Raw genomic sequence first — 54,269 nt, forward strand, 5'->3', positions numbered from 1 at the left:
ACGGATGCTGGCGATGCGCAGCTATATGCGCGCCAAGACGATTGACGGCGTGATCGCAAGTGATGTTGCCGAGCGGGTTGGCATGACACCGGCACAGATCGATGAAATGTATCATGTCATGGCAATCGCCAATTACGAGGATCGTTTCGTCATTCCGACCAGCCACCGGGAAGATGTCGAAGATGCCTTTGATGAGCGCGGGGCCTGCGGCTTCTCGTTCGGGAATGGCTGTTCCGGTGGTTCCACGGAGACAAATCTGTTCGGTACGCCCAAGCGCAAGAAAATCCAGACGCCGTCCGATGTTTTTGCCGGAGGAGACACAAGATGACCAAGACTTTCAAAATCCTCGCCGCACTGCTGACCTATCCTACGGCTGAAATTCAGGAAGCGGTGCCCGATTTCCTGCCGCTGCTGAAGGAGGAGGCCCTTGTTCCTGCGGCCTTTATCAAGCGTTTGAAACCATTGATTACCGAATATCAAGAACGTGATCTGCTCGACTTGCAGGAACGCTATGTGCTGCTGTTTGATCGCACGCGCTCGCTGTCGCTCCACCTGTTCGAGCATGTCCATGGTGAGAGCCGGGATCGCGGGCAGGCAATGGTCGATCTCAAAGCCATGTACGAAGAAAACGGGTTGATCATCGATTCCACCGAGCTTCCTGACTTTCTGCCACTATTCCTCGAATTTCTCTCGATCCTGCCTTGCGGAGAGGCGCTGCAAACACTGGGCGAGCCGGCTCATGTGATTGCTGCGATCGGGGAGAGGCTGGCCAAGCGGGATAGCAGCTATGCTGCCGTCTTGGGGGCGCTTGGCCAGTTAGCGGGACCGGCGGACGCCGAAGTCATGGAGGCTTTGCGCAAGGAGCCGGATGATGATCCGGAGGATCTGGACGCGCTCGACGAGGCATGGGAAGCAGAACAGGTAACATTCGGTCCGGGTTCTCCCGAAGAAGGCTGCCCCAAGGTCGCCAATATGCTCGATAATCTAAGGGCGGAAATGCCCGGCGATGCAAAGCAAGACGGAGGCGCGAACAATGGCTGAATTTTTGAACCATCTCGTTTTCGGCATCTATCCCTATATCGCGCTGGCGGTACTCGCGATTGGATCGATCATCCGCTATGATCGCGAACCCTATAGCTGGCGTTCCGGATCGAGCCAGCTCTTGCGACGCAAGCAATTGATGATTGGATCACTATCATTTCATCTTGGCGTGTTGGTGATTTTCTTTGGTCACTTGGGCGGCCTGCTTACACCAATTGCACTATTCGATGCACTGGGTATCAGCCATGGTGCCAAGCAAGTAATGGCAATTGTTGTCGGCGGCGTTGCGGGCGTGTTGGCTTTTTTCGGTGCGAGCCTGCTTCTTCACCGCCGACTATTCGACGCCCGTATCAGGCGATCTTCCAGCTTCTCCGATATCATGATCCTGTTCCTGCTTTGGCTGCAACTGGTGCTCGGCATTGGAACGATCTTCGTTTCGCTCGATCATCTGGATGGCCATGAAATGGTCAAGTTCATGAATTGGGCGCAAGGGATATTTACCTTCCAGGCAGATGCTTCATCCTATGTTCTGGATGCCCATCCGATATTCAAGGCTCACTTGTTCTTGGGACTGACCATATTCCTTATCTTCCCCTTCACCCGGCTGGTGCACATGCTATCCGCCCCAGTGCGTTACATCTGGCGTTCCGGTTATCAAATTGTCCGTAGCAAAAAGGCGGCTCTGTAATGGAAACAGCACAAGCCCCCATATTCTCCGTTAATGGAATGGAAATTACGCCCGAGGCAATCGCAGTGGAAGCGCAAAACCATCCATCGGACAATCCTGACGAGGCCTGGTCAGAGGCTGCGCGCGCGCTGGCAATCAAAACCTTGCTGCTGGCAGAAGCTGACCGGCTGTCCATCGAAGCCTCCCTCATTGATGATGCGCAGGGCCGTACATTGGCTCCAGACGATGCTCGGATCGAAGCCCTGTTGGAACAGGAAGTGACGACGCCCGATGCCGATGAAGAAACCTGCCGGCGCTACTATGACCAGCATATCGATCAGTTCAGTAGCCCCGACCTGGTCGAAGCGTCGCATATTTTATTTGCAGCGCCAGAGGATGATAAAAAACGTTATGCCAAAGCGGAATTGAGCGCCATTGATACCATTTTAGAGCTAAGGGATCACCCTGAGCGTTTTGCGGCATTGGCGGAAACCCTCTCAGCCTGTCCCTCGGCAAAACAGGCTGGCAATCTGGGGCAGATTGGTCCTGGCCAGACGGTGGAAGAGTTTGAAACTTTCCTGTTCAACCTTGAACCAAACCAAATATGTCCGGTTCCCGTAAAGACCCGCTTTGGTGTTCACGTCATCAAAGCTGGAAGGAAAATTTCCGGAGAAACACTGCCATTCGAAGCCGTGCAAAGTAAGATCGCTGATTATCTTGAAGAATCCAGTTGGCGGCGCGCGGTGGCGCAATATCTTAAAATATTAATCGGCAATGCTGATATTTCCGGCTTGGACATAAAGGGCAGCAAAGGTCTGTTGGTACAATAGTCAGGATCGGCTCAGTAGACGGGTGGAGGACTCCAGCCGGCCTTGCTGAGCTGATTCAAATTATCCGGAAGTATCGGATCATAGGGCGCATCATAGTTAAACGCGGCTTGCTCTTCGGTCCAGATATTCACATGTTTGCCGCCGACAAACCGGATCAAAGAAACACTACCCCATCGTGATCCAAATGGTCCATGTGCGATATCGGGCGGTCGCCAAAAATAGGCACCAGGATGCATGGTCCCTTGCGGTCCGGTCAATGCTCCGGAGATGATATAGGCTTCTTCTACAACGGGGTGGATTTCCTGAGGACCCCATCCCCCTTGCGGTGAAGCTTGCGGTAGGATCAGGGATAGAAACGTGCGCTCTCCCGTTTCGGGATCGGTGCGCAAGTCTTTTCGCGAAATTCCCAGATGTTTCAGATTTGGGTCATTCAGGGTCATGTCCCAATCCATCTCTGCGACATCAAGATGCCGGATCGCCTTATCCGCTTTTTCGGCCTGTCCATCTCCTGGCTGAGCGATCAATGTCGGTTCCCTATTGTAAAATGCGAGCAATACACATCCATGCGGCGATCGCATTTCATGGCGGGTCCAGCCGGCCGGCAGATAAGCGTAACTGTCCGCCGGATAGAAATGCTCATCCATTTCCAGCGTGCCTTCAAGAACATAAAACTCTTCGTCCGCCGCAATATATTCAGGCCCTTGGCGCGACCAGCCAGCGGGATAGCGCATCAGCGCCGAACAGGCGCCATCCTTGGGATCGCGGCTCAACAACTTATATTCCGCGTCGGCGCGCGCCAGCCCGCTACCAATGCGCTGCCATGGCAAGACCTGCGACTGGATAAATTCGATATGGCCGCGATCAAGCATGTTGTCGCCACTCCCGCATACGTTCCTGATGCTCCCGAAACTCCAGCCGCGCAATTGTTCTCAAATGTACTTCATCAGGCCCGTCAGCGATGCGCAGAGAGCGCATTCCGGCATAAACATGGGCCAATCCAAAGTCATCTGACAGCCCCCCGGCACCGTGCGCCTGGATTGCCATGTCGATGACTTTTAAAGCGGTTCGGGGAGCCGCCACCTTGATCATCGCGATTTCCCGTTTGGCCTCCTTGTTGCCGACTTTGTCCATCATGTCGGCCGCTTTCAGACAAAGCAGACGCGACATTTCTATATCCATTCGCGCTTCGCCAATATGCTGCTCCCAGATCGACTGATCAGCGAGACGCTTGCCAAAGGCGACACGGGACAATAGCCGGTCAGCCATCGCTTCGATTGCCCGTTCGGCGGCACCGATGGATCTCATGCAGTGATGGATACGACCTGGTCCTAGACGACCCTGCGCTATCTCAAATCCACGACCTTCACCCAATATCATATTGGAGGCCGGCACACGAACGTTGCGCATCACAATTTCTGCATGGCCATGCGGCGCGTCATCATATCCGAGAACTGGCAGCATCCTTATGATTTCCAGTCCGGGTGCATCCATCGGAACCAGAATCTGTGACTGCTGGAGATGGCTGGAAGCCTCGGGATTAGTTTTTCCCATCACAATTGCCAGCTTGCAGCGAGGGTCTCCAGCGCCGGAAGACCACCATTTCCTGCCGTTGATGATATAACTGTCACCATCCCTCACAATGGAGGTTTGGATATTGGAGGCATCAGAAGATGCAACATCGGGTTCGGTCATAAGAAAGGCTGAACGAATCTCACCATCGAGAAGCGGGCGAAGCCACTTTTCTTTCTGTTCCGGCGTCCCGTATCGATACAATACTTCCATATTGCCGGTGTCCGGTGCGGAACAGTTAAATGCCTCTGATGCAAACATCACACGTCCCATTTCCTCCGCGCACAATGCATAATCCAGATTGCTCAACCCAGCGCCACGATAATTGTCCTCATCATGTTCGGACGGCGGCAAGAACAGGTTCCAGAGACCATCGGAATAAGCTCTGGCTTTCAATTCTTCCAGAAAGCCCGGAATTTCCCACCGTTTGGGATTGTTATGATCGATATGATCGCGATATTCGGGTTCTTTTGGAAGGGCGTAGTCTGTGATAAATTCCCTTACGCGGTCACGCCAACGTAGCTGCTGTTCAGAATGGTTGAAATCCATCTCGCTTCTGCTCCCATTTTTCCGAGCAGAAAATCGCCAGCTGCGTGATCAATCGGCAGGCTATATTGCTGCGGTGAAAAACAGCATAGTCCATTTGCCGAATATATATTTGATCCTGATCAAAAGGTTCAAATTCGAAGCCGAACGATTGATGTATGGCCTTCCTATAAATGAAGTGACTTAGACCTTTGAACAAATCACAAAGCAAACCTAATGTCCGCTATCGGGACAAAGCGGAAATAAGGACCGTTGCCGGAAGTTGAGGTCGTCATTGCGGCAAGGATCGGCTCGTTACGAACAATCCGCCACAACGAGACAATAGCCGATATCCAGATATTCTTCCTGCAACAAATGACCATATTTTGCTTCCCAGACGCCGGAGGCCAGATCATCCTCCAGCCGTTTCATGGGCTCTGTCACGTCATCCAGTTTCGCGAAGGTCGATATGGCGGATCGAACAGCTTTATCGAGATAGGCCTGCGGTCGCCGCCAATAGGCACCCAGAAAACCATCCGTGCAGTCATGGGGGACCGCGACAGTCTCTACAGTCATCTTGCCCAGAATCTTTTCAAAGGCACCAAGCTTCGGCATGATCGGCTGATCGAGAGCAATGATCTCCGGTATATAGTCCGCCAGCCAGAAGTAGTCGGATTCTGGATCGAAGGTCAGTATCGCCACCGGGCCTCTGGAAACACGGCGCATCTCGTGCAACCCGGCATCAAAATCCGTCCAGTGGTGCACCGTCAGGACAGCCATTGCTGCGTCAAACTGTTGGTCCTCAAAAGGGAGATCTTCGGCAACACCTTGATACGCCTTTGCCGCCTCCGGTGGGCGTTGGTGGATCATTTCGGCGGAAGGTTCCAGCGCAGTGACCACCCGGTCGGTCGGTTCATAAGACCCCGTCCCGGCCCCGACATTCAAAACCGATTGCGCTTTGCCCAGCGCATCATGGATGGTCTTGGCAATTCGGGGGTCCGGCTGACGACGCCGGGCATAGCCTTTGCCGATTTGATCATAGAGCGCTGTCATTGAAGCAGTTTAGGCAGGGTTTTGATATAAGTTAACATGCTAGCCCTGAAATTCCCTTTTATGTTGTTTGCCTTTGTCGCAAATTGTGTCCCAAGCGGCTTTCGAATCCACCCAAATATGATGGGAAACTTGCAAATTCTTTGCATCTTCCGACAGCAAGCCCACGGGAATAAACATATTCATTTCGTCATTGCTTCCGGGCAACGCTGACCCGCAATTCCGGCAGAACCAGCTTTCCCAGTCGGCATCCGGTTTTTTCCAGCTTGCAACCTTTTCCTGTCCGGAAGACCATCTGAACCGGTCTTTCGGAACAATGGAAACCGCAACACCGTTATTTCCCGACCATCTGCGGCAAATTGAGCAGTGGCAGACATAAATGTCCTTGAGGTCCATCGCGATTTCAAAAGATACCGCACCGCAATTGCAATGTCCTTTCAACATGACTGACACTCTCCTTCTACGAACGGTAAATTATCTATACATATGCAGCTCAAATAGGACGTATATAAATGCTATTGTTTTTCTACAAATGCTATTGTTTTTCCACAGCGCGATCTGGCGGTATTTCGTACAGTGTTTCCAAATTACGATTTTGAACAAATCGTGCCGGAGAGTCGATTTCGTACAATGCAGATGATGTAAGTTGCGCTAAATAGATTCGTGGAACGGCAAATGCGACCCACTGTTCCAACGCCCCGCTCGGCTCCTCAAGTCGGCGGGGCTTTTCTTTTACGTGTGCTATGGTGCCGTCGTGGCAATTGCAATCATCATCCGTAAGAGCGTTTTGCCTTGCCGCGCAAAATGATTTTTCCGAAAACCCAGCCGCCAAATGCCCCGGCGACAACTTGCGAGATAAAGCCGAGCGTGGAGCGGGCGCCGCTAATGGGTACCGTCTGAAACATGATATACATGAGTCCTAGCGCCGTTCCCATAGCTGCGGCTCCGGCTATTGGATAGGCGATGTTTGACAGTTTCGGCAAAAAGCGTTTCAAAATCGCGGCGATCAGGAAGGCGATCAGAAAAGCGGCGAGAATGATCACCAGATATAATCCCATGTTCGAGATATCGAACATCGTCATGTTGAAACGGTCACCAAAGCTGATCGGGACGCCATGGGCATTCATGACAAACTGCGAGTTCAGGATGGATGCCAGCAGATAGGCCGCGATGCCGCCGCCGAGCAGTCCGAGCAAAAACCTGATTGTTGCCGCCATTTCCAGTCCTCCTGTTTCGGATAAAGTCTAGCCGCTTTTATAACCCGATCAAGTCCAATGAAGACAGTGGACAAACGTGATATGATATTTGATAGATTGCGATTATCTCTTGGGGGACTTTTCTATGCGCAATGCTCTTTACCTTCTGGCCATGGGTCTGGTGGTCGCATCCTGTTCCAATCAGGGGGCTTCGACATCGGGAGAGAAGAGCAGCCAGCTGGCAGGGCGGGTGGATGCCGCGCCGGTCAATTACCGGTTTGAAACCGTTGCCGATGGTCTGGATCATCCATGGTCGCTGGCATTCCTGCCAGACGGCGACATGCTGGTGACCCAGCGGACCGGCAAGCTACTGCACATTGGCAAAGACGGAAAGCAGCAGACAATCTATGATTTCAATCTTGGCGAGAAACTCCCTAAGGTTCATTTTGGCGATGGCATGCAGGCCGGTCTGTTTGACGTTGTCCTGCATCCGCAATTTGAAACCAGCCGGTTTGTCTATATTTCCTATGCGGCAAAACAGGGTGATGATGAAAACACCTTGCTGTTGATGCGGTTCGAACTGGCCGATGATGGCGCTGTGCCAAAGCTTGCCAACGGCAAACAGCTGTTCGCCGCCGCGCCTGCCCGGATACAGGGCAATCATTATGGTGCCCGCATCGCTTTTCAACCGGATGGCACGTTGTTGATGCCGGTCGGGGACGCCTTTCATTTCCGCGAAGAGGCACAAAATCTCGATAATCATTTCGGCAAAATCGTCCGCCTTAATGACGATGGGTCGGTGCCGGAAGATAATCCCTTTGTCGGCAAGCCGGGCGCAAGGGCAGAAATATGGTCCTATGGTCACCGCAATCCGCAAGGCATTATTGTCGATGCGGATGGCCGTGTCCTTGAAAATGAGCACGGTCCTGCTGGCGGCGACGAGATTAACGAGATTAAACGCGGCGCCAATTATGGCTGGCCCACGGTCACCTATGCGCTTGACTATTCCGGCGGCCGGGTATCGCCGTTTGAAGCGCTGGACGGAACGGAGCAGCCGCTGGTGCATTTCACGCCCTCCATCGCGCCTTCCGGTTTTGCACAATATGCAGGCGAGGCTTTTCCCGATTGGCAGGGCGACCTGTTCCTCTCTGCATTGGCGCTCAAACATGTCCGTCATGTTGAGATGAATGCGGATGGATCGCTCGGGAAGCAGCAGGAGCTGTTCGGAGAGCTAAATGCACGCTTCCGCGATGTCCGCACCGGCCCGGACGGTCATCTTTATTTGCTCACCGAAGATCAAAGCGGGCCCAACAGCAAAATTTTGCGGATTGTGCCGAAATAGATCGCTGTTGGTGTCACCGCGGTGGGTTGCCTTCAACCAAACATGGTTGTTTTACAGCCAAGTCATAGAAGGTGCGCCAGACTCTCGTGTCCTTATTATTGTCGCATCCAGGCGGCGCCGTTTGACAAGCGCCATTTCAGCTGCCCCGGTAAACTGATCGCGTTAGGGCGTTTTTTGTCAATAAAGATCGTTCCGCTTCGGTTCCACGCGGCCTGACCAAAGGTTTGTCCCGGTTTTCGGCCGGGCATCTTTGCTGCAAATTCGAATCCGTCTTTGGCCCAGATCTGCCAAGTGGCGCCATTTACTCCGGCAAGTTTCCAGCCATTTAATATTTCCATGCCTTCTTCATAACCATAGTAACGCATGCGTTCATTGCTGCTACCGATATAGGCGGAGACAGTGCGATCAGCACGCAAGCGGAACGTTATGGAACCACCATATTCACGGTTAACCCAAGTTCCCAGGATTGGTGCCCAAGCTTTACAGTCACCCGCGTTCATCGGATCAATTTGACCATCAATTCGCTCGCAAGGATCAAGTTCAGCAGGCGGGGCGGTCGGTTCACCGCCAATATCATCTAGTTCGACGACCTCACCGCCGCTGTCCGTGTCGCCTGTGTTTTTCTTGTCTTCACATTTCTTTCGAGGAGCGCTCTTTGCCCTTTTATATTCTGACTTCGCCGACAGATAATCATCATAAGCACCGCCAACATTAATTTTGCTTTTGGTGCCAGCTAGTGTCGCGGCATCCGACCGAGACTTATATTGGCGCACGAGTGATCTAAAGCGACTAAGTAGCTGGTCAGCTTCATCGTTCTTACATTTCTCCCGCAGATCAAAGATATATTTCGACAACAAAGTTGGCTCATATCTGAAACTTGAAAAATAAGAATATCGTGTCACCAGATCATGCGCGGCGGAGATGTCCGCAAAACGCTTTGCCGCATAAACCCGTCTTTCTTCGGTTTGATAAGACCGATTAGGAGAGTAAAACTCGGACTGTTTTTGCAATATATCAAGATAGTCGTATAGCTCTTTCCTTAGCGTCAAATATTCAGCTAAACTGATATTCTCGATCACCGCAGCAACGCGTTGGCCGAATGCTTTCTTAACGCGTGTAACAGCCGGCCCGTCTGTGGTTTTCTTTTTTGTGGGCGCTTTTTTTGTCTGCGCATGGACGGCTGCACCATGGGAAGCTGGAACCGTTGCCAAGAGTGTCCCAATCATAACAAGTGAAAAACATCTGAACATAACTTGTCTCCCATTTTCGAAGCTAAGACGACCGATTCCACCGGTCAATCGTGGCAATGATCATTGAAAAAGCATTTTTTCTAAGAGACTGCTGTGTGACAAATCACACTTCTTCGAACAACTCTCAGCAAACGGATAGGTTGACAGCAATGGTAAATTTTCTTCGGTCCGCTTTCGGGATCAAGTACTCATACCTTTGGCCAATAGTTTATTGCGCTCATGTCGTACAAAATGCGTTGAGGAGGTTTCCGTGGAAGTTGACGAAGTCGTTTTATTTCTGGGCCGGCATGCACCGTTTGATGCGCTTTCTGCGGACGTTATCAGCGCACTCGCGCGGAGGGTTGAGGTCCGCTATTTCCCGCGAGAGGCAATGATTATTGATGCCGGCAAGGAAAATCACGTGCTCGGCATCGTCCGGTCCGGAGCGGTGGAATTGCGGTTGGGTGGGACGGAGCTGAACCATCGGCTGGGAGAGGGCGGTGTTTTTGGCTATCCCTCGCTGCTCCATCACGAACGTACGCGCAATCAGGTGATCGCGCATGAAGACAGTCTTATCTATCAGCTTCCCAAGCCGGACTTTCTGAAACTACTTGATGACCATGAAGCGCTTCGGGGGTTTTTCGCCAAGGACGAGGCCGAGCGGTTGCGTCTGGCGGTTGAAGGTTTGCGGCGATCTGAAACGGGACATGGTGAAGCGGCGATGATCGCGGTCAAGCTGGGCAGCCTTATGCGCCGGAATGAGGTGGTTACAGCCCGTCCGGATGACAGCATCAGTGATGCCGCGAAGCTGATGGCGCGCGCTGATGTTTCCACCCTGCCGCTGACCGATCAGGGCAGGTTGGTGGGGATCATCACCGACAAGGATTTGCGCCGCCGGGTGCTGGGACAGGATGTGCAGCTTGACGAACCCGTGTCCCGCGTGATGACGCCGGACCCGATCACGATGTCGCTGGAGGACGATCTGTTGTCCGCCATGCTGATCATGTCGCAGCATAATATCCATCATCTGCCAATCGTGAACGATAGCGACGAGATTGTCGGCGTTGTCAGCTCCAGCGATTTGCTCAACCGGTTCGGCATGAACGCGCTGCAGGTGGTGGCGGAGATCAAGGCCGCTGGCGATGCCGCGGCGGTGGCGAGAGCAGCACGGCGTGTGGATGCGGTATTGGCCCATCTGATTGAATCGGGCGTCGATGCCGATCATGTCGCGCGTTTCGTCTCAAATATCGGCGAGGCAACTCATCGCCAATTGCTGAAACTGGGCGAGGAGCAGTTGGGGCCGCCGCCGGTTCCCTATGCACTGGTTGTATTCGGTTCGCTGGCGAGACAGGAGCAGGCGGGAGGATCGGATCAGGATAACGGTTTCATTCTGGATGACGGCTATGATGAACAAGCGCATGGCGCTTATTTTGAGAGGCTCGCGACCTTCCTGTGTGATGGTCTGAACAGCGCTGGCTATATCTATTGCCCAGGTGATATCATGGCGACCAATGACAAGTGGCGGCAGCCCTTAGCGGTCTGGAAAGAGCGTTACCGTGGCTGGATTGACAATCCTGATCCGGAAAATGTGCTTAACACCACCATCTTCTTCGACATGCGATGTGTGGCGGGTGAGGAAATACTAGTGGACAGCTTGCGCGAGCAGATTTTTGCGTGGAGTAGCGCCAACAGGATATTCCTGTCGTTCATTGCAAGGGCCGCAGCGCATACCAAGGTTCCACTTGGTTTTTTCCGCAATTTCCTGTTGCAGCATGACGAGAAAGAGGGTGATGTCCTTGATTTGAAGCATCAGGCGATTGCGCCGGTGGTCGATATTGCCCGAGTCTATGCGCTGGCATTGGGACTGAGCGAAGTGAATAGCGAAGAGCGCCTGAAGAAAGCAGCGGAACAACGGGAACTCAGCGAAGAAGCGGTTTCGGATATTGTCGACTCTTTCGAGTTTATCCGCAGCGTCCGGTTTCGCCATCAATCGGAGCAGATCAGACAAGGCGCAGCGCCAACCAACAATCTCTCCCCCGCGCTGTTATCCCGGTTTGAACGAGAGCATCTAAAGGACGCGTTTCGCGTGATCCGCGACCATATGGATATTGTCAGCCGCAAATATGCCGGCAATATCCAGTGAAACTGGGCTGGCAAAACTGGTTCCAGGAAAAACGCTTCACCGCGCAATGGGAACACACGAAGCAAGCGGCGCAGGGAACCCCGATGGCGGATTATTACGACGCCCCTGTGGCGACCGATCAGTCGCTAAACGACGCACCGCTGATCGCGCTCGATTTTGAAAGTGACGGTCTGGAGGAGGATGCCCAGCTACTTGAAGCTGGATGGGTTGCCGTTGAGGGTGACGCTGTGAAATTGAGCAGCGCCCGGCGTTTGCGTATCCGTGCGGAAAGCAGGCTTCAGGGCTCGGCGGTGGTAATTCATCGGATTACCGACGATGCCGCAGCCGAAGGACAGTCAGAGCAGGATGTGTTGCTGGCGCTGCTGGGTGATCTGAAAGGAGCGGCGATCATCGCTCATGCGGCTATCATCGAACAATCTTTTCTGAACGCCGCTTGCCTGCGCTGTTTTGGTGTGCCTTTCGTCGGGCGGTTTATCTGCACCATGCAACTGGAAGACAGATGGTTTCCCAAAGAACGGACAGCAGACGGCCTGAGATTGGGTAAGTTACGGGCGCAATATGGTTTGCCCTATTACCGGGCGCATGATGGCCTGACCGACGCGATGGCCTGCGCTGAACTGTTTCTGGCCCAGTGCGCGCGGCGACGGACCGAAAATATGTTGTTGGCAGATGTACTTATGCGCGGCTGAACACCTCGGGTCCGGATATTAGACCCCCATATTAGACCAAAGTCTCTCTATCAAAATTCTCCATCTCCACTAACCTTCTCGATAATGGCCGGAAACCGGTCATGACGTGAAACAATAAAGGGGAGGATGCCATGACTGACAATGATCCATCGGTCCCGGAGCCGAATGACGCCGATAATGTCAACGGACCGGAACCAGACACCGAAACAAACTCCAATGAAAAGGCCTATTGGTCAGAGAATATCAGGTTGCTCTGGACATTAATGGCGATCTGGTTCGTCGTATCCTTTGGCGCGGGAATATTGTTCCGCGATTTCCTCGATCAGTTTTCGCTGGGTGGCTATCCGCTCGGTTTCTGGTTCGCTCAACAGGGCTCCATCTACGTCTTCGTTCTGCTCATCTTCTACTACACGTGGAAGATGAAAAAGATCGAACGCAAATATGATCTTGATGACTGAGGGGGGCTGACATGGATACGCAAACACTCATCTATATTTTCGTCGGTCTTTCTTTCTCGCTATATATCGGCATCGCGATATGGTCACGAGCAGGATCGACCAAGGAATTTTATGTTGCGGGTGGCGGGGTCAATCCGGTCGTCAACGGCATGGCAACCGCAGCCGACTGGATGTCGGCGGCAAGCTTTATCTCGATGGCGGGTATCATCGCCTTTTCCGGCTATGATGGCTCGGTCTATCTGATGGGCTGGACCGGTGGCTATGTGCTGCTAGCGCTGTTGCTCGCACCCTATTTGCGCAAATTTGGGCAGTTTACGGTGCCGGACTTTATCGGCACGCGCTACTATTCCAAAGCCGCACGCGTGGTGGCGGTGATCTGTCTGATTTTCATCAGCTTCACCTATATTGCCGGGCAGATGCGCGGGGTCGGCATCGTCTTTTCCCGGTTCCTTGATGTGCCCATCACCATGGGCGTGATCATCGGTATGGCGATTGTCTTCTTTTATGCTGTGCTGGGCGGGATGAAGGGCATTACCTATACGCAGGTCGCGCAATATTGCGTGCTGATCTTCGCATATATGGTGCCGGCTTTCTTCATCAGCTTCCTGGTCACCGGCAATCCGATCCCGCAACTGGGACTGGGCTCTACGGTGAATGACGGGTCGGGGCTTTACGTGCTGCAGAAACTGGATCTGGTGCTGCAGGACATGGGCTTCGGCGCCTATACGGACGGGTCGAAATCGATGATCGACGTGTTCTGTATTACGGCGGCGCTGATGGTCGGCACGGCAGGATTACCGCATGTTATCGTGCGCTTCTTTACCGTTCCAAAGGCTTCGGATGCCCGTAAGTCGGCTGGCTGGGCACTGATCTTCATCGCCTTGCTCTACACCACCGCTCCTGCGGTTGGCGCTTTTGCCCGGATCAACTTTATCGAAACGGTTGACCAGACGGAATATGCCAAGGCACCCGCCTGGTTCAAAAACTGGGAAAGCAACGACCTGATTGCCTGGACCGATAAAAATAGCGACGGCAAGATGGAATATCGCTCTGGCAATGCCTTTGCCGGAAGCCCCGAGTTCACCGGTGAAACCGGTGCAAGTGGTGAGCGGTTGATTGCTAATACGGTCAATCCAGACAGCGAAAATGAAGTCTATGTTGATCGCGACATCATGGTGCTCGCCAATCCGGAAATTGCCAATCTGCCCGGCTGGGTGATTGCTCTGGTCGCGGCTGGCGGTCTGGCGGCGGCGCTGTCAACGGCGGCGGGCTTGCTGCTGGTGATCTCGTCATCGATCAGTCATGATCTGCTGAAGAGTACCTTCCGCCCGCAAATCACCGAAAAAGGCGAGTTGCTGGCAGCAAGGATAGCGGCGACGGCGGCGATTGTCGTGGCCGGCTATCTCGGCATCTATCCTCCGGGATGGGTGGCGCAGGTGGTCGCCTTTGCCTTCGGTCTGGCGGCAGCGTCTTTGTTCCCGGCCATATTCATGGGCATCTTCTCAAAGTCGATGAACAAGGAAGGGGCGATTGCGGGCATGGTCAGCGGACTGGTGTTCACCTTCAGCTACATCGCCTATTTCAAGCTGGTCGCACCGGACGCCAATGTCGCAACCAACTGGCTGTTCGGCATCTCTCCGGAAGGCATTGGCGTTGTCGGTATGATCCTCAATTTCGTCATTGCCATAGCTGTGTCGAAGATGACGGATTCACCGCCTATTGAAGTGCGCAAGCTGATCGACTCGATCCGCGTTCCGCGCGGGGCCGGAGATGCGGCAGCGCATTGATACTCTCTGGTGATATTCTCCCCTCCCGAGAGGAAAGGGGCGGCGCTTGGCGTCGCCCTTTTTATTTGCTTTAAGCGGCGCAGGAGAGAATTATGATCTTGTGGATCGCGCTGGCCGTTTCGGTGCTGTATTCCGTAGGCCTTTTCTGGCTGGCGTTAAAGGGCGATGGCGGACGTATCTCTCTTGGGCCGCGCGCAAAATCCTGGATCTATGGATTGTCGCTGGCGGTCTATTGCACCAGCTGGACATTTTATGGCGCGGTCGGCACGGCCTTGTCCAGTGGGTGGCATTTTTTGCCCATCTATCTCGGTCCGATACTGTTGTTCACGCTGGGCTACGGCATTGTCGCCCGGACATTGCAGCTCGGCAAATCGCATCACAGCACATCGATCGCCGACTTTCTCTCCACGCGCTACGGGAAAAGCGGGGCCGTGGCCGCGTTGGTCACGATTATCGCAACCGTGGGCCTTTTGCCCTATGTCGCTTTGCAGTTAAAATCTGTTGGCCAGACCCTGTTCGCGCTGTCGCCGGATATCGGTGCAGCGGTGAATCCGGATGATGTCGTACTCGGCGTCGCCGCTATCATGGCCCTATTCTCCATATTGTTTGGCGCGCGGCAGATTGATCTCACGCAGCATAATCGCGGGATGGTGTTGACCATCGCCGCCGAAGCTATTGTAAAGATGCTGGCCTTGCTAGCCGTCGCTCTTTTCGCGCTTCTTCTGTTCGCCGGAAACAACGCCATGCAGATCGATGTGACAAGCGGCTTCAATGATATTTTTCACGCGGATCAGTTCGATAACCGTTTTATCGTACTGACGCTGATTTCAGCCTGTGCAGCCCTGTGTTTGCCGCGCCAGTTTCACATGATCATCGTCGAAGCCCAGAAAGACAAGCCGGATCGATTGATGCGGTTTGTTTTCCCCGCCTATCTTGTTCTGATCGCTCTGGTTGTTTTCCCCATCACCCTGGCGGGAACGTCGCAGCTATCCGCCGGTCAGATACGACCAGATATGTTGATGCTGGCTTTACCGCTTAGCATGGGGGCTGACTGGCTTGCCATATTGGTCTTTATAGGTGGTTTTTCTGCCGCTACCGGGATGGTAATCGTCACGACCGTGGCGCTATCGGGTATGATTACCAATGACTTGATCGTGCCGCTTTTCTATCGCCGCAAAACCAATCATGCGGCGCTTGGCCAGTCATTATTGTGGATCCGCCGGCTGACTATCATTGGACTACTATTCTTTGCCTATCTCTATTACCGCACGATTAGCAGCGCCTCGACATTGGCCGGATTGGGCACCGTTTCTTTCGCCGCCGTTTCGCAGTTTGCACCCGGATTGATTGGCGGACTGTTCTGGAAGCAGGGCAACCGGATCGGGATGATCGCCGGACTCATATTGGGCTTTTCGGCATGGCTCGCGTTGCTGATTGTGCCGACCTATCTGGATGCCAATCCGATTGTCCAGATTGCCGAGGACAGGCTGGTATCGGCGGTCATTATCAGTCTGGCTCTTAACATTGCCGCTTACGTAATATTCTCGCTCAACAGCCAGACGAATATCATCGACAAGGCGCAGTCGGCCGCTTTCGTAACGATGGAATATCGTTCAGCAGATGGCAGCCGACCGCTAGAGAAAATGCGCGTTGCGGATTATCGATTGCTACTGCGTCAGTTTGTTGGTGATGAACGCAGCCGTGCGGCCATGCAGGATTTGGGGCATCAGATAGGTCGGACTTACTCTGATTTGGACCCAGCCGATAACAGCCTGATTGAAATGGTCGAACGACAGCTTTCCGGTGTGCTCGGCGCTTCTTCTGCCCGAGCCATTATCGGTTCGACCATGGAGGGCGATCCGATACCGCTGGAACAGGTGGTTGCGATGTTTGATGAAACCTCTCAGCGCTTGCAGTTTAGCGGCGAGTTGCTGCAGACAGCGATTGAGAATATTGATCAGGGTGTCGCGGTCGTGGACAATGACATGCAGCTGGTTGCTTGGAACAGCCGCTATGTTGACATGTTTTCACTGCCAAACGATCTGGTTACCATTGGGCGGCCGATATCTGATCTGATCGGTTATAATTTACGCCGCAATGGCATGGAGCAAGATCAGGTTTCTCTGGCGGTGGCCAAACGGCTCGACCATATGCGCGCAGGCCGAAAACATGCCCAAGAGCGCGAGCAGGCGGATGGCCGGATATTGCGAATATCGGGCAATCCCACGCCAACCGGCGGTTATGTCACGAGCTATTCCGATATCACGGCAGACAGGCGATCAGAACAGGCGCTGGAGGCCAAGGTTGAGGAACGCACCAAACAGCTGACCGATGCCAATAGCGCGCTGGAAAAAGCAACCCGGTCTAAAACCCGCTTTCTGGCGGCGGCCAGCCATGATCTTGTACAGCCCCTGAACGCAGCCAGGCTGTTTACCTCCGCGCTCGACGAGGAAATCGGCACGCAGCAGCCTAGGGCCAAAAAACTGGCGCATGATATTGATCGGTCGATCGAGATGGCGGACCGTTTGCTTCGCGCTTTGCTCGACATCTCCCGGCTGGATGGTGGCGGCCTGCAACCGAAAATATCCAGATTTTCCCTTGGCCCGCTATTTGATGACCTGCGGTCGGAATTCAATCGGGTGGCAAAGGAAAAAGGGCTGAAACTGCATGTAGCTGACACGGATCTTTGGGTTGAAACGGATCGCAATCTGCTGCTCAGCATTCTCCAGAATCTTGTCTCCAACGCTGTGCGCTACACCGAAAATGGTTCCGTTTCTCTTGAGGCAAAAGGTGAGGCCGATGCCGTCGATATCCGTGTCAAAGATACGGGGGTGGGGATCGAGAAAGCACAATATGAAAAGATTTTCGAAGAGTTTCAGCAAGTGGGATCGCATATCAAGCGGGAAGGGGCCGGTCTGGGGCTGTCCATCTCTCAACGTATTGCCGCTTTGCTTGATACCGCCATCGCGGTTGAATCCAAACTTGGCGAAGGCAGCAGATTTTCTCTGCGCTTCCATCAGGTCGAACCGCAATCCAGTGCCAGCAAACCAGTCAAAAGCGGAAAGTCGAATACTTCAGAACTTGCTGGCAGGACCGTGCTATATATCGATAATGATCAGGATGCGCTGGACGCGCTATCCGCATTACTGGAACGTTGGGGCTGTGACATCAAAACCGCTTTGGGGCCGGATGAGGCGTTTGAAGCTTTCGATCAGCCGCCTGACCTCGTGATTTTCGACTATCAGCTGGATGGCGGCTGGACCGGCGACCGATTGTTCGAAAAGCTGATCGACAAATGGCAACAGCGCCCGCCGGGCATTTTGGTAACGGCGGAAGATACTGATCGCACCAGTCAGGCAGCAGACACGTTGAATGTGGAGCGCCTGATCAAGCCCGCTCCGCCAGCGGCGCTCCGCGCGCTGGTCAGCCAGTTGTTAAGAAAAGCCTGAGGTCAGACCGATTTTACTTCGGGCAGTTCCACATCAAGCTGTTTGGCGACGAGCACAGCCTGGGTCCGGTTGACCACGTCTAGCTTTCGGAAAATTGCGGTGATATGGGCCTTCACCGTCGCCTCGCTAATTTCCATCTGATAGGCGATTTGCTTGTTCAGCATGCCTTCACTGACCAGATTCAAAATCCGCCTTTGTGCCGGGGTCAGGCTGGCCAGCTTCTCGAACAGAATGGCGTCGTCGTCATTGTCGATAACGTCCGCATCAAACCAGACATCGCCATCCCTGATTTGGGCGAGGGCTTCGCGCATGACATCCAGATCAACAGATTTGGGGATGAAACCCGATGCCCCCAGGCTTTGGCAGGCACGGACGACACGGCTTTCTTCGCTGGCCGACACCACGACGACAGGAAGCGCAGGAAAATCGTGCCGGAAATCCAGCAGGGCGGTCAGTCCGTCGCTATCTTCCATATGCAGGTCGAGCAAAAGCAGGTCCGCCGGTTCTGCATTTACTGCATCACGGGCCGAGGCCACGGTTTCCGCTTCCACCAGTTCAGCTTGCGGCCATAATTTCAGCACCGCCTGACAGAGCGCGCCCCTGAAGAGGGGGTGATCATCGGCGATAATGATGCGGGCCATGGCCTATCTGTTCATCCTTCCTTCGATGAGCGTGTCGACGACCGAAGGATCTGCAAGTGTCGAGGTATCGCCGAGGCTTGCATATTCATTCTCTGCTATCTTGCGTAATATGCGGCGCATGATTTTGCCAGAGCGTGTCTTGGGAAGACCCGGAGTGAAGTGGAGATGATCGGGGGTCGCAATGGGGCCGATCTCGGTACGCACATGGTTCCTGAGTTCGGCGGTGAATGCATCATCTGCTTCCTCACCTGCATTCAACGTGACATAGCAGTAAATGCCCTGGCCCTTGATATCATGCGGATAGCCGACCACGGCCGCCTCGGCGACTTTAGGGTGTGAAACCAGCGCGCTTTCGACTTCGGCTGTGCCCATACGGTGGCCGGAAACATTGATCACATCATCGACCCGGCCGGTAATCCAGTAATAGTCATCACTGTCGCGGCGGCACCCGTCACCGGTGAAATATTTACCCTTATAGGTGGCGAAATAGGTTTGAATGAAGCGTTCGTGATCACCATAGACGCTGCGCGCCTGACCCGGCCAGCTGGCGGTAATGCACAAGTTTCCATCTGTGGCGCCATCCAGTACAGCGCCTTCATTGTCGACCAGCTGCGGCTTGATGCCGAAGAAGGGCTTGCCGGCACTACCGGGCTTCATCCCATGGGCGCCGGGCAGGGTGGTTATCATGACACCGCCAGTTTCGGTTTGCCACCAGGTATCGATAATGGGTGATTTGGCTTCACCCACGACGTCATAATACCAGCGCCAGGCTTCCGGGTTAATCGGTTCGCCCACTGTGCCCAGCAAGCGAATGGAAGAACGGTCATGAGCTTTAACCGGCCCATCGCCTTCCCGCATCAGCGCTCGGATAGCCGTCGGTGCGGTATAGAAGATATTGACCTTATGCTTGGCGACCACTTGCCAGAAGCGGCCGTGGTCGGGATAGTTGGGCACGCCTTCAAACATAACCTCGGTCGCGCCGTTGATCAGAGGCCCGTAAACGATATAGCTATGTCCCGTGACCCAGCCGATATCCGCAGAACACCAGAATACCTCGCCCGGTTTATAGTCGAAGACATAGTGGAAGGTAGTGGCCACCCATACGGCATAGCCGCCGGTAGTATGGAGCACGCCTTTGGGTTTTCCGGTCGAGCCGGACGTATAAAGAATGAACAGAGGATCTTCCGCATTCATCGGTTCGCACGGGCAGTCTGATGGCACATCGGCAGCCACTTCATGATACCAGTGGTCGCGGCCCTCGGTCATCGCGATATCGCTGCCGGTATGATTTATGACCAGCACCGCATCAACATCCGCGCCGTCCTTCTCCAGTGCAGCATCAACATTACTTTTTAGAGGCACTGGCTTGCCGCCGCGTAGCCCGGCATCAGCGCATACGACAAACTTGCTCTGACAATCTTCAATTCGTCCGGCCAGCGCATCGGGAGAGAAGCCGCCAAATACCACCGAATGGATTGCACCAATGCGCGCGCAGGCCAGCATGGCTACCGCGCCTTCGACGATCATCGGCATGTAGATGGTTACCCGGTCGCCTTTCTTCACGCCTAGTTTTTTGAGCGCGCCTGCCATGCGAATGACTTCAGCCAGCAGTTCGGCATAGCTCAGCGTCCGGTCAGCCCCGGCAGGATCATCCGGTTCAAAGATCAAGGCTGTTACATCTCCCCGGCCGGCTGCTACATGCCGGTCCACCGCATTGTGGCAGATGTTGAGAACCCCGTCTTCAAACCACTTGATATCTACAGGATCATAAGACCAGTTTGCTATCGTCGCGGGGGACTGCATCCAGTCCAGGCGTTTGGACTGCTTGGACCAAAAAGTGTCTGGATCAGAGAGACTCTGGGCGTACAGGTGATCATATTCTGCGGCTGTACAATGGGTCTCGGCATCCTGCCGCGGAGAAGCAATGATTTCAGGCTCATCCTTTGTTGCTTCCAAACTGTCTGACATCATCATCCTCCCGCTTATATGGTTTTCCACGCGATTATATTCGAAATAGCTATCCGTATTGAATGCGACATTGGTCGTATAGACCATTGGCTAATTTTCTTCTCCCTGATCGCCTGACATCCTCAATCAAAATAACAGAGAGGATGGATCATGGCGCAAGCTGGAAAGAATGTCATCAGGGGGATGTTATTATCTGCGACGATACTGGGCGCTTCTCCTGCATGGGCGCAAAATAGCGATGTGGATGCACGGCTGGACCGACTGGAGGCTTTGGTTACGGGTCTGATTGAACGAATGGACGCGAAGGATGAAGCCGGTTCTGCCAGCGACATCGCTGCGGCCGAGCAGGCAAGGCAGGCTATTGATGAGACGAGAGCGCTGGCGGAACGGACGACAGCAGTGGAAAGCAGGATTGCTGAGCAGGCCGCGGTTACGCAGAAAGTCGCCGAGCAATCCGATGATGCCAATGGCTTTAATGTCGGCAAAACGCGCGTGACCTATGGTGGCTATGTGAAGCTGGACGTGATTACGGAGCGGACCAGCGGCGGCCAAGTGCCTTCGGGCAGCATAGCAAGAGATTTCCTGATTCCCGGAGCAATCCCGGTTGGTGGCGAAGCTTCTGGCTTTGACACCGATTTCAGCGCACGTCAGACCCGTTTTTTCCTGAAAACGGAGACCGACGTCGGCGATGATCACAAGATCGGTTCCCATATCGAGCTGGATTTCATGGTCACAAGCGGTGGGGATGAACGAATTTCCAACAGTTTCGCCCCGCGTGTCCGACAGGCTTACATAACCTTTGACAACTGGCTGTTCGGCCAGACCTGGTCGACTTTTCAGGATGTCAGCGCCTTGCCGGAAGCGATGGATTTTATTGGCCCCACACCCGGCACCGTTTTCGACCGGCAGCCTATGATCCGCTATACAAATGGCGGTCTCCAGATCGCTCTCGAACAGCCCGAAACCACGATTACAACACCGACGGGCGCTAGGATTGTCGCCGGTGATGACAGCCTGCCGGACATGGTGGCGCGCTATAACCACAAAGGTGAATTTGGTCATCTGACCGCGGCTGCGATCGGCCGTGTGCTGCGTGTTAACGAGGATGATTTCGGTCTGATCAATGACAGCAGCTTTGGATATGGGGTCAGCCTGTCCGGTAAGTTAAACGTCGGCGAACGTGATGATTTCAAATTCATGGCGACAGCTGGCGAGGGGCTGGGGCGCTATATCGGGCTTAACATAGTCAATGACGCGGCCGTGCGCGCAGATGGCTCTCTGGCTCCGATTGCGACCTATTCCGGTTTTGCTGCCTATCGCCATTTCTGGAACGACAAGTGGCGCTCCACACTCTCCGGGTCATACTTCAAGGCGGATAACCCGGTCTTGCTGACGACAGGTCTGGTAACCGATGAAAGCTGGAACGTGTTTGGCAATCTGGTCTACTCTCCAGTTGTACCGCTCGATATCGGCATCGAATATATGTACGCCAAACGCCGGATCGAAGATGGCGCTTCGGGCAATTTGCAGAAAGTCCAGATGTCGGCAAAATACAAGTTCTGAGGCTTGCTGCGTCGCGACAAGTCAAGTTGGCGTGGCTCGCCCCAAAAATGCACATATGGCTCCTGTGGACGCATGTGAGGTCGCACTGGCAGAGTAGGCACTTCAACTATTAGGTCAGCTGTTTAGACGAATATGGATTGAATCAGACTTGCATTTTACTGGCGATGCTGCTGCATAGACTTGCAAGCTTGAGGGGGCATATGACGATCATATCACGCAACCATGCGTTGGCCGCTGGCGGTCTGGTTCTACTCACTCTGGTGATATTGTTCGGTATGGACCGCCCACCTATTTGCGAGTGTGGCAATGTGAAATTGTGGCACGGGGCAGTGCAGTCGGCGGAAAACAGTCAACATCTTTCGGACTGGTACACGTTCAGCCATATCATTCATGGTTTTCTGTTCTATGGTCTCGGTTATTGGTTGTTCCGCAAGCGACCGGAGGCGGCAAGACTGGGTCTGGCTTTGTGCCTCGCGATATTCATTGAAGGTTTCTGGGAAATCCTTGAAAACTCACCGATTATCATCAATCGCTATCGTGAGGCGACTTTTGCTTTTGGCTATGCGGGAGACAGTATTGTCAACTCCATGGCGGATATCGGCTGGATGACATTGGGTTTCATCGCGGCCCGCCGGATGCCGGTAATGGCCACGGTTGTCGTCGCCGTGATTTTCGAACTGTTGGCGCTCTACGCAATTCGGGACAATCTCACGCTCAACGTGTTGATGCTGACCTTCCCGATTGAAGCAATCAAGGTCTGGCAGGGCGCGGCCTAGGCCTCCGGTTTTGCAGGCTCCGTGGGAGCAGGTGTGCCTTGGATATCGATAACCTGTTCCGATGCAGGAAGCTCTTCTTCTGTTTCCCTGGATCGGTCATAAAGCGCTTTGGCAACCATAGCACCGCCTACGAGCAACGCACCGGGCAGAGAGCGGGTCGCGATACGCGCTGCCAGCACGCCTACACCAAAGCCGAGCAAGCCGGTTCCTTGGCCACGTTTTCGCGCTTCATTGCCAATCAAAACAGAGACGATTTCACGCACCGCCATGGGATGCTCCTGAGCTGTTACCAATCATGTTTTCAGCTTTAACATGGGTATCATATGTTTCTTCGTCAACAAGGCCAAGGTCCAGAGCTGCCGCGCGGAGTGTCATCCCGGTTTCATGAGCATGCTTCGCAATTTTGGAGGCGTTGTCATAGCCGATGACCGGCGCCAGCGCCGTGACCAGCATCAGCGAATTTTCAACAAGCTCGGCGATGCGTTTCTCATTGGCTTCCAGTCCATCGACGCAGCGTGTGGCAAAGCTCGACATGCCGATAGATACGATTTCAATCGATCGCAGGACGTTTGCGCCGATCATAGGTTTGAAAACGTTTAGTTCCAGATGTCCCTGTAAGCCGCCAACCGTTACCGCCTGATGATTCCCGATAATTTGCGCGGCCACCATGGTCAGCATTTCGCACTGCGTCGGATTGACCTTGCCGGGCATGATTGAGCTGCCCGGTTCATTGGCGGGCAGACTGAGTTCGCCAAGTCCGGACCGCGGGCCGGAACCGAGCAGGCGTATATCATTGGCGATTTTGGTGAGTGAAACGGCGAGAACATTCAGCGCACCCGATAGCTCCACCATCGTATCATGCGCCGCCAGTTCCGCAAATTTGTTATGGGCCGAGGTAAATTTCAGGCCGGTAATCTTGGCAATTTCCCGCGCCATATGGTCGCCAAAATTTTCTGGTGCATTCAAACCAGTACCCACAGCAGTTCCACCCTGTGCCAGTTGATAGAGACGCGGCAAGACCGCCCCTATTCGGTCGCGGGCAGCCAGTAACTGCGCGGCATAGCCGGAAAATTCCTGCCCCAGTGTCAATGGGGTCGCATCCTGCAAATGGGTCCGGCCGATTTTGACAATGGCTTTCCAGTCCTGCGCCTTTTGGGCTAGCGCGTCATGCAATTGTTCCAGCGCGGGAAACAGTTCGACCTCCAGCGCGCGTGATGCGGCGACATGCATGGCGGTCGGGAAACTGTCATTGGAAGATTGCCCGCGATTGACGTGGTCGTTGGGATGGACGGGGTCTTTACCGCCGCGCGTGCCGGTCAGGCTTTCGTTGGCGATGCCCGCGATCACCTCGTTGACATTCATATTCGTCTGGGTACCCGATCCGGTTTGCCAGATGGTCAGCGGAAATTGGGTATCAAAGGCTCCGGAGCGCACTTCTTCGGCCGCTTTCGCAATGGCACCGGCAATTTCGGGGTCGAGTCCGTGAATGCCGTTTACGCGTGCAGCCGCCTCTTTGACGGTGGCCAGTGCGTGAATCAGCCGGATCGGCATGCGCTCATGGCGAGGGAATGGAAAATTTTCGATACTGCGCTGCGTCTGCGCGCCCCAATAGGCGTCCTTGGGGACTTCTATCGGACCAATACTATCGGATTCTGTGCGGGTGGCTTTCGAAGGGGCGCCTGACATCAGGCGATCACTTCTTTTTGCCGAAATCCACCGTTACAACGTTGGAACCATCATCGACTGTCTCAATCGTTTCCTGATCCCCGTCATTTTGTGCCGGTTCATGGCTATCAAGATCGCCTTCGACCTCATCTACCTGAAATTGCAGGGCAAAATCGACGGCAGGATCAACAAAGGAGGTAATCGCGGCGAACGGGATATGCAGCATGGAGCTGATCTGGTTAAAGCTTAGACCCACCTCAAACCGGTCTTCGCTGACGGACAAGTCCCAATAGCGGTTTTGCAGCACTATGGTCATTTCATCCGGGAATTTCGCAATCAGGTGATCGGGGATATCGACACCCGGTGCGCGGGTCTTGAATGTGATGTAAAAATGATGTTCGCCGGGCAGACCGTTGGTCTCTACTTCACCGAGAACCCGGCCAACCACAGCGCGCAGAGCTTCCTGCACAATTTCGTCATAAGGAATCAGGCTATCGGGGGCACTGTCATTCATAGCTACTTGGTGGCGCGAACACGGGGCAGGGTCAAGGGGATTTGCACAATTTTCGTCAACTGTGATATTTCTGATTTTGCAGCGAAATTCTTGCCTGATCAAATCCAGCCTTTATAGGCATCAACCATGAGAACAGCGACCATAGAGCGAAATACCAAGGAAACCGAGATTTTCGTCGAGTTGAATCTGGATGGAACCGGGCAATATGACGTGTCGACCGGCATCGGTTTTCTCGACCATATGATCGAGCAATTCTCGCGCCATTCGCTGATTGACCTGAGGCTGAGGGTCAAAGGGGACCTGCATGTTGATCAGCACCACACGACTGAAGATAGCGCCATTGCGGTGGGACAAGCCATTGGTCAGGCGCTGGGCGACAAGGCCGGGATTGTGCGCTATGGCAGTACCTATTCGCCGATGGACGAGACATTGAGCCGCGTCGCACTGGATATTTCCGGTCGTCCATGGCTGGTCTGGAAAGCTGGATTTACGCAGGAGCGGCTAGGCGAAATGGATACGGAGCTGTTCAAGCACTGGTTCCACAGCGTTGCCGATGCGGCTGGCATCACGCTGCATATCGAGCTGCTCTATGGTGAAAATAACCATCATATAGCTGAGAGTATCTTCAAAGGCTTTGCCCGGGCGATGCGCCAGGCGGTTGAGCGCGACCCGCGCAAAGGGGACGCTATTCCTTCGACCAAAGGCCAGCTTGGTGGCTGAAACCATAGCGCTTATCGATTTCGGCGCCGGTAATTTACACAGCGTGCATAATGCACTCAAGGCAACTGGCGCGTCCGGCGTTGTTGTGACCTCTGACCCAGAAGTAGTCGCTGCGTCGGATCGTATTGTTTTGCCGGGTGTCGGAGCTTTTGGTGCCTGTCGCGATGCCTTGGCGGGCATTGATGGGATGATTACGGCGCTCGAGCAAAGGGTGCGGCAAGAGGGCGCACCGTTTCTGGGTATCTGCGTCGGCATGCAATTGCTCGCCGACAAGGGTATAGAATTTGGCGAGCATCAAGGGCTTGGCTGGATTGGCGGCACGGTCCACGCGATCGAAGCGCCTTCTGCGGACATCAAAATTCCGCATATGGGCTGGAATGATGTAACCCCCACGACGGGCCATGATTTATTGGAAGTCGGCGAGGCCTATTATCTCCACGGTTATCATTTTGACGCTGCCAACGCCGCCGACATTTTCGCAACAACCTTTCATGGCAGAACGCTGGTTTCTGCCATAGGCCGCGACAATATTGTCGGTGTGCAATTTCATCCGGAAAAAAGTCAGGCCTATGGGCTGGCCTTCCTGAAACGCTTTTTGGAGTGGAAACCATGATTGTTTTTCCTGCCATTGATCTGAAATCCGGCGAGGTCGTGCGCTTGGCCGAGGGGGATATGGATCGCGCTACCGTCTATGGTGACAATCCTGCGGAACAGGCGGGTCTGTTCGCGGAGGCAGGCGCCGAGCATATTCATGTTGTCGACCTCGACGGAGCTTTTGCCGGATCCCCGCGCAATGCAGAAGCGGTTGAAGCGATTGTCGGCAGCTTCCCCGGCTATGTGCAACTGGGCGGTGGGATCAGGAACAGAGAAACCGTGGAGCGCTGGTTCGAACTGGGTGTGGCGCGGTTAGTCATTGGAACGGCGGCGCTGAAAGACCCGGAATTTGTGCGCGATATGGCGAAGGAATATGAAGGCGGCATCGTCGTTGCAGTCGATGCGCGGGACGGCATGGTAGCCACGGAAGGCTGGGCCGATGTATCGAAAGTCAGTGTGAGAGATATGGCACGGCGCTTTGAGGATGCCGGAGTCGCGTCTCTTCTGTTCACGGATGTGGGCCGCGACGGTATGCTGACTGGATGCAATATTGAAGCGACTGTCGATCTGGCACGCTCAGTCGATATTCCCGTGATCGCCAGTGGCGGGGTAAAGGGTCTCGATGATGTTCATATGCTCAGCCAGTTTACACAGGATGGCATTGAGGGCGTGATTACCGGCCGGGCGCTCTACGACGGGCGGCTGGATCTTGCGACGGCCATTGCTATGGCGAATCGGTAGACATGACCGTCCGTATCCGCGTCATACCCTGCCTCGACGTTGCCGATGGCCGCGTCGTCAAGGGCGTCAATTTTGTTGACCTGAAAGATGCTGGTGATCCGGTGGAGCAGGCGCGAGCCTATGACGCCGCGGGTGCGGATGAGCTTTGCTTTCTAGATATAGGTGCAAGCCATGAAAAGCGTGATACGATTATCGATGTGGTGCGGCGGACCGCCGAAGTCTGTTTCATGCCTGTCACAGTGGGCGGCGGCGTAAGAACGGCGGATGATGCCCGCGCGTTGCTCATGGCCGGGGCCGACAAGGTTGCGGTAAACAGCGCGGCCGTTTCGCGGCCCGAAGTGGTCAGTGATATAGCGGGCCGTTTCGGAAGCCAGTGCATGGTGGCCTCAATCGACGCGCGGCAGGTTGACGAAGGACGCTGGGAAATATTCACCCATGGCGGGCGTACGCCCACCGGCATTGACGCCCTGGAACACGCCGTGCGCATGGCGGAGCTGGGGGCAGGGGAGTTGCTCGTCACCTCCATGGATCGTGATGGTACACGTGATGGTTATGATCTGTCTCTAACCAGGGCCATTGCCGATGCTGTGTCCATTCCCGTGGTTGCTAGCGGCGGGGTAGGAAATCTCGATCATATGGTCGACGGTGTGATCAAGGGCGGTGCCAATGCAGTGCTCGCTGCCTCGATTTTCCATTTTGGACAGCACAGTATATCGGAGGCACATGATGCCCTTCGTGCTGCCGGACTGCCTGCACGCGGCAGTAGTTAAGACATAGTCTGAAGTTGATCCAAACTGAGACAATCTGAAAAAAGACTTTGTTAACCATCTATTTTTACAAAATATTAATCCTGTTTTTGCATTAACGGTTTTTAAACCATTTGCCTGCTGATGGCAGTTAATGGTCTGCTTGAAACAGATAAGCCCACTCGGCAAATGAGGATTGGGCAGGTGAGGGATGAGATGACAATTATTCGTACAGCATTGATTGGCACAATATCAGCTTTGACTATAGCAGCGGTTCCGGCGCACGCCATTTATCCGATCCAGTCGAGCGATACGCAATCGCAGGGTGGAAAACGCGGTGGCTCCAGCGGTGGCAAAGGCGGATCATCAGGTTTTGGTGGCAGCTCTGGCAGTTTCAGCTCAACCAGCACGGGCGGATCGACTTCGACATCGTCCGGTGGTTCTTCAACCAGCGGCGGTTCCACATCAACCTCAACCGGCGGAACGACTTCTGGTTCGACATCGACTTCGAGCGGCAATTTCTCCAGCACATCGACAGGCGGATCGACCTCCACCTCTTCGGGCGCGATATCGACTTCGTCAGGCGGCGTTTCGACATCTACGGGGGGGGTATCAACTTCAACCGGCGGTGTTTCAACCTCCACCGGCGGCGTGTCTACTTCAACCGGTGGCTCATCCAGCTTTGGCGGATCGAGCAGTTCTTCGAGTTCCAGCAGTTCTTCCTCCAGCAGCTCATCCAGTAGCAGTTCTTCCAGTTTTGGCGGATCAACGGGCGGGCATCCTGGCGGTTCGACCGGTGGGACACCTGTTCCGGAACCGGGCGTCATGATCCTTTTCGGACTGGGTGCTGGCGGTCTCGCTGCCGGGCGTTTGATGCGGCGGCGCAAGAACAAGCAACCGGACTGACATTTCGAGCTCTATGGACTTTGAGGAAGGAGGCCGCGCTGCCTCCTTTTCTGCTTCCGATGTAGTGCCAGCGAGTGTCCCAATATGAGACAGAAGCAGTGATGGTTAATGTCGGTTTAACTTACAATTTTGGCATAGGCGAAAATCTGTTAACCACTAAGGCTGTTGGTCACCGCAGATCCCGGGCTTTTGGCAGGAGATTTGCTTAACTTGTCTATCAACTGTTTTTGATTTTCCGCCATACCCCGGGGGCAAGTATGAAATTGATGAAACTAACCATATTGGCTGGCGCGGCGGCGATGGTTTTGGCCGCCAGCCCCGCTGCAGCGTTAGGGTATATCGATGGCGAAGGCGGGCACGAGGCGTCAACGAGTTTGACCAGCTCTGCTGAAACCTTATCAACCAGTTCTTCTCCCAACAGTTCTTCATCAGCTGGCATAAAGATTCCGGAACCATCCAATATATTCATGCTGGCACTAGGCATTGCTGGCCTTGTTGCAGGGCGTTACGCGGCGCGGAAAAGGCGCGATAGGTTTTAACAGTTCGTCACCATTGGCGCGCAGATCCTGGATCTCGCTGCGCCATGAAAGGGCCGTCATCGGGGGATTAGACGGCCCTTTCCTTTTGGATAATCGGTATCGGCATGCTGCAAAGGCTTGACGCCTGTCCCCTTGCTCGCGCAAACGAGCGCTCATGACTGATATTTTGCAAAAGCTGGAAGCCACCATTCGCCAGCGCCGCGATGCTGATCCGACAAGTAGCTATGTTGCCAGCCTGCACGCAAAAGGCCGTGCCAAAATGGCTGAAAAGCTTGGCGAGGAAGCGGTCGAAGCAGTTATCGCAGCGGTGCAGGACGATAAAACGGAGATGACAGGAGAAGCAGCCGACGTGCTGTTTCATCTGATGGTGTTGCTCGCCGATATGGACTTGTCCATTGATGATGTGCTGGCCGAACTGGCCCGCCGCGAAGGCCTGTCTGGCATAGCTGAAAAAGCCTCAAGAAAGGACTGATCCATGGCGATTGATGCAACCGAGCCTTATGATGATGACAATATTTTCGCCAAGATCCTGCGCGGGGAAATACCTAACAAGACGGTTTATGAGGATGACCATGTTCTCGCCTTTCACGATATCAATCCACAGGCGCCGCATCACATATTGGTAATTCCAAAGGGCAAATATGTCAGTTGGGATGATTTTTCAGCAAAGGCCAGCGAGGCGGAAATCGCAGGCTTTGTCCGCGGTGTCGGTCATGTCGCTCGGGTAGCCGGGATGGTTGAGCCCGGTTATCGGTTGCTCGCCAATATCGGACATGACGGGCATCAGGAAGTGCCACATCTCCATGTGCATATATTCGCCGGAAAACCACTTGGCCCGATGTTGATGAGACGCTAGACACAAGAGAAACCAAGTCGCTTAAACAGCGCACAGAGTATTTAGGGGAGTTTCGGATATGGCAGGATCAGCAGCACCGGGTGGAGAAGGCTGGTCGTCGAGATGGGCCTTTGTGCTCGCGGCGGTCGGTGCAGCAGTCGGCCTTGGCAATATCTGGCGGTTTCCTACCCTGGCGGGGGAAAATGGCGGGGGTGCGTTTGTGCTCGTCTACATCGGATGCATTGTTTTGATCGGCCTGCCGATGGTGCTTTCCGAGATATTGATCGGTCGCCATGGACGTAGCGATGCCTTTCATAGTGTGGTCAAAGTCGCGGAAGATTCGAATGTCAGCAAAAACTGGGGCGTGTTCGGTGGTATTGGAATACTCAGCGCTTTTCTGATCCTGACTTTTTACAGCGTCGTAGCGGGCTGGGTGCTTTACTATGTCGGGGTGATGGGCGGCGATTTTCTGGGCGCGCTCTTTTCCGGCGACCCGTTTGCCGGCGCGCTCGCATCTGAAAACCCAGAGTCCATACCTGGCAGAATGACCGACCTTTTCGGCAATATCCCGCTGCTGCTGGGTATGCACACTCTGTTCATGATATTGACGATCTGGATCGTTGCACGTGGCGTCACGGATGGAATTGAAAAAGCGGCGACTTATCTGATGCCGACATTTTTCGTTCTGTTGGTGCTGATTACGCTTTATGGTGCCTTTACCGGTGAATTTGCAAAGGCCCTGGCCTTTCTGTTCACCCCGGATTTCAGCAAATTGACGCCCTCCGTTATTAACGATGCGCTCGGACAAGCCCTGTTCTCGATGAGTGTCGCGTCTGCTGCGCTGATTACTTATGGCGGCTATGTATCCAAGGAAACCAGGCTGGCCCCCACCGCTGGTATGATTGCCTTTGCAGATACCGGCGTTGCCCTGCTCGCGGGCTTGATGATCTTCCCGATTGTCTTTGCAGTGGGCTTGGATGCTGCCGCAGGACCGACACTGGTTTTCCAGTCACTACCAATTGCTTTTCACACCATGCCAGCCGGTTCGTTGGTTGGGTTGTTATTCTTCGTCCTGATTTTTTTTGCTGCCCTGACCAGTTCGATTTCCTTGCTGGAAGGCGTGGTCGCCTGGGCAATGCGCAGATTTGAATGGAGCCGCGCTGCCACGGCTTGGCTATTTGGCGGATTTGTATTCCTTATCGGGGTGGCCTGTGCACTGTCTCTCAATGTCTGGAGCGATGTCCGGTTGCTTGGTTTCTGGCCGATGTTCGAAGAAAAGAATATTTTCGATACGATTGATGACTTTGTTTCCAAAATACTGCTGCCGACGACGGCCTTTCTGACGGCCGTATTCATCGGCTGGCGTGCGGACAAGAAGCTGGTTGAGGCGGAAACAGGACTGGAAGGTTCCCTGTTCGGAATCTATCGTTTCCTGGTGGCGTGGTTGGCTCCGATCGGCGTGCTGCTGATTTTTGTCTTCGCGGTGTTTCCGAACCTGGTCGGTCAAGGATAGGCAGTGGCTGGAGTAAAACAATCAAAATGCCCGGTATGCCGCAAGCCGAAGTCGGTGGATTTCGCGCCGTTCTGTAGTGCAGGCTGCAAAGATCGCGATTTGCTCCAATGGCTGGGCGAGGGGTATAAAGTCCCCGGACCGCCGGTTTCACCCGATCAACTGGCCGATCATTTTGCGGGAGAATCAGGCCGTGATGGAGAGTCCTGAACCAGTGCAATAAAACCGCCATTTTTGGGGTGGACAAGCCATGCAAGCCCCGACTATAGCGACGCTTCCAATTCGGCGGGAACAACATCCCGCCCGTTGCCCGAATAGCTCAGTTGGTAGAGCAAGCGACTGAAAATCGCTGTGTCGGTGGTTCGAATCCGCCTTCGGGCACCACTTTTTTCCCAAGATTTCAAAGTTTCGCGCACGGCGCGCAGTATGAGGGATTTATCCCTATTTTTCGGTTAGTTAGCAGGTAGCGAGGCTTGAGGTTTGTCGCGAGAGACCATTTGGCAGCCGCGATATTGAGGCAAAATAGCTAAGTGTCTCGATGGCCCAAATATTGGAGTCCAGATGCACATTTAGATTTCGGGAGTTTTTAAGCTGAAGTGAACCCAAACATTTTACGTTGATCGGCCCAGTCTAGTGGAATTTTGTTGATGCGCATGATCTTGCGTCCGGTGAGATCAGGTGGCTGTGTTCCATCGACTATCGCAGAGATAATATCGGGGGCCATGAAGCTTAACCTGACAAGCTGCTGCAAATGCCGCTGCTTGTAGTGATTGACCATCGGGGAGGGTATTCCTCGAACCAAAAGGTCCTGGGCGGCAAATGCATGAGCAATCAGTCTTAGCAGAACAGGATCTGGTTCGCGCTTGATTGGTCCATCGTCCGGTGCAATTGCCAATCTTACCTCTGAGCCTCTGCTGACCATTTTTGCTTTGATTGACAGCTTGATTGATTGCTCCTGATTGGGAGGTGTAAACTCAATTTCGATTGCCCCCTTTTTTGCCGCAACACGAGCTCTCCAATCAAGCAACAATCTCCGTTGATCGCTGATAGACATTGCGGGAAGATCGATTGAGGTTTGGCGATCTCGATCTATCTGAGTTTCTAATTCTTGTGCGCCATCGACCTTGGAGAAGCGACATGTCCTGAGTTGCTTTGAGATTGCATTGATAACCAGATGTTCGACTTCCCCCGCAGGCATTCGCCATTTGGTTGATTTGTCTCCCGGTTGAGCGCGTGTGACATAATAGCGATACCGTTTTGATCCCTTGGTTGCATGAGCCGGTGTCATGGGTTTCCCATCTGGGTCTGTAATCATACCGGTCAATAAACTTGGATTGCGGCTTTGTTTCCCTAATGCGTTGTCCTTGCGATTAGTGCGAAAAATCGACTGGACGCGATCAAACAGCTCTTGGGTGATGACAGGCAGGTGGACTCCATCATAGATTTTGTCCTTGTGCCTCATTTTGCCGATATAGACCGGATTCTGAAGAAGATGCGTCAGAGTGCCCGTCTTGAAGAATATGCCACCGACTTTCTTTCCGGTTTTCCACTTTCGTTCACGGGTTTTGATGCCTTCGGCGGCCAGTTCATCGACCAACTGAGGTACTGATTTGATCTGAGCATATCGCTCAAACATATGACGGACCGTTTTTGCTTCGGACTGATTGATCACCAGCTGGCGATCCACAACATCATATCCAAAAGGTACGCCACCACCCATCCACATGCCCTTCTTCTTTGACGCAGCAACTTTGTCCCGGATCCGCTCGCCGGTGACTTCGCGTTCAAATTGCGCGAAAGACAGAAGCACATTCAAGGTCAATCGACCCATACTGGTGGTCGTGTTGAACGATTGGGTGACGCTGACAAAGCTGGCTTCATGTTCGTCCAGTATTTCAACGATCTTGGCAAAGTCGGCAAGACTGCGTGTCAGTCGATCTACTTTGTAAACGACAATGATATCGACTTTTCCTGCTTTCACATCATCCAACAACTGGGAGAGGGCAGGGCGGTCCATATTGCCGCCAGACCAACCGCCATCGTCATAGAGTTCAGGAACAGCTTCCCAACCTTCGCTGGCCTGGCTCAGTATATAGGCCGCACATGCCTCGCGCTGCGCATCGAGACTGTTAAAGTCCTGCTCCAGACCATCTTCGGTCGATTTGCGCGTGTAGATGGCGCAGCGCTTTCGAGTTTTTTTAGCTTCGGACATCGGCTGGTACTTTCGGTTTGTAGCCGCTTCGCTTTTTCAATCCAAAGAAGCGTGGCCCTGACCAATGCGCGCCCGTTATCTCGCGCGCAATATGACTGAGACTTGCATAACGCCGGCCTTCAAACTCAAAGCCATCATCGCAAACCAGCACATGATAGCTTTTATCATTCCATGATCGCACTAGCCTCGTACCGTTCTTCAAAGATATGCCGTGTGCGGGATCAGCTTTACCCGTTCGTTCGATACGATTTTGCAATCGTGCAATTTCTCGTTTGGTTACACCAGAGAGCCGGCCATGAACGCGCTCTTGCAATCGATTAGCGATTCCGCGTCGGAGTAGGTCGGGTCCGATATCGGGTGCAGAAGATCGAAAGGTATCTCGCCACATGGAACGCAGTCGGGCAGGGGGCATAGTTATGAGTTCAGCCAACTGCTGCTCGAGTCCGGTCATAATGCTGCCCGCTGCGTATCATGATCGGGCGCTTGTGTAATCTGGTAGGTGGTCCCGTCATCGGCCCGTTGTTCGCGTGCGAGGACAAATCCCTTTTTGCGAAGGCCAGTCAGGAATGCACGAACACTGTGCGGCTTCCACTTCGTTGCTTTGCAAATCTCATCAATGCTTGCGCCTTTGCCGCGATTGAGCAGGGCAATGACTTTTGCGGATTTGGTTTGTGGTTTTGATGGTGCCATTTTGGGTCTCCAGCTTGGCGCTGGACTATCCAGCGCTTCCACTGACGCGGGGCCGCAGATCGCTCAATAGAGCGGGCGGCGTGTCACGGCGTTCGCGCAACACCAACAGCAATGCTCGAATAAACACCGAAGTCCAGTCGTTTATTCGAGCAGTTAGAAAAGCTGCATGTGGACTTTCGAAAAGAGTCGAGCATGAGTAGGAGCATGGCTGATGATGACGAAATTGATCCGATCAAAGTGCGAACCGGACTATTTGCGCTGGTCACCGCAAGACTTGAAGATGCACATCAAATCGCAGTGAAAGGGCAAGCGGCCAGCGTCGGTAATCGCGATGTCAGCGGCTTGGTCATTGAACTGCGTTCGCTGCTCGACGAGATCAACGTCCAACTTGATGCGCTCGATTTGATGCACGATCGTTAGTTTCCGAATTTGAGCCGATTGCTGACTGTCTTCTTTCGAGTGGCCCCCTATCAAAGCTGCCGTTCGGCAAACGACCCAACTACAATCATACGGCAATCATTCGAAACTTCTTAGGCGTTAGATTTGTCGCCTGTCTGAACTGGCGCGTGAAAGAGCTTTGATCGCTATATCCAGCTTCGAGAGCAATTTCGGCGATTGGAAGGTCAGTTTCACGGAGCAGTCTTTGCGCTCGATCTACGCGCTGCTTGATGATCCATTGTCCCACATTCAGTCCGTAGATTTGCTGAAAACGCCGGTTCAATTTGAACTGCGACATGCCGGTTCTCTCTGCCATCTGTATAACCGAAGGGGGGGGCGGGAAAGTTGGTCAGCACCCAGTCAATTGCACCTGCCACATCGTCAAATTCACTGCGCGATACATTGGGAGATTGTAGATCTTTCGAAATACCGACGACGCCAATGATGTTGTGTTGATCGTCGAAAGTCGGTTGCTTTGCGGTCAAGCACCAGCCAACTGTCCGGTTCGGATAAACGTGCATTTCCAGCCGTTGCACGATGGATTGGCCTGTTCGCACAACCGATCGGTCCTGCTTCTCGTAGCTGCTGCCCAACTGTTTGCCGAGTATTTCAGACGGGAGGCGACCGATCAGCTGCGATTTGTCCGTGCGACCGGACCGTTCGACAAGCGTTGTGTTCGCTGTTGCGGGAGTATTTATGATTGTTTCCGGCTACGTCAACAGACGCCTCTCCAACTGACAGCTAAAGTTCGCTTCTCTAATTGGTTTTTATCAAATTCCCTGTTTGGTTACTGGTTATCATCTGGGTCACGCTTCTTTGCGCAGTCTATGAAGATAGCTGCATGCATGTATAAGATTGGTTATCGGAGTGCTTTGCTTTCGGACACGCTTTGTTGGCGCAGCGGACATAAACGGCATCATCCCCATACCAACATCCAGATGCGGTGGAGGATGACGGCTAACTTTCTAGCAACGGCCACGGTTGCACGCCGTCCTTTGGTTTTAACCAAATGCATGCCCCGTGTCTTGAGCGGGGACATGGCGCTTGCTCTACTCAGCAGCAAATTTGCTGCTGAGTAGAGCGCCGAGCGGACATCTGCATCACCAGCTTTGAATATACGTCGGTGGTTATCACTATCGCCTAACTGGAAGCGCCCGGGTGTTAGACCGAAGTGCGCTCCGACAAGCCGTAGCGAGGTAAATCGCGATGGATCATCAATGGCTGCCTTGAAGTTCAAGGCTGTCACCGCTCCAACACCGGGCGCTGTCACCAACAGTATACAGGCCGGGTCTTGGGAAGTGAGCAGCTTCACACGCCGATCAAGTTCCTGATAGCTGGCAAGTAACACCTGCTGCGCATCCAGCATCTGCAGAAGCGCAAAGACCAGAGCATCATCGGCTGTACTGCTTCGTCAAAGCTGTGATGGGCCAGCGCAGATGGGAAACGGATGCCAAACACCTTGAGCAACCCGCGTATCTCGTTCTCCAGATCAATGCAGGGGCGTAACATTGCCTTGCGGCTCGTCAGCAATGTTCGGACGTAGTGGCTTTCTTTGCTCTTCATATGTACCGGGAGATATCAACCCGAACGCACCACTTGTGCAATAGCCTTGTATTCATAACCTTAAGATAAACGATTTGAATGGTTCATCATGAAAAATTTCCTGACGCAGATTGCGATAGCTTTGTACATCGTTTCGGCCCTTGCAGGGTGCAACGTTGTCATAGACAATGACATCATTGAAATGGACGACGTTTCAGTAGATGCCTTCTCTGAAAAAGAAGAGCAACTCACTCAGATCGATAGTTTGATTACTCCAATTGAACTAGTCGAAAATGATGATGAGTATATGCGGTATAGACTTCGAGGAAATGGCAAGTATCTATTTATAGAAGGGACCATTAGCTCAAGGTTTCCATGGAAACTCGAGCAAATACTTAATCACTCATCGGGCATTGAGTGGCTGATCTTAACTAATGTCCCAGGAAGCATAGATGATAGAGCAAATCTAGAAGGAGCTAGAATAGTTCGTCAGCATAGCATTAACACCTACATTCCGCAGGGTGGCTCGGTCGCATCAGGTGGAACTGATCTATTTGCTGCTGGAGTAGAACGAGTTGCTTTTGAAGATGCGAAAATTGGCGTCCATTCTTGGGGCGGTACAAATTGGAAAGGCGAGATGATAGAAGGGAAAGGTTTTCCCAAAAACCACCCAGATCACCAACCCTATCTAAATTATTACAAGGAAATGGGTATTCCAACAGATTTTTATTGGTTTACACTTGAAGTGGCTGGTGCTCACGATATTCATTACATGAACTTTGGAGAAATCGAAAGGTTCCAACTAGCCACCGAAATACGTTCTAGACGTAAATGATTGAGATATCTTCGAAATGAATAGATACAACTGGTGGTTGTGATAATACCTGCAAACTCCCTTTAAATTTTGAAATATAAGACTCCGCAAGTCTTTAAGAGTTGGATTTCTTATGGCGGAGGATGTGCAATAGTAGGGCGCAAGATCACATCGCCGATACGATTTTAGACGCGGTGAAATGGGCTAAATTGGAAATATTTTCCGGCGAAGTCAAAAATTACTATGCTGAATGCGGTAAAGAAATTCCTAAAGCCTGGCACCAGGTCTCATCAAATACAATGACGATGGTCGCCAGTCAGCCAGTTCGTCAGGCTGCTCAGATTTGTTGAACGTAGACCGGCCTGAAAGCAAGGACAACCGACTACTTTAATCGTAGCTTTTAAGATCATTTTTCGGCAAGTTTCGGTTCAGATACTCTATCAACAAGCGAACCTTGGGCGATAGTTGTCGATTATGCGGATAAATGGCCCAGATACCGTCATCTGATGTACGGAAATTATCAAGAATTGCTACCAACCGACCAGACTCCAATTCGGCTTTGACATAATAGTCTGGGAGTTGAATGATCCCGATCCCCTTTAGCGCTGCATCAACCAATGATGCTCCGCTATTGCATCGGATATTCCCGGTAATGGGGATGTGGCGAGATTTTCCGTTTTCTTCAAATCGCCAATAGTCAAAGGTACCTCGCAGACAATTATGCTGTTCTAATTCGGACAGTGCATGGGGCGCACCATGTATCGCAAGATAGGAAGGAGCGGCACAGGCGTAATAGGTGCGATACGATAGCCTCTTGGCCATCATCGTGCTGTCTTCCAACTGACCCAGGCGGATTGCAAGGTCATAGCTTTCAGCTACCAGATCAAGCAATTGATTGGTCAGAGTCAGATTCACTCGAAGCTCCGGATAGCGGGCGACAAAGTCATTCACCAATGGTGCAATTCTGGTTTCACCAAATGTGATGGGGGCAGTCAGATTCAATATGCCTTTTGGAGTTTGGTGCAGGTCAGTGATCGCGCGTTCAGCTTCCAGTAATCCATCAAGCACCTGCCGACAGTGATTATAGTATATTCGGCCGGTTTCCGTGATCGAAACCTTCCGAGTGGTACGATAAAACAACTTCACTGCTAGCCGGTTTTCCAGCGCGCCGATCTGACGGCTAACTTGAGCTGTGGAAATTCCCAATCGCTTTGCAGCGCCCGTAAAACTCTTCGCTTCCGCGACGCCCACAAACTCCGAGATACCTTCCCAGTCGAACATTGGGATTTCTCCATTGTTACTATACTGTAATAGTAAATTGCTTAACAATACGATTATATTATCATAGGAATGGTGTAAATTCAAACTATCACCACCTTACACGTGGAGTTTTTTTACAACCAAAAACAAAGCGAGACCTCATGGCCGAAATTATAAAATCCAAAGCTGCCGTTGCTTGGGCAGCCAACCAACCGCTCTCAATTGAAGAGATTGATGTAATGCCACCAAAAAAAGGAGAGGTTCGAATACGAATAATCGCCACGGGTGTTTGTCATACCGACGCCTTCACATTGTCTGGCGATGACCCGGAAGGTATTTTCCCTGCGGTGCTCGGTCATGAAGGTGGAGGAATTGTCGAATCCATTGGTGAGAGTGTAACCAGCGTTGCTGTTGGCGATCACGTAATCCCTCTTTACACCCCTGAATGTGGGACATGTAAGTTTTGCACGTCTGGCAAAACCAATCTTTGCCAGAAAATTCGCGAGACCCAAGGCAATGGCTTGATGCCCGACGGCACCAGCCGATTCTATAAGGACGGTAAGCCAATCTTCCACTATATGGGTTGCTCGACATTTTCCGAATACACAGTGCTTCCTGAAATCTCACTAGCTAAGGTCAACCCCAAGGCACCATTGGAAGAAGTATGTTTGCTCGGTTGCGGCGTAACTACCGGCATGGGCGCTGTGACGAACACCGCCAAGGTTGAAGAAGGATCGATTGTTGCGATCTTTGGAATGGGCGGCATTGGCCTTTCGGCTGTGATTGGTGCGGCGATGGCAAAGGCTGGCCGGATCATCGTGATCGATATTAACGAAAGCAAATTTGATCTAGCGCGAAAACTGGGTGCGACCGATTGCATCAACCCCAAAGACCATGATCAACCGATCCAAGATGTCATCGTTGAGCTAACCGATGGCGGCGTTGATTATTCGTTTGAATGTATTGGCAACGTCAATGTCATGCGCTCGGCACTGGAATGCTGTCACAAAGGCTGGGGTGAATCAGTCGTGATCGGCGTTGCCGGAGCAGGCCAGGAAATCTCAACACGCCCGTTCCAACTCGTAACCGGGCGTGTGTGGCGCGGCTCAGCTTTTGGCGGTGTCAAAGGTCGCTCGGAATTGCCGGATTACGTTGAGCGCTATCTTCAAGGTGAATTCAAGCTCGATGATTTTATTACCCATACGATGGGACTTGAAGACATTAACGAGGCGTTCGACCTAATGCACGAAGGCAAGAGCATTCGAACGGTCATTCACTTCGATAAGTAAACAAACGTTGCGATTGCGCCAATCGCGGCGCGATCATATGAGCCAAAGAAAGATGTGGGATGAAACTGGAGAATACGAGGGCTCACAAGAGTTTTGGTGGCTGGACAAAGCATTATATACACCGCTCGAACGTGCTGAACTGCGACATGAAATTTGCGATTTATTTGCCTCCCCGAACTGCAAACGATCAAAAGGTGCCTGTACTATATTGGCTTTCAGGCCTGACCTGTACCGATGAGAACTTCATGCAGAAGGCTGGCGCACAGCGCATCGCCGCCGAGCTTGGTATTGCAATTGTCGCACCGGACACCAGCCCGCGCGGCTCAGATGTCCCTGATGATGATGGGTATGAGCTTGGCCAAGGAGCTGGCTTTTACGTCAATGCGACGCAGGCTCCCTGGAACCGTCACTACCATATGTACGATTATCTGTTGGATGAACTGCCCCAGTTAATCGAAGCGACTTTCCCAGTCAGTGACAAACGATCAATCTTTGGTCACTCGATGGGCGGTCATGGCGCATTGGTTCTCTCCCTGCGTAATCCCGATCATTTCAAATCTGTCTCAGCTTTTAGCCCCATCAGCAATCCAACAAACTGTCCTTGGGGTCAAAAGGCATTCACAGCATATCTTGGCGACGACACCGCCAAGTGGGCCGAATATGATGCGGTTCTATTGATGGATGGTGCGACCGACTTTACACCTATGCTCGTCGATCAAGGCGGAACTGATGAGTTTTTGAAAGAGCAACTGAAACCTGAAGCCCTTGAAGAAGCAGCGTTAGCCAGCGGTTATACCTTAGAACTTAATCGCCGCGAGGGTTATGATCATAGCTACTATTTTATCGCTAGCTTTATGGAAGATCATTTGCTGTTTCATGCTCGGTATTTGAACACATAGCGCACGTCTGTATTTTGGCTGTACCAGTAAACTCTGCGCAATTTTGGCGCTTTTAAGGGCTAACAATGAATGGCATCACTTTGATGGACTGCCGCTTGGAGCTGTTGTGTTTCTCAGCCTCGTCCACGTACTTGCCGATATGTTGCGATGAAAATGCCATATGCTGCAAAAGTACTGGCTGTCTTTCACTGATGCTATTTCGTTCAGCTATGTCTTTCTTGGTCTCCTTCCCAAGATCGTATTGGGCACGCGCTCCTTTCCGGACACTCTTGGCAGCGTGGCAGACATCCTGCAGCACAGTCCTTTTCAACCGTTGTTGATCGGTCTTGAAGTGTTCTAGTGCCAAAGGCCCTGACCACGGACAAATCGTTCAAGAGTAGGCATTCTACATTAGGTCCAAACCTTGCTGATTTTTCATACTGGTAGTTACCGGTGAAAGTGAACCATTCAGTTGAATGGCGTACTGCTCTGCTAAAAATAGTATATGCCGTCATGAACGGGGGGTAGGAACAATCGTGGCTCTACTAAGAGCAATCTCGTTGCCGCTCTCATCAACCAAAGCCACCTTCAGCAGTTTTCCAGTTTCTTTGTCCCTGATCTGGATAGGTGTTTCTTCTTCAAGCGCGTATTTCTCGCCCCATTGAGAGAGTGCCAAGAGCGTCAGCGCCAAGTCATTGCCCATGGGAGTGAGAACGTAGGCGTTGCGAGCCCGGCTCCCTGGCTCCTGATATGGCCGCTTCTCCATGAGCCCGTGTGCCACCAACTTGGCTAATCGGTCGGTAAGCATCGATCGCGGTGCGCCCAAATCAGCGCGCATATCATCATATCGCCGAACTCCGTAAAATGCTTCGCGCAAAATTAGCATGGTCCACTTGTCGCCTAAAAGTTCGGCGGATTGGGCCATCGGACACAATTCTTTTGGAACAGCGGCGCGTCGGCGGACAGAATTTTTTGAGGTTGAGTTTGACATTCGGTATCAGGTAGCGCATATGAGGCTGAATTCAAAATACGGTATCAGCTAGGTAGAGATGTAATGAAAACCAGTCAATCAAACCCTCACGTCGTCATCATCGGCGCTGGCCCAGCCGGGCTAGCGACAGCAAAGGCCATGCTGGACGCGGGGTTCACTGTCAGCGTCTTTGAGAAAAACAACGATGTGGGAGGGATATGGAATCCCGCAGCAGAAAATTCGCCAATGTATAATTCGGCGCATTTCATAGCGTCGATCGGTCTATGGACGTCGCACTTCGAAGGGTTCCCATTCCCACCCGGTACGCCGCATTACCCAAGCAATTTACAAGTATTTAACTATCTGAAATCATTCGCCGAAGCTGAAAATCTATATAAGTATATCGAGTTCGATACGCAGGTCACTAATATTTCACCGATCGGCCAGAACCGCTGGCAAATCGAAGCATCAAGCAGAACTTTTGAAGCAGATGTTGTGATTGTATGCAGCGGCACCCTTTGGACGCCCGTCACACCGCATTTTCCCGGCGAGTTTGACGGCTCGGTGCGACACGCACAAACTTACAAGGATCCTTCTGAGTTCGAAGGCAAAAATGTCCTAATCGTCGGGTGCGGCAATTCCGGTGTAGATATTGCTTGTGATGCCGCGCGTACTGCAAAGAGCACATATTTGAGTATGCGCAGGGGCTATTGGTTCTTTCCAAAATTTGTCATGGGACAGCCACTGAGCGAGTTTTTCGCAAGCGACGAAGACAAGCCGGAATGGATGGCAGGGCTCGATTTTCCTAAATTGCTCGAGCTCGTCGCTGGCGATCCAAGTAAGTTCGGATTGCCGCGTCCGGACCATGCGCCTTTGGCGAGTCACCCGATTATGAATTCCGAGATTTTGCACCATTTTGGTCATGGGCGAATCTCACCACGTGGCGAGATCGAAAAATTGGACGGTCGCAAGGTTCTCTTCGAATCAGGTGAAGTCGACCAAATTGATGAGATTATTTGTGCGACAGGGTATCAGACAGACTTGCCTTTCCTCGCCGATAACCTGGTCGAGATGAATGGCGGTACTCGTCCTGATTTGCTGATGACAGCTTTTCACCCGAGCGCCGCGAACCTCTATTTCAACGGTATGATCGAAACCAATGGCGGGGTATTTGGATTGTTTTCGAAACTCGCAAACTTGCTTGCGTCGATAATCGCCGCCCGCGCCGAGGGTCGCCTGAGTGACGCGGAATTGTCGCGTATGGTGACAGAGGCTGACGCGATTTCCAAAACACCAGGCAAAATCCAATCTGCGAGACATGTCGGATATGTAGATACAGCGCTCTTGGTCAAAGCCATGATGAATTTTCAATCGCAGTTGCACCCGAAAGCGTGACACCAAATCAAATTGAAAGGAATAGAAAATGACGCGATCGCAATCCAAGGCTGTTCTTTTTTCGGCCATCGCCGCACTAGGCTTGGTTGGATGCGCAAATTCTTACGCTCTCCCGTTAGATCGGGAAGTAGCTAAAGAAGTGCAGTTTCCAAGCACGCCTGCGACTCAGCTCGCCGAAGATTTGCTGAATTCATATAGCGGTGAGGTCATGGTCGGGCATGTGAAGCGCTCCTATCTTTTTGCCAAGGCATTTGCAGAGAAAGAACAATCTACATTCGATGAAGAACTCGTATACATTGCCTTACTCTTGCACGATCTCGGGCTTGAAGATCCATATGACAAAGGCGGGGATTTTGAGCAAAATGGTGCTCAAGGGGCCTATGATATGTTGTCGCAAGTAGGGCGCATTGAACTCGCCGACGATGTCAAAAATGCAATTAATTTACATACTGACCCCGCCACGGCACAACATCAAAGATATGAATATGCACTCGTTGCCAGAGGTGCGCTGGCCGATGTGGTTGGTGCGGGGCTGGATCAGCTTCCTCCTGAAAAGGTTTCCGAGATCGTAAGTCGATATCCACGAGCTGGGACCAAAGAATTGTTGATTGCGATGCTTGAACGCCAAGCCAGGTTCAAACCCGATTCTCGCATCGGTCAAACCTACTCACAAGTGCCGGTGAGCGACTTGATCAGACGGTCACCATTTGAAGACTAGGGGGCTGGAATGTCAAACATAATTCTAAAGCTGCCACGTGACTGTTTTTCAAAACAGCAAATCGATCAAATGGCCAGTAAAATTACCGATGCCGCAAACGCTGCGGAAGGTAATCTTGATGACCCCAAAAACCATCTGCCAAGCTGGTTGTTTGTTGAAGATATCGACGCTCAGCACTTGTATATAGACGGCAAGCCTGTTTACCCGAATGTTCTCCCCATCGTTGTGATGCTCTTCCAACCTGAAGGCGCGCTGGATATCCAGCGTCAAACGCAACAAGCAGAACGCATTGATCGAGACATTCGATCTGTGATCGGTCCCGTTGCAGACCAAGTTCAGATTTCTTGTATCATGCTGGACGTCCCGGGTGATCACTGCGGTGGAAGCGGTGCAATTTGGCGTTTGCCGCAAATTGCGGCGATTGCCGGGTTTCAACACCTGACTCATTTGGTGAAGGCCGCATGAGTCTGGAACGTAAATCAAGCAAACAATCTACTCCAAGCCGTTTCTCTCAATTCTTTAAGGGCGTGGAAATAGAAGTGCTGACCGAGAATGTAAGATTGTCGGCAGCGATTGAAGCGCTGTCAAAGCGCGTTAGAATTCTGGAGGTTCTATAGAAATGATCACTCTTTTTGGTGCTGTGTCACCGAATGTACAAAAGGTCGCTATTCTTCTCTCGGAGTTGGGGTTGGAGTATGAGATCAAGTTGATTGACCTAGAACGGGGCGAGCAGAGTAAGGCGCCGTTTCTGCGACAATCGCCAAACGGCCGTGTACCAATGATCGAAGATTCTGCAACCGGAGCTAGCATATGGGAGTCCGGTGCAATATTGCAGTATCTTTGCGAGACCTATGATACGGCTGGACGATTACTGCCATTGAGCGGACATGTTCGATTTGAGGTGCTACAATATGTGTTCTTCCAGGCCGCAAATATCGGACCAGCTCTTGGCCATCTCAACGCACAATTGTCCGCTGATGCAGATGCACGGGTGCCGGCAATGCGCGACAAGTTTCTGCAAGAAGCCATTCGTTTAATGGGAGTGCTGGAGCGGCTGTTAGAGGGCGGCAATCACTATCTTGCAGGCGAATACTCGATTGCTGACATCATGCATTATCCCTGGCTAAAGCCGGCTTTCGATATGGGGTTTTCAGCGGTAACCGAGAGCGTTGCGTTGTCGACGTGGTTGAACAGAATTGAAAGTCGCCCGGCGATCAAAGAAGGGATGCAAGCTTTTGCTATGTAAGATAGACCTGCCGAGGGGATCGATAGGCTCTCTCAGAGTGTTGTCAGGCGAACCCGGAGCACTTGTCAATTGTCCGACGTTAGCCCAATCTCAATATCATCACTGTTGATTCTCGCCCCATCACCGTTGACAATTTCCAACTGCACCGGCCGTCCGGTTGAGCGTTCGACAATGTCATGGCGCCTGCCTGGTGGAAGAGAGCGGTTTCCCCATTGAAGCAGCGCGAGCATCACAATGCCTAGCTCGCGCCCACGGGCGGTCAGTACATAGGCCAAGCGTTTTCGATCATTGTGTTCTTGATAGAGTTGTCTCTTCATTACTCCTATGGCCACCAATTTTTGTAGTCGATCAGTGAGGACTGAACGCGAAATCCCTAAGTCCTCGCGAATGTCGTCATAGCGTGTTACGCCATAGAAGGCTTCCCGCAATATGAGCAACATCCAGCGGTCTCCGACCAAATTGGCAGCGACAGCCATCCCGCAATCATCGACACTCACAGGCGCTCTGCGTTTCATGGAATCAATATCTGAGTTTGACATAGATACTCAGATATACTATCTCTTCCTGAGTCGCAAATAAAGACTCAGGAAGAGATAGTGGAATTATGGCTAAAGTGATTAACGAACGTTCGAAACGAGCCAGCGATCATGCGCATTGGGAAATTGATCCTTGCCGCTGACAAACTCTCACAAACCTCAGGAAAACTGCGAACAAGCCGGCGCGTAGGCTATGTGGATTTCGGCAAGCTGATGGCCGCCTTTGATCATATGGAAGCTGCAAAGGCGGCAGCATGAAACGTAGAAAGGAAGTATCAATTGCCCAACATAATCGTGAAGATACCAAAAGGCTCATTGTCTCCATCCCAACTTGATGATGTCGTTGCTGGAATTACCGAAGCAGCGCGTAAGGCAGAGGGCATTCCAGACACTCCAGAAAAACGTGCACTGATATGGGTCATGGTCGATGAATTGGAACCAGGCCGTATATATGCTGGCGGCAAGCAAGCTCAACCAGCGGTAATTCCTGTTGTAGTGCAGATTTACCCTCCTGAGGGCGTGCTTGATCAATCACGTCGTGAGGGTCTGGCCAGTGACATTGCTGATGTTGTGCGAGCCAGCTTCGGCGAAGATGTCAATAAGCTAATGGTGTCTTGCATGATGCTTGATGTTCCCGACGCCACGTGGGGAATAAACGGTCAACTATGGAGTTTACCTCACTTTGCTAGGGCGGCGGGTTACCAGCACCTCCAAAGCATCACCTAATTTGTATAGAAAGGCAAAACTATGTCACGATTAACTCTTTTGCTCGTTTTTAAGATTATCTTCTCGCTGGGGACACTTGTGCTGCCCTTCCTCATTTTACCGGCGGATCGGGTCGCTGACATGCTCGGTACCGAACCGATGCCCTTGCTCTACAAGCTTTATGGGGTTGGCATATCTGCGATTCTGGTAGGATACGCCTCGGCTATTCCGGCCGCGCAAAGAGGGGAGCTACCAAGCGGCATTCTTCTGATGGGCCTGGTGTCGAATGCAGGCGGAGCCTTGACCCTTTTTGCTTTCCAGGTTGAGGGTGTCGCGGCAATTCTTGGTGGTGTGTTTGCAGGTATCGCGTTTGCTTTGCTCACGGCGCTGCTTGCACCGCAGGTCATGCTTCGTTCACTGACCGGACGGGATATGGGATCAGTGTAAAAGCGTCTGACAGCTACATTCATCGCCGAGATTTGCGAGCAGCCCCATCTCGGCGATGATGCCGACTGAACCTGCAACAAGATCAGGCCAGCTAGCCGAAGCTATTTATAGAGTTCAGTCAATTCTAAAAAGCTGATTGAATGAGCTGGTACGGAAAGAAGAAGCCTTCAGAAAGGCTCAGCGTCTTTTTGCAGCGAATTGAAATGTTGACTTTGGTTGAATGTGTTAGAAAAGCGGACTTCGGCATCAGGCCCAACGATGATCGTTCCCGAGAATAGATTACCTTAGTTCACGGATCCCGCTCACCGCTCAGGATGTACATGTATCTCTATGTCAGCGGCCGCGACCTCTGTACCACAGGCGATTATGAGGCCGTCATGTTCGTTGCTACCGGTCTCGCGTTCAACCGGTTCGTGTTGCTGACCGGATGAGAGGTCGCAGTTTCCTCACTTATAACACCGCAAGCACGATGGTGCCGAGTTCGCGACCACGAGGTGTCAAAACGCAGGCAAGGCGTTCCCAATTTTTTTCCTCGCGGTAGTGATGCTTAGCCATGACTCCGTTTGCTACCAATCTCTGCAAGCGCTCAGTCAGAGCAGGGCGTGGAATGCCAATATCGGCATGGATGTCGTCGTAACGCGTAACGCCATAGAAAGCATCACAAGATGAAGAGCATCGAGCGATCTTCGATGAGATCAGCTGCAGCCGCCATTCCCCGATCGTCAATGTCGACGGGCGTCCGCCGCTTCAGGGAATTGAAATCTGAGTTTGACATTGAAACTCAGATAAGTCATTTATACCTGAGTCGTAAATTAGGACTTAGGATGGATTGATGAAGAAGATACGAGTTGGGGTCATTGGTGCAGGACCAGCAGGTCTTGCAACGGCGCGTGCGTTGAGAGACGAGGGCCATGATGTGTGCGTGTTTGAGCGCAATGACAAGGTTGGCGGCATTTGGGATATCGATGCCTTCGGGACGCCAATGTACAATTCTGCGCATTTTATCTCGTCAAAAGGAAGATGGACTTCTCACTTTGCGGGTCATCCGTTTGCGGATGATACACCCGAATATCCAAGCCATGCCCAAGTACACTCATATCTGAAAACTTTTGCCGAAACCGAAGGCCTTATTTCTTTAACCCGATTTAACTGCAGAGTTGACCGCTGCACACAAATTGAAGGCGGCGGGTGGCGTGTTGAAGGGACCGACTTCGATGAAGATTTTGATGCCATAGTAGTATGTAGCGGAACATTGTGGGAAGCCGTTATGCCCAAGATTGAAGGAAAATTTTCTGGATCAATCCGCCACAGTCAGACTTACAAAGATCCAGAAGAGTTTCGGGACAAGAACGTCTTAATAATTGGGGCCGGAAATTCAGGTGTCGATATTGCCTGTGATGCCGCTCGCGTCGCAAACAGTGCATATTTGAGCGTCCGTCGAGGATATTGGTTTCTGCCAAAATTTGTAATGGGCCGTCCGATTGATGCATTTTTCGCCGATGGTGCAGAGATGCCAGAATGGATATCGCCTCCCGATTTTAGCGCATTTGTTGCCATGGTGGCGGGCAATCCAAAACAGTTTGGGTTGCCTGAGCCGGATCATGCGCCGTTAGCCAGCCATCCGATTATGAACAACGAAATTCTTCAACATATGGGTCACGGTCGCATCAAAGCACGCGGCGATGTTGTGAAATTTGAGGGTAAAAATGTTCAATTTGAATCTGGTGAAATTGATCAAGTAGATGAGATTATATGTGCAACGGGATACCGAGCAGGTGTTGATTTTCTGCCGGATGGCTTGCTGGATTTTCAAGGTGGCACGCGTCCTGATCTGAAGATGTGCGCATTCCATCCCAGCGCAGAGAACATCTATTTCAATGGAATGATTGAAACAAACGGAGGCGTTTTCGGGCTTTTTGATCGGTTTGCAAAGTCACTCGCTAGCCTCATTAACAAAAAGGCTAACGGGACGCTCAGTAGCGACAACTATACCAAGTTAATCTTGGAAGCGGACGCCAAAGCGAAAACAACGGGGAAGATCAATTCTTCGAGGCATTTTGGATATGTCGACACCGCAAATTTTCTGTCCGCACTCGATTACCTCGACAGTCAACTCCACTTACCAAACTAATTTGTCGAAATTTTGAAAGGATCTAACTTATGCTTTTCCAAAAAAACCAGATCGTATTGCTGGGTGTCAGTATAGTAATTGCTTTGACTCCGGCCCATGCAATTCAAGCCTCTCCCAAGCAGGATGAAGCACTGATTGCAATACAAACAGAAATCGCTGCCCAAATTCCTCGGACCGAGGCGACTTTGGCTGCAGAATCGTTGCTCGAAGCCTTTAGCGGGGATGTAATGGTGGCACATGCAAAACGTTCATATCTGTTCGCTGCAGCATTTGCGGAGCGAGAGGGTCGAAAATTTGATCAAGAGGTCGTCTATATTGCTTCACTTCTGCATGATCTGGGCCTTGAAGACCCTTTCGATGGTCAGGGTGATTTTGAAACAAATGGAGCGGCCGCTGCACGCAGTTTCCTTATCGAGAAAGGTTTTGATGCGATTTCTAGAGACGTAGAACAGGCAATCGATTTGCATACTAATCCAGCGACACTAAATCACGCGCGCTATGAATATGCTTTGGTTGCACGTGGCGCATTGGCGGATGTTGTTGGAGCCGGCCTTGATACAATCGATCCGGCGAAAATTGCTAAAATCGTTCGGGCTTACCCAAGAGCAGGTACCAAGTCGCTGTTGATTGCGATGCTGGAACGTCAAGCGGCAGCAAAGCCCGATTCCAGAATCGCCAAAACGTACAAAAGGCTCCCGGTTAGCGATCTGATCCGCAAGGCTCCTTTCTCGGAGTAAGAATTATAGTGTCTTATCTTCGTTTCAACCAATCAGATACTATCCAAAGGATCGAAAATGACTCCATTGACGCTCATACTGGTTTTGAAGGTCTCTGTAACAATGCTGACAATAGTAGTTCCGTTTCTCTTTTTCTCTAGGGGAAAAATTGATGTGTTGTTGGGCATGAGATCTGAATCATCGACGCTCTATCGCCTTTATGGGGTGGGGATACTCGCTTTGCTGGTGGCCTATGCAGGGGGCATTTATCAAATTGCTCAAGGGGACCTGCCGGTTGGAGTAATCGCAATGGGACTGGTTTCAAATTTCGGGGGTACGGCGACGTTAATTCTAACAGGCGGCTTCAAGCGAAACAAATTCCACACCTTCTTTTTCGGATTTATCGCGCTTTGCTTAGCGTTTGTTGCCTTGAATCCAGAGGTATCGATTGTGCCTATATACTAATGTCATTTCTTGCGCCCAGTGCAGTCGAAACTAGATAGATCGAGAACGGCCCGGAAAATCGATGTCACTTTTCTACGGACAGAGCGGCATTCCTTTGGGGGTAGTAGAAGGGTAGCGTAGAATGGGTTGTTGCAGAGAGAAGCTAATCTTAGATGCGTGATTTGAAACGGCTCAAATCGGGCCGATAGCGAACAGCCTGCTCTAGGTAGTTCAAGACCGGAAAGCTGACAGAATGTTCAAATGGATAAGTAACCTATCCCGGGGTGGAATCGTGTCCTGTCAAACTCATGCCAATCCATAGACTTATGAATAGAAAAACTTATGTCATTAGACGTTATAAAGAAAACATGAGATCAGCTGCTACCAAGATATTGCTGACATCGGACGACCGCATTTGAAACGGGTGCTCGTTGCAGGAGATCATTGAAATGACAATCATCCTCTATGGATCCAAAACTTCCTTCTATACCGGCAAGGTCCGGGCTTATCTGGACTGGAAAAAGATCGAATATGAAGAAGTCCTTGCAACTGCCGAAATCCATCGGGACATTATCGTTCCTATCGTAGGACGATCCGTTATACCGATTGTGAAGACTGAAGCTGGCGACATTCTTCAGGATAGCAGTTGTATAATTGATTATTTTGAATCGAAAAACGGCGGCCCATCCGTCTTTCCCGAAGGTCCCCGCCAGTTAATGGTTGCACTGTTACTCGAGCTGTTCGGCGACGAATGGCTGACCATTCCTGCTATGCACTATCGTTGGCACTATAATGAGCATTGGGCCTATCGCGAATTTGGTGCAACCGCTTCCCCTGATGCGAACCCAGAAGAACAATATGAGCTTGGAAAAAAGCGTGGAGAATTGTTCAAGGGATTTTGTTCAATCCTTGGAATCAACGAACTAACAATACCGGCAATAGAGAAAAGTTATGAGGCGCTGCTTGCTGAACTTGACGCGCATTTTTCCGCCTATGATTATCTGCTTGGATCTCGCCCATCAATCGGAGATTATGGGTTGATTGGCGCTTTCTATGCGCACTTATACCGTGATCCTGCTTCCGGTAAAATCATGAATCGGCTTGCCCCTTGCGTTGTCAGATGGGTGGAGAGAATGTTGGATGCCAAGGCTGCCCCGCCTGGCTCATTTCTTCCCGATGACGAAGTTCCTGCTACGCTAGTACCGATTCTTGAACGCTTGATGGCAGAGCTAATGCCTTGGCTTCAGGAAACGGCGGAAATTTTCGAGACTTGGGCAAGCGAAAACCCAGATGCGGAAATACCGCGTTTGGTCGGTATAGCCAACTATACTATCGAGGGCGTTTCTGGACAGCGCGCTGCATCACCTTTTAGCCTTTGGATGCTCCAGCGCCCGCAAGCGCATTATGAGCAACTGGATCAGCTTCAAAGGAAATCAGTTGATCAAATGTTGGACAGGATCGGTGGTATTGATGCATATCGCTACTTCCGGGCTGGTCCAAAATTGATATTCGAAGATTACAAGATCAAACTGGCTTGAACCAGAAAAAAGCCACTGAGCTCAAGGACTAACTCTCAATGAAAGGAAGAATCTGACCATGAATAAATATCTTTCGATTTTTCCATGCCTGCTTTGGCGTATATCTCTTACGTGCCATCCATCTTTCCTTTCTCAAGATAAATAGCCGTAACCCTAACTGCCAAACCGGACACAAGAGCAGCCCAGTAAATCACAAGCGATTGGAACGCTGTTCTTTCATTTTTTGGTGTGGGTTCGGATTCCTGCGAATCCTGATTGCGGCAATATTTGATAAAGGCAGTCATCCCTACTGATGAAGTAACTAGAGCAGTTCTTCAATAAATAGTGCGATCAACATGGACTGATTTGTAACTCCCGCTTTCAAATAAATCTGACTGAGCTGCGAGCGTACTGTGCCAGCAGCCACATCACGCATTTCTGCAATTTCGGATACGCTGCATCCTTTTATAGCAAATAGAGCTACTTCCGCTTCTCCCGCTGACAATTGCCACTCTTGAAAACGCAGATTGGCAATATCAGCAAGTGCCCCCCTTGCAACAGCTAGCGCATCGTCTCGCTTCCGAGCCTCGGCCATCAATCTGCGCGTATGGCGAGCACCTATAATCACACCAGCAAATAGTATCACTGCCACAATGCATTCCACGACATCTTCGAACGTCGTGGTTCCATTTTCGTCGGAGAGAATAAAATCATCAACGCCATCCACGACGAAGAAGATTGCAGCAATGGCTTGCAACGCTACAATAGCGATCGCAACGACCACCTCACGGCTTTGCAACGAAGGCTTCCTCACTTCGGTCTTTGGTTCCATCAGAGTTCATAGCACTCCTGCTTATTGGCTAGTGTTTGAGCTCCTGCTTATGGCGAAAAAATGTCGCTCAGAATACCCCCTTTCCAGCAATGATTGTCAAAAAACGCTGAAAATCGGTCGTATTCTCGCGCAGTTTTCAATCGTTGTTCCCTCAGAAAGTCCAATGCACGGCGCCAGGAATCTAGTTTATATGAAAACCAAGAAGATCGTGTTCACATTGCATATGCTCGGGCAAGCAGGCACCGAGCGGGTCGCGTGCATCCTCGCCAGTGGTTTCGCAAAGGCTGGATATGATACCACGATGATAATATTCAGCGACAACGGTGGGGCTGCGAAAGCGATGTCCGAGTTGTTAGACAAGCGGGTTAACAAAATTGTTCTGGGCCAAGGCTCCGGCTCGAGATCCAAGGACCTTATACGATTTCTGCCAAAATGTAGCGCCTGCTTGAAGCAAATACGGCCTGATTTTGTGATGTCGACAGGAAATCATATGAACTTGATAACTGCGATTGCCACTCAGCGGTCGGGAATTGAAACAAAGCTCATACTGAAGGCAACTAATCCGATAATTCACAAGCAACATCGAGGTATAAAAGGCGCAGCCCGGAAGTTAGGGTATCATCTTGCTTTCCATCGTGCCGATATGGTTCTCACTCTAAGCGATGCTGAACGCAAACAGCTGCTTTTGTCCTTCCCGAGAATAGAGGATAAAGTCCGAAAAGCGATAAACCCTTATGTGACACCCGCAATGCTACAAGCATCAAACTATGTGCCATCTTCTGTGGAAACCAAAATTGTTCTCGGCGTAGGCAGGTTTCAAAAACAGAAAAGATTTGATCGGTTAATCCGGGCCTTTGCTTTGGTGAAAGACTCCGCTGCGAAATTGGTGATTCTGGGAGATGGCACAGAGAGGCCCGCGTGCGTGGAATTGATCGAAGAACTGGGCATCGCTCATAGAGTCTTTTTACCGGGCTTTGTAACTGACGTTGCTAGCTGGTATAAGCGGGCGAGCGTTTTTGTTCTATCATCTGACTACGAAGGACTTCCAGCCGTTATATTGGAGGCATTGGCTGGCAATTGCCCCGTTTTGTCCACCGATTGCTTTCCTGCGGTTCACGATATTCTGGAGCCGTTGGATCACTGTAAGATTATCGCTCCTCCTTCCCCTGAAAACATAGCGGAACATATTGATACCATCCTCGGCAAACAGACAGTTGGGAATCTGGCACATGCTGCCAATGAATATTCTATTGAGAGTGGCATAGCCAGTCATATTAAATCTGTAGCGTCCTTTGGTTAGCTCAAGTGCAGACATTAGCGCGCCAAAAGCATTAGTCGCCGCGCGCCTGAATGAGTCACATACTTTCCATAGTCATGACTTTTTCATTATGCTGGTCGAACAACAGTACCATGTTGTGTTTCTAATCACTGGCGGAGCACCGGCATCCGCTTCGTTATTGTTGGCTTAGCGTTTCTCTGGACCGCGCTTCTCAGTTACCTATTCCACTATAACTCGTATTCAATTTACAATTGCTCGACTATCAATGAAGTATGAGCGACGCAGCAAAACAAATTATCGACTTGTATCGGCGGCACGCCCTGCCATGGGTGGAGCGAAGAGGAACAGAGTTAAAGGAACGGAAGTGGGTTGACCGGCTTATCCAGCTTCTGCCTGCTCAACCATCTATCCTGGATGCCGGCTCTGGTTCTGGAAGCCCGATCGGTTGTTACTTGATTGCAAAAGGCTGTGCGCTTACCGGGGTCGATACATCGCTTGAGTTGATCGACATCGCAAG

At 52.0% G+C, this 54,269-nt stretch carries 63 protein-coding genes, 1 tRNA gene and 1 pseudogene (2 of these 65 only partly in view); 40 read left to right on the forward strand and 25 right to left on the reverse strand.

All coding sequences use genetic code 11. From position 1 onward, the window contains the following. The 4 genes in view from narH to DK507_RS05930 are tightly spaced (each overlapping or abutting the next) and all read left to right on the forward strand, a layout consistent with a single transcriptional unit that may run on beyond the window. Positions 1-328 carry the end of a nitrate reductase subunit beta gene (narH, locus tag DK507_RS05915; protein ID WP_109355434.1) on the forward strand. Its footprint begins 1,217 nt before the window's first position, so 328 of the gene's 1,545 nt are visible here — the last part of the coding sequence; the start codon falls outside the window, past its left edge; the stop codon is at positions 326-328. Beyond that, the gene (gene narJ, locus DK507_RS05920; RefSeq protein ID WP_109355435.1) at positions 325-1,041 is read left to right on the forward strand and encodes a nitrate reductase molybdenum cofactor assembly chaperone; all 717 of its coding nucleotides are present in this window, start codon (positions 325-327) and stop codon (positions 1,039-1,041) included. Before narH ends, narJ begins: the two co-directional genes overlap by 4 nt. Beyond that, positions 1,034-1,729, forward strand: a complete 696-nt coding sequence (narI, locus tag DK507_RS05925) for a respiratory nitrate reductase subunit gamma (protein ID WP_109355436.1) — start codon at positions 1,034-1,036, stop codon at positions 1,727-1,729. The genes narJ and narI overlap by 8 nt, the downstream gene beginning before the upstream one ends. Beyond that, positions 1,729-2,538: a peptidylprolyl isomerase gene (locus tag DK507_RS05930; RefSeq protein WP_109355437.1), complete on the forward strand. Its 810-nt coding sequence runs from the start codon at positions 1,729-1,731 to the stop codon at positions 2,536-2,538. Before narI ends, DK507_RS05930 begins: the two co-directional genes overlap by 1 nt. Positions 2,539-2,549: 11 nt before the next feature. Here the strand turns inward: DK507_RS05930 and DK507_RS05935 are convergent, their stop codons facing one another. The 5 genes from DK507_RS05935 to DK507_RS05960 form a co-directional block, all read right to left on the reverse strand. Beyond that, a complete protein-coding gene (locus tag DK507_RS05935) occupies positions 2,550-3,407 on the reverse strand; it encodes a DUF4437 domain-containing protein (protein ID WP_109355438.1) in 858 nt (285 codons plus the stop codon). Continuing rightward, the gene (locus tag DK507_RS05940; protein WP_109355439.1) at positions 3,400-4,656 is read right to left on the reverse strand and encodes an acyl-CoA dehydrogenase family protein; all 1,257 of its coding nucleotides are present in this window, start codon (positions 4,654-4,656) and stop codon (positions 3,400-3,402) included. Before DK507_RS05940 ends, DK507_RS05935 begins: the two co-directional genes overlap by 8 nt. Positions 4,657-4,947: 291 nt before the next feature. Then, positions 4,948-5,685, reverse strand: a complete 738-nt coding sequence (locus DK507_RS05950; protein ID WP_109355441.1) for a class I SAM-dependent methyltransferase — start codon at positions 5,683-5,685, stop codon at positions 4,948-4,950. A gap of 39 nt (positions 5,686-5,724) precedes the next feature. Next, positions 5,725-6,126 (reverse strand): GFA family protein, encoded by a 402-nt coding sequence (locus DK507_RS05955; protein ID WP_109355442.1) that lies wholly within the window; start codon positions 6,124-6,126, stop codon positions 5,725-5,727. A gap of 326 nt (positions 6,127-6,452) precedes the next feature. Beyond that, positions 6,453-6,899, reverse strand: coding sequence for a hypothetical protein (locus DK507_RS05960; RefSeq protein ID WP_109355443.1), 447 nt, complete (start codon positions 6,897-6,899; stop codon positions 6,453-6,455). A gap of 124 nt (positions 6,900-7,023) precedes the next feature. Between DK507_RS05960 and DK507_RS05965 the strand changes: the two genes are divergently transcribed. Continuing rightward, complete coding sequence (locus DK507_RS05965; RefSeq protein ID WP_109355444.1) at positions 7,024-8,220, forward strand: PQQ-dependent sugar dehydrogenase; 1,197 nt, start codon at positions 7,024-7,026, stop codon at positions 8,218-8,220. 95 nt (positions 8,221-8,315) lie between these two features. Here DK507_RS05965 and DK507_RS05970 read toward each other — a convergent pair whose 3' ends face one another. Beyond that, positions 8,316-9,470, reverse strand: a complete 1,155-nt coding sequence (locus tag DK507_RS05970) for a hypothetical protein (protein ID WP_109355445.1) — start codon at positions 9,468-9,470, stop codon at positions 8,316-8,318. A 250-nt stretch (positions 9,471-9,720) separates the two neighbouring features. Between DK507_RS05970 and DK507_RS05975 the strand changes: the two genes are divergently transcribed. The 5 genes from DK507_RS05975 (at position 9,721) to DK507_RS05995 (ending at position 17,975) form a co-directional block, all read left to right on the forward strand. Then, positions 9,721-11,592: a DUF294 nucleotidyltransferase-like domain-containing protein gene (locus DK507_RS05975; protein ID WP_109355446.1), complete on the forward strand. Its 1,872-nt coding sequence runs from the start codon at positions 9,721-9,723 to the stop codon at positions 11,590-11,592. After that, positions 11,589-12,281 (forward strand): exonuclease domain-containing protein, encoded by a 693-nt coding sequence (locus tag DK507_RS05980; protein ID WP_109355447.1) that lies wholly within the window; start codon positions 11,589-11,591, stop codon positions 12,279-12,281. Before DK507_RS05975 ends, DK507_RS05980 begins: the two co-directional genes overlap by 4 nt. A 131-nt stretch (positions 12,282-12,412) precedes the next feature. Next, positions 12,413-12,739 (forward strand): DUF4212 domain-containing protein, encoded by a 327-nt coding sequence (locus DK507_RS05985; protein ID WP_109355448.1) that lies wholly within the window; start codon positions 12,413-12,415, stop codon positions 12,737-12,739. Between the two features lie 11 nt (positions 12,740-12,750). After that, positions 12,751-14,526, forward strand: a complete 1,776-nt coding sequence (locus DK507_RS05990) for a sodium:solute symporter family protein (RefSeq protein ID WP_109355449.1) — start codon at positions 12,751-12,753, stop codon at positions 14,524-14,526. A 92-nt stretch (positions 14,527-14,618) separates the two neighbouring features. After that, positions 14,619-17,975: a PAS domain-containing hybrid sensor histidine kinase/response regulator gene (locus DK507_RS05995; protein WP_109355450.1), complete on the forward strand. Its 3,357-nt coding sequence runs from the start codon at positions 14,619-14,621 to the stop codon at positions 17,973-17,975. Between the two features lie 2 nt (positions 17,976-17,977). Here DK507_RS05995 and DK507_RS06000 read toward each other — a convergent pair whose 3' ends face one another. Then, positions 17,978-18,616, reverse strand: a complete 639-nt coding sequence (locus tag DK507_RS06000) for a response regulator (RefSeq protein ID WP_109355451.1) — start codon at positions 18,614-18,616, stop codon at positions 17,978-17,980. A gap of 3 nt (positions 18,617-18,619) precedes the next feature. Further along, positions 18,620-20,671, reverse strand: coding sequence for an acetate--CoA ligase (acs, locus tag DK507_RS06005; protein ID WP_254054269.1), 2,052 nt, complete (start codon positions 20,669-20,671; stop codon positions 18,620-18,622). Positions 20,672-20,734: 63 nt separating this feature from the next. Between acs and DK507_RS06010 the strand changes: the two genes are divergently transcribed. Both DK507_RS06010 and DK507_RS06015 read left to right on the forward strand, forming a co-directional pair. Then, the gene (locus DK507_RS06010; protein WP_109355452.1) at positions 20,735-22,147 is read left to right on the forward strand and encodes a DcaP family trimeric outer membrane transporter; all 1,413 of its coding nucleotides are present in this window, start codon (positions 20,735-20,737) and stop codon (positions 22,145-22,147) included. A 200-nt stretch (positions 22,148-22,347) separates the two neighbouring features. Further along, positions 22,348-22,923, forward strand: coding sequence for a DUF2585 domain-containing protein (locus DK507_RS06015; protein WP_109355453.1), 576 nt, complete (start codon positions 22,348-22,350; stop codon positions 22,921-22,923). On the opposite strand, the gene DK507_RS06020 is transcribed toward DK507_RS06015, so the two are convergent. The 3 genes from DK507_RS06020 to DK507_RS06030 are packed head-to-tail and all read right to left on the reverse strand — an operon-like array spanning position 22,920 to position 25,102. Next, a complete protein-coding gene (locus DK507_RS06020) occupies positions 22,920-23,192 on the reverse strand; it encodes a hypothetical protein (RefSeq protein WP_109355454.1) in 273 nt (90 codons plus the stop codon). The genes DK507_RS06015 and DK507_RS06020 overlap by 4 nt on opposite strands. Next, positions 23,179-24,609 (reverse strand): class II fumarate hydratase, encoded by a 1,431-nt coding sequence (fumC, locus tag DK507_RS06025; protein ID WP_109355455.1) that lies wholly within the window; start codon positions 24,607-24,609, stop codon positions 23,179-23,181. The genes DK507_RS06020 and fumC overlap by 14 nt, the downstream gene beginning before the upstream one ends. A gap of 7 nt (positions 24,610-24,616) precedes the next feature. Beyond that, positions 24,617-25,102 (reverse strand): SspB family protein, encoded by a 486-nt coding sequence (locus tag DK507_RS06030; protein ID WP_109355456.1) that lies wholly within the window; start codon positions 25,100-25,102, stop codon positions 24,617-24,619. A gap of 126 nt (positions 25,103-25,228) precedes the next feature. Between DK507_RS06030 and hisB the strand changes: the two genes are divergently transcribed. Genes hisB through hisF form a run of 4 tightly spaced genes read left to right on the forward strand, consistent with a single transcriptional unit; the run spans position 25,229 to position 27,927 of the window. Continuing rightward, entirely contained in the window at positions 25,229-25,822 is a 594-nt protein-coding gene (gene hisB, locus DK507_RS06035) for an imidazoleglycerol-phosphate dehydratase HisB (protein ID WP_109355457.1), read from the forward strand. Beyond that, a complete protein-coding gene (gene hisH / locus DK507_RS06040; protein WP_109355458.1) occupies positions 25,815-26,435 on the forward strand; it encodes an imidazole glycerol phosphate synthase subunit HisH in 621 nt (206 codons plus the stop codon). Before hisB ends, hisH begins: the two co-directional genes overlap by 8 nt. Next, complete coding sequence (hisA, locus tag DK507_RS06045) at positions 26,432-27,157, forward strand: 1-(5-phosphoribosyl)-5-[(5-phosphoribosylamino)methylideneamino]imidazole-4-carboxamide isomerase (protein ID WP_109355459.1); 726 nt, start codon at positions 26,432-26,434, stop codon at positions 27,155-27,157. The genes hisH and hisA overlap by 4 nt, the downstream gene beginning before the upstream one ends. A gap of 2 nt (positions 27,158-27,159) precedes the next feature. Continuing rightward, positions 27,160-27,927, forward strand: coding sequence for an imidazole glycerol phosphate synthase subunit HisF (gene hisF / locus DK507_RS06050; RefSeq protein ID WP_109355460.1), 768 nt, complete (start codon positions 27,160-27,162; stop codon positions 27,925-27,927). Positions 27,928-28,193: 266 nt separating this feature from the next. Here hisF and DK507_RS18040 read toward each other — a convergent pair whose 3' ends face one another. Beyond that, positions 28,194-28,730: a hypothetical protein gene (locus tag DK507_RS18040; RefSeq protein WP_254054274.1), complete on the reverse strand. Its 537-nt coding sequence runs from the start codon at positions 28,728-28,730 to the stop codon at positions 28,194-28,196. On the opposite strand from DK507_RS18040, the gene DK507_RS18045 reads away from it, so the two are divergent. Then, the gene (locus DK507_RS18045; RefSeq protein WP_254054273.1) at positions 28,729-28,809 is read left to right on the forward strand and encodes a hypothetical protein; all 81 of its coding nucleotides are present in this window, start codon (positions 28,729-28,731) and stop codon (positions 28,807-28,809) included. The genes DK507_RS18040 and DK507_RS18045 overlap by 2 nt on opposite strands. A 217-nt stretch (positions 28,810-29,026) precedes the next feature. Here the strand turns inward: DK507_RS18045 and DK507_RS18050 are convergent, their stop codons facing one another. Then, positions 29,027-29,278, reverse strand: a complete 252-nt coding sequence (locus DK507_RS18050; RefSeq protein ID WP_254054270.1) for a hypothetical protein — start codon at positions 29,276-29,278, stop codon at positions 29,027-29,029. A 7-nt stretch (positions 29,279-29,285) separates the two neighbouring features. Continuing rightward, positions 29,286-29,408 (reverse strand): hypothetical protein, encoded by a 123-nt coding sequence (locus DK507_RS18165; protein WP_301950665.1) that lies wholly within the window; start codon positions 29,406-29,408, stop codon positions 29,286-29,288. Between the two features lie 94 nt (positions 29,409-29,502). Here DK507_RS18165 and DK507_RS06065 point away from each other — a divergent pair, with 94 nt between their 5' ends. The 5 genes from DK507_RS06065 to DK507_RS06085 all read left to right on the forward strand — a co-directional run bounded on the left by DK507_RS06065 (position 29,503) and on the right by DK507_RS06085 (position 32,077). After that, positions 29,503-29,820, forward strand: a complete 318-nt coding sequence (locus tag DK507_RS06065) for a phosphoribosyl-ATP diphosphatase (RefSeq protein ID WP_109355463.1) — start codon at positions 29,503-29,505, stop codon at positions 29,818-29,820. Between the two features lie 3 nt (positions 29,821-29,823). Next, the gene (locus DK507_RS06070) at positions 29,824-30,204 is read left to right on the forward strand and encodes a histidine triad nucleotide-binding protein (protein WP_109355464.1); all 381 of its coding nucleotides are present in this window, start codon (positions 29,824-29,826) and stop codon (positions 30,202-30,204) included. Between the two features lie 58 nt (positions 30,205-30,262). After that, positions 30,263-31,696 (forward strand): sodium-dependent transporter, encoded by a 1,434-nt coding sequence (locus DK507_RS06075; protein WP_109355465.1) that lies wholly within the window; start codon positions 30,263-30,265, stop codon positions 31,694-31,696. 3 nt (positions 31,697-31,699) lie between these two features. After that, the gene (locus tag DK507_RS06080; protein ID WP_109355466.1) at positions 31,700-31,903 is read left to right on the forward strand and encodes a DNA gyrase inhibitor YacG; all 204 of its coding nucleotides are present in this window, start codon (positions 31,700-31,702) and stop codon (positions 31,901-31,903) included. Between the two features lie 98 nt (positions 31,904-32,001). Next, positions 32,002-32,077 (forward strand) — tRNA-Phe (locus tag DK507_RS06085). A gap of 202 nt (positions 32,078-32,279) precedes the next feature. Here DK507_RS06085 and DK507_RS06090 read toward each other — a convergent pair. The 3 genes from DK507_RS06090 to DK507_RS06100 are packed head-to-tail and all read right to left on the reverse strand — an operon-like array spanning position 32,280 to position 34,595. After that, positions 32,280-33,905 carry a recombinase family protein gene (locus DK507_RS06090; RefSeq protein WP_109355467.1) on the reverse strand — a complete coding sequence of 542 codons (1,626 nt, stop codon included), beginning with the start codon at positions 33,903-33,905 and terminating at the stop codon, positions 32,280-32,282. Beyond that, positions 33,892-34,356, reverse strand: coding sequence for a DUF2924 domain-containing protein (locus tag DK507_RS06095; protein ID WP_109355468.1), 465 nt, complete (start codon positions 34,354-34,356; stop codon positions 33,892-33,894). The genes DK507_RS06090 and DK507_RS06095 overlap by 14 nt, the downstream gene beginning before the upstream one ends. Next, on the reverse strand, positions 34,353-34,595 hold the full coding sequence (locus DK507_RS06100) for a DUF3489 domain-containing protein (protein ID WP_109355469.1): 243 nt from the start codon (positions 34,593-34,595) through the stop codon (positions 34,353-34,355). The genes DK507_RS06095 and DK507_RS06100 overlap by 4 nt, the downstream gene beginning before the upstream one ends. 204 nt (positions 34,596-34,799) lie before the next feature. Between DK507_RS06100 and DK507_RS06105 the strand changes: the two genes are divergently transcribed. Beyond that, positions 34,800-35,015 (forward strand): hypothetical protein, encoded by a 216-nt coding sequence (locus tag DK507_RS06105; RefSeq protein WP_109355470.1) that lies wholly within the window; start codon positions 34,800-34,802, stop codon positions 35,013-35,015. 85 nt (positions 35,016-35,100) lie between these two features. Here DK507_RS06105 and DK507_RS06110 read toward each other — a convergent pair whose 3' ends face one another. The 3 genes and pseudogenes from DK507_RS06110 to DK507_RS06120 form a co-directional block, all read right to left on the reverse strand. After that, a complete protein-coding gene (locus DK507_RS06110; protein ID WP_109355471.1) occupies positions 35,101-35,349 on the reverse strand; it encodes a helix-turn-helix transcriptional regulator in 249 nt (82 codons plus the stop codon). A gap of 106 nt (positions 35,350-35,455) precedes the next feature. Beyond that, a pseudogene (locus DK507_RS18210) lies at positions 35,456-35,734 on the reverse strand (PAS domain-containing protein); the annotation flags it as partial. Positions 35,735-35,949: 215 nt separating this feature from the next. Beyond that, the gene (locus DK507_RS06120) at positions 35,950-36,399 is read right to left on the reverse strand and encodes a transposase (RefSeq protein WP_109355473.1); all 450 of its coding nucleotides are present in this window, start codon (positions 36,397-36,399) and stop codon (positions 35,950-35,952) included. Positions 36,400-36,684: 285 nt separating this feature from the next. Between DK507_RS06120 and DK507_RS06125 the strand changes: the two genes are divergently transcribed. Then, a complete protein-coding gene (locus DK507_RS06125) occupies positions 36,685-37,410 on the forward strand; it encodes an alpha/beta hydrolase (protein WP_109355474.1) in 726 nt (241 codons plus the stop codon). Between the two features lie 366 nt (positions 37,411-37,776). On the opposite strand, the gene DK507_RS06135 is transcribed toward DK507_RS06125, so the two are convergent. After that, complete coding sequence (locus DK507_RS06135) at positions 37,777-38,670, reverse strand: LysR substrate-binding domain-containing protein (protein WP_109355476.1); 894 nt, start codon at positions 38,668-38,670, stop codon at positions 37,777-37,779. A 149-nt stretch (positions 38,671-38,819) separates the two neighbouring features. On the opposite strand from DK507_RS06135, the gene DK507_RS06140 reads away from it, so the two are divergent. The 3 genes from DK507_RS06140 to DK507_RS17810 all read left to right on the forward strand — a co-directional run bounded on the left by DK507_RS06140 (position 38,820) and on the right by DK507_RS17810 (position 41,177). After that, on the forward strand, positions 38,820-39,938 hold the full coding sequence (locus DK507_RS06140; protein ID WP_367889550.1) for an S-(hydroxymethyl)glutathione dehydrogenase/class III alcohol dehydrogenase: 1,119 nt from the start codon (positions 38,820-38,822) through the stop codon (positions 39,936-39,938). Between the two features lie 59 nt (positions 39,939-39,997). Continuing rightward, the gene (gene fghA / locus DK507_RS06145) at positions 39,998-40,837 is read left to right on the forward strand and encodes an S-formylglutathione hydrolase (protein WP_109355478.1); all 840 of its coding nucleotides are present in this window, start codon (positions 39,998-40,000) and stop codon (positions 40,835-40,837) included. Between the two features lie 160 nt (positions 40,838-40,997). Further along, complete coding sequence (locus DK507_RS17810; RefSeq protein WP_162558919.1) at positions 40,998-41,177, forward strand: hypothetical protein; 180 nt, start codon at positions 40,998-41,000, stop codon at positions 41,175-41,177. Positions 41,178-41,327: 150 nt separating this feature from the next. On the opposite strand, the gene DK507_RS06155 is transcribed toward DK507_RS17810, so the two are convergent. Next, positions 41,328-41,807, reverse strand: a complete 480-nt coding sequence (locus DK507_RS06155; RefSeq protein ID WP_367889547.1) for a winged helix-turn-helix transcriptional regulator — start codon at positions 41,805-41,807, stop codon at positions 41,328-41,330. A 63-nt stretch (positions 41,808-41,870) separates the two neighbouring features. Here DK507_RS06155 and DK507_RS06160 point away from each other — a divergent pair, with 63 nt between their 5' ends. From DK507_RS06160 to DK507_RS06175, 4 genes are all read left to right on the forward strand, one after another. After that, complete coding sequence (locus DK507_RS06160) at positions 41,871-43,181, forward strand: NAD(P)/FAD-dependent oxidoreductase (RefSeq protein WP_109355481.1); 1,311 nt, start codon at positions 41,871-41,873, stop codon at positions 43,179-43,181. A gap of 28 nt (positions 43,182-43,209) precedes the next feature. Next, positions 43,210-43,899, forward strand: coding sequence for an HD domain-containing protein (locus DK507_RS06165; protein WP_109355482.1), 690 nt, complete (start codon positions 43,210-43,212; stop codon positions 43,897-43,899). A 69-nt stretch (positions 43,900-43,968) separates the two neighbouring features. Next, positions 43,969-44,364 carry a hypothetical protein gene (locus DK507_RS06170; RefSeq protein WP_162558920.1) on the forward strand — a complete coding sequence of 132 codons (396 nt, stop codon included), beginning with the start codon at positions 43,969-43,971 and terminating at the stop codon, positions 44,362-44,364. A gap of 154 nt (positions 44,365-44,518) precedes the next feature. Then, a complete protein-coding gene (locus DK507_RS06175) occupies positions 44,519-45,145 on the forward strand; it encodes a glutathione S-transferase family protein (protein WP_109355484.1) in 627 nt (208 codons plus the stop codon). 65 nt (positions 45,146-45,210) lie between these two features. Here DK507_RS06175 and DK507_RS06180 read toward each other — a convergent pair whose 3' ends face one another. Next, complete coding sequence (locus tag DK507_RS06180; RefSeq protein ID WP_216822342.1) at positions 45,211-45,660, reverse strand: helix-turn-helix domain-containing protein; 450 nt, start codon at positions 45,658-45,660, stop codon at positions 45,211-45,213. 132 nt (positions 45,661-45,792) lie between these two features. On the opposite strand from DK507_RS06180, the gene DK507_RS17815 reads away from it, so the two are divergent. From DK507_RS17815 to DK507_RS06190, 3 genes are read left to right on the forward strand one after another with little or no spacing between them, the layout of a single operon-like run. Continuing rightward, complete coding sequence (locus tag DK507_RS17815; RefSeq protein WP_162558921.1) at positions 45,793-45,939, forward strand: hypothetical protein; 147 nt, start codon at positions 45,793-45,795, stop codon at positions 45,937-45,939. Positions 45,940-45,960: 21 nt separating this feature from the next. Next, positions 45,961-46,407 carry a tautomerase family protein gene (locus DK507_RS06185; protein WP_109355485.1) on the forward strand — a complete coding sequence of 149 codons (447 nt, stop codon included), beginning with the start codon at positions 45,961-45,963 and terminating at the stop codon, positions 46,405-46,407. A gap of 21 nt (positions 46,408-46,428) precedes the next feature. Beyond that, a complete protein-coding gene (locus DK507_RS06190) occupies positions 46,429-46,833 on the forward strand; it encodes a hypothetical protein (RefSeq protein ID WP_109355486.1) in 405 nt (134 codons plus the stop codon). Between the two features lie 450 nt (positions 46,834-47,283). Here DK507_RS06190 and DK507_RS06195 read toward each other — a convergent pair whose 3' ends face one another. After that, positions 47,284-47,559 carry a helix-turn-helix domain-containing protein gene (locus tag DK507_RS06195; protein WP_109355487.1) on the reverse strand — a complete coding sequence of 92 codons (276 nt, stop codon included), beginning with the start codon at positions 47,557-47,559 and terminating at the stop codon, positions 47,284-47,286. A gap of 106 nt (positions 47,560-47,665) precedes the next feature. On the opposite strand from DK507_RS06195, the gene DK507_RS06200 reads away from it, so the two are divergent. The 4 genes from DK507_RS06200 (at position 47,666) to DK507_RS06215 (ending at position 51,662) form a co-directional block, all read left to right on the forward strand. Next, complete coding sequence (locus tag DK507_RS06200; RefSeq protein WP_109355488.1) at positions 47,666-48,964, forward strand: NAD(P)/FAD-dependent oxidoreductase; 1,299 nt, start codon at positions 47,666-47,668, stop codon at positions 48,962-48,964. A 29-nt stretch (positions 48,965-48,993) separates the two neighbouring features. Then, positions 48,994-49,701 carry an HD domain-containing protein gene (locus DK507_RS06205; RefSeq protein WP_109355489.1) on the forward strand — a complete coding sequence of 236 codons (708 nt, stop codon included), beginning with the start codon at positions 48,994-48,996 and terminating at the stop codon, positions 49,699-49,701. Between the two features lie 57 nt (positions 49,702-49,758). Further along, positions 49,759-50,145, forward strand: a complete 387-nt coding sequence (locus DK507_RS06210; RefSeq protein WP_109355490.1) for a hypothetical protein — start codon at positions 49,759-49,761, stop codon at positions 50,143-50,145. Between the two features lie 428 nt (positions 50,146-50,573). Beyond that, positions 50,574-51,662: a glutathione S-transferase family protein gene (locus DK507_RS06215; RefSeq protein ID WP_109355491.1), complete on the forward strand. Its 1,089-nt coding sequence runs from the start codon at positions 50,574-50,576 to the stop codon at positions 51,660-51,662. A gap of 301 nt (positions 51,663-51,963) precedes the next feature. Here the strand turns inward: DK507_RS06215 and DK507_RS06220 are convergent, their stop codons facing one another. After that, positions 51,964-52,473 carry a LuxR C-terminal-related transcriptional regulator gene (locus tag DK507_RS06220; protein WP_109355492.1) on the reverse strand — a complete coding sequence of 170 codons (510 nt, stop codon included), beginning with the start codon at positions 52,471-52,473 and terminating at the stop codon, positions 51,964-51,966. Between the two features lie 49 nt (positions 52,474-52,522). On the opposite strand from DK507_RS06220, the gene DK507_RS06225 reads away from it, so the two are divergent. Both DK507_RS06225 and DK507_RS06230 read left to right on the forward strand, forming a co-directional pair. After that, positions 52,523-53,773 (forward strand): glycosyltransferase, encoded by a 1,251-nt coding sequence (locus DK507_RS06225; protein ID WP_162558922.1) that lies wholly within the window; start codon positions 52,523-52,525, stop codon positions 53,771-53,773. Positions 53,774-54,024: 251 nt separating this feature from the next. After that, positions 54,025-54,269: the 5' portion of a class I SAM-dependent methyltransferase gene (locus DK507_RS06230; protein ID WP_109355494.1), read on the forward strand. 319 nt of this gene lie beyond the right edge of the window; only the first 245 of its 564 coding nucleotides appear in the window; the start codon lies at positions 54,025-54,027; its stop codon lies off the right edge, out of view.

This window comes from Sphingorhabdus sp. EL138 (genome assembly GCF_900258045.1).
Classification (GTDB): Bacteria; Pseudomonadota; Alphaproteobacteria; order Sphingomonadales; family Sphingomonadaceae; genus Parasphingorhabdus.

Excerpts from the sequence above, each read along its gene's own strand:
- narJ (WP_109355435.1), top strand. The coding sequence starts at position 325 with ATGACCAAGACTTTCAAAATCCTCGCCGCACTGCTGACCTATCCTACG.
- narI (WP_109355436.1), top strand. The coding sequence starts at position 1,034 with ATGGCTGAATTTTTGAACCATCTCGTTTTCGGCATCTATCCCTATATC.
- DK507_RS05930 (WP_109355437.1), top strand. The coding sequence starts at position 1,729 with ATGGAAACAGCACAAGCCCCCATATTCTCCGTTAATGGAATGGAAATT.
- DK507_RS05935 (WP_109355438.1), bottom strand. The coding sequence starts at position 3,407 with ATGCTTGATCGCGGCCATATCGAATTTATCCAGTCGCAGGTCTTGCCA.
- DK507_RS05940 (WP_109355439.1), bottom strand. The coding sequence starts at position 4,656 with ATGGATTTCAACCATTCTGAACAGCAGCTACGTTGGCGTGACCGCGTA.
- DK507_RS05950 (WP_109355441.1), bottom strand. The coding sequence starts at position 5,685 with ATGACAGCGCTCTATGATCAAATCGGCAAAGGCTATGCCCGGCGTCGT.
- DK507_RS05955 (WP_109355442.1), bottom strand. The coding sequence starts at position 6,126 with ATGTTGAAAGGACATTGCAATTGCGGTGCGGTATCTTTTGAAATCGCG.
- DK507_RS05960 (WP_109355443.1), bottom strand. The coding sequence starts at position 6,899 with ATGGCGGCAACAATCAGGTTTTTGCTCGGACTGCTCGGCGGCGGCATC.
- DK507_RS05965 (WP_109355444.1), top strand. The coding sequence starts at position 7,024 with ATGCGCAATGCTCTTTACCTTCTGGCCATGGGTCTGGTGGTCGCATCC.
- DK507_RS05970 (WP_109355445.1), bottom strand. The coding sequence starts at position 9,470 with ATGTTCAGATGTTTTTCACTTGTTATGATTGGGACACTCTTGGCAACG.
- DK507_RS05985 (WP_109355448.1), top strand. The coding sequence starts at position 12,413 with ATGACTGACAATGATCCATCGGTCCCGGAGCCGAATGACGCCGATAAT.
- DK507_RS05990 (WP_109355449.1), top strand. The coding sequence starts at position 12,751 with ATGGATACGCAAACACTCATCTATATTTTCGTCGGTCTTTCTTTCTCG.
- DK507_RS05995 (WP_109355450.1), top strand. The coding sequence starts at position 14,619 with ATGATCTTGTGGATCGCGCTGGCCGTTTCGGTGCTGTATTCCGTAGGC.
- DK507_RS06000 (WP_109355451.1), bottom strand. The coding sequence starts at position 18,616 with ATGGCCCGCATCATTATCGCCGATGATCACCCCCTCTTCAGGGGCGCG.
- acs (WP_254054269.1), bottom strand. The coding sequence starts at position 20,671 with ATGGTCTATACGACCAATGTCGCATTCAATACGGATAGCTATTTCGAA.
- DK507_RS06010 (WP_109355452.1), top strand. The coding sequence starts at position 20,735 with ATGGCGCAAGCTGGAAAGAATGTCATCAGGGGGATGTTATTATCTGCG.
- DK507_RS06015 (WP_109355453.1), top strand. The coding sequence starts at position 22,348 with ATGACGATCATATCACGCAACCATGCGTTGGCCGCTGGCGGTCTGGTT.
- DK507_RS06020 (WP_109355454.1), bottom strand. The coding sequence starts at position 23,192 with ATGGCGGTGCGTGAAATCGTCTCTGTTTTGATTGGCAATGAAGCGCGA.
- fumC (WP_109355455.1), bottom strand. The coding sequence starts at position 24,609 with ATGTCAGGCGCCCCTTCGAAAGCCACCCGCACAGAATCCGATAGTATT.
- DK507_RS06030 (WP_109355456.1), bottom strand. The coding sequence starts at position 25,102 with ATGAATGACAGTGCCCCCGATAGCCTGATTCCTTATGACGAAATTGTG.
- hisB (WP_109355457.1), top strand. The coding sequence starts at position 25,229 with ATGAGAACAGCGACCATAGAGCGAAATACCAAGGAAACCGAGATTTTC.
- hisA (WP_109355459.1), top strand. The coding sequence starts at position 26,432 with ATGATTGTTTTTCCTGCCATTGATCTGAAATCCGGCGAGGTCGTGCGC.
- hisF (WP_109355460.1), top strand. The coding sequence starts at position 27,160 with ATGACCGTCCGTATCCGCGTCATACCCTGCCTCGACGTTGCCGATGGC.
- DK507_RS18045 (WP_254054273.1), top strand. The coding sequence starts at position 28,729 with ATGATCCTTTTCGGACTGGGTGCTGGCGGTCTCGCTGCCGGGCGTTTG.
- DK507_RS18040 (WP_254054274.1), bottom strand. The coding sequence starts at position 28,730 with ATGACGCCCGGTTCCGGAACAGGTGTCCCACCGGTCGAACCGCCAGGA.
- DK507_RS18050 (WP_254054270.1), bottom strand. The coding sequence starts at position 29,278 with ATGAATATATTGGATGGTTCCGGAATCTTTATGCCAGCTGATGAAGAA.
- DK507_RS18165 (WP_301950665.1), bottom strand. The coding sequence starts at position 29,408 with ATGACGGCCCTTTCATGGCGCAGCGAGATCCAGGATCTGCGCGCCAAT.
- DK507_RS06065 (WP_109355463.1), top strand. The coding sequence starts at position 29,503 with ATGACTGATATTTTGCAAAAGCTGGAAGCCACCATTCGCCAGCGCCGC.
- DK507_RS06070 (WP_109355464.1), top strand. The coding sequence starts at position 29,824 with ATGGCGATTGATGCAACCGAGCCTTATGATGATGACAATATTTTCGCC.
- DK507_RS06075 (WP_109355465.1), top strand. The coding sequence starts at position 30,263 with ATGGCAGGATCAGCAGCACCGGGTGGAGAAGGCTGGTCGTCGAGATGG.
- DK507_RS06090 (WP_109355467.1), bottom strand. The coding sequence starts at position 33,905 with ATGTCCGAAGCTAAAAAAACTCGAAAGCGCTGCGCCATCTACACGCGC.
- DK507_RS06095 (WP_109355468.1), bottom strand. The coding sequence starts at position 34,356 with ATGACCGGACTCGAGCAGCAGTTGGCTGAACTCATAACTATGCCCCCT.
- DK507_RS06100 (WP_109355469.1), bottom strand. The coding sequence starts at position 34,595 with ATGGCACCATCAAAACCACAAACCAAATCCGCAAAAGTCATTGCCCTG.
- DK507_RS06105 (WP_109355470.1), top strand. The coding sequence starts at position 34,800 with ATGGCTGATGATGACGAAATTGATCCGATCAAAGTGCGAACCGGACTA.
- DK507_RS06110 (WP_109355471.1), bottom strand. The coding sequence starts at position 35,349 with ATGGCAGAGAGAACCGGCATGTCGCAGTTCAAATTGAACCGGCGTTTT.
- DK507_RS06120 (WP_109355473.1), bottom strand. The coding sequence starts at position 36,399 with ATGCTGGATGCGCAGCAGGTGTTACTTGCCAGCTATCAGGAACTTGAT.
- DK507_RS06125 (WP_109355474.1), top strand. The coding sequence starts at position 36,685 with ATGAAAAATTTCCTGACGCAGATTGCGATAGCTTTGTACATCGTTTCG.
- DK507_RS06135 (WP_109355476.1), bottom strand. The coding sequence starts at position 38,670 with ATGTTCGACTGGGAAGGTATCTCGGAGTTTGTGGGCGTCGCGGAAGCG.
- fghA (WP_109355478.1), top strand. The coding sequence starts at position 39,998 with ATGAAACTGGAGAATACGAGGGCTCACAAGAGTTTTGGTGGCTGGACA.
- DK507_RS17810 (WP_162558919.1), top strand. The coding sequence starts at position 40,998 with ATGCTGCAAAAGTACTGGCTGTCTTTCACTGATGCTATTTCGTTCAGC.
- DK507_RS06155 (WP_367889547.1), bottom strand. The coding sequence starts at position 41,807 with ATGTCAAACTCAACCTCAAAAAATTCTGTCCGCCGACGCGCCGCTGTT.
- DK507_RS06160 (WP_109355481.1), top strand. The coding sequence starts at position 41,871 with ATGAAAACCAGTCAATCAAACCCTCACGTCGTCATCATCGGCGCTGGC.
- DK507_RS06165 (WP_109355482.1), top strand. The coding sequence starts at position 43,210 with ATGACGCGATCGCAATCCAAGGCTGTTCTTTTTTCGGCCATCGCCGCA.
- DK507_RS06170 (WP_162558920.1), top strand. The coding sequence starts at position 43,969 with ATGGCCAGTAAAATTACCGATGCCGCAAACGCTGCGGAAGGTAATCTT.
- DK507_RS06175 (WP_109355484.1), top strand. The coding sequence starts at position 44,519 with ATGATCACTCTTTTTGGTGCTGTGTCACCGAATGTACAAAAGGTCGCT.
- DK507_RS06180 (WP_216822342.1), bottom strand. The coding sequence starts at position 45,660 with ATGAAACGCAGAGCGCCTGTGAGTGTCGATGATTGCGGGATGGCTGTC.
- DK507_RS17815 (WP_162558921.1), top strand. The coding sequence starts at position 45,793 with ATGCGCATTGGGAAATTGATCCTTGCCGCTGACAAACTCTCACAAACC.
- DK507_RS06190 (WP_109355486.1), top strand. The coding sequence starts at position 46,429 with ATGTCACGATTAACTCTTTTGCTCGTTTTTAAGATTATCTTCTCGCTG.
- DK507_RS06200 (WP_109355488.1), top strand. The coding sequence starts at position 47,666 with ATGAAGAAGATACGAGTTGGGGTCATTGGTGCAGGACCAGCAGGTCTT.
- DK507_RS06205 (WP_109355489.1), top strand. The coding sequence starts at position 48,994 with ATGCTTTTCCAAAAAAACCAGATCGTATTGCTGGGTGTCAGTATAGTA.
- DK507_RS06210 (WP_109355490.1), top strand. The coding sequence starts at position 49,759 with ATGACTCCATTGACGCTCATACTGGTTTTGAAGGTCTCTGTAACAATG.
- DK507_RS06215 (WP_109355491.1), top strand. The coding sequence starts at position 50,574 with ATGACAATCATCCTCTATGGATCCAAAACTTCCTTCTATACCGGCAAG.
- DK507_RS06220 (WP_109355492.1), bottom strand. The coding sequence starts at position 52,473 with ATGGAACCAAAGACCGAAGTGAGGAAGCCTTCGTTGCAAAGCCGTGAG.
- DK507_RS06225 (WP_162558922.1), top strand. The coding sequence starts at position 52,523 with ATGGCGAAAAAATGTCGCTCAGAATACCCCCTTTCCAGCAATGATTGT.